This window comes from Streptomyces sp. WI03-4A (assembly GCF_033792105.1).
Lineage (GTDB): Bacteria > Actinomycetota > Actinomycetes > Streptomycetales > Streptomycetaceae > Streptomyces > Streptomyces collinus_A.
The window spans coordinates 1-55,874 of the sequence record NZ_JARAUO010000023.1 but is presented as its reverse complement, the minus strand read 5'-3'; the positions used below and the strand labels follow the sequence as shown (position 1 = coordinate 55,874).

At 72.3% G+C, this 55,874-nt stretch carries 56 protein-coding genes and 1 tRNA gene (1 of these 57 running past the window's edge); 26 read left to right on the top strand and 31 right to left on the bottom strand.

Annotated features, from left to right (window positions below; all coding sequences use genetic code 11):
- A protein-coding gene (locus PV343_RS22885) for a beta-glucosidase family protein (protein ID WP_415923507.1) crosses the window boundary here: on the top strand, window positions 1-568 show its 3' portion. The gene continues 1,928 nt to the left of window position 1, outside the view; only the last 568 of its 2,496 coding nucleotides appear in the window; its start codon lies beyond the left edge, outside the window; its stop codon occupies window positions 566-568.
- An 81-nt stretch (window positions 569-649) separates the two neighbouring features.
- On the opposite strand, the gene PV343_RS22880 is transcribed toward PV343_RS22885, so the two are convergent.
- Together PV343_RS22880 and PV343_RS22875 are read right to left on the bottom strand one after the other, a co-directional pair.
- Window positions 650-1,621 (bottom strand): aldose epimerase family protein, encoded by a 972-nt coding sequence (locus PV343_RS22880; RefSeq protein WP_319148818.1) that lies wholly within the window; start codon window positions 1,619-1,621, stop codon window positions 650-652.
- Window positions 1,622-1,636: 15 nt separating this feature from the next.
- On the bottom strand, window positions 1,637-2,539 hold the full coding sequence (locus tag PV343_RS22875; RefSeq protein ID WP_319148817.1) for an SGNH/GDSL hydrolase family protein: 903 nt from the start codon (window positions 2,537-2,539) through the stop codon (window positions 1,637-1,639).
- Between the two features lie 256 nt (window positions 2,540-2,795).
- Between PV343_RS22875 and PV343_RS22870 the strand changes: the two genes are divergently transcribed.
- Complete coding sequence (locus PV343_RS22870; RefSeq protein ID WP_317443127.1) at window positions 2,796-3,290, top strand: DUF3145 domain-containing protein; 495 nt, start codon at window positions 2,796-2,798, stop codon at window positions 3,288-3,290.
- A gap of 82 nt (window positions 3,291-3,372) precedes the next feature.
- Here PV343_RS22870 and fabF read toward each other — a convergent pair whose 3' ends face one another.
- The 5 genes from fabF to fasR form a co-directional block, all read right to left on the bottom strand.
- A complete protein-coding gene (gene fabF, locus PV343_RS22865; RefSeq protein WP_319148816.1) occupies window positions 3,373-4,635 on the bottom strand; it encodes a beta-ketoacyl-ACP synthase II in 1,263 nt (420 codons plus the stop codon).
- Window positions 4,636-4,720: 85 nt separating this feature from the next.
- Window positions 4,721-4,969, bottom strand: coding sequence for an acyl carrier protein (locus PV343_RS22860; protein WP_133921367.1), 249 nt, complete (start codon window positions 4,967-4,969; stop codon window positions 4,721-4,723).
- An 80-nt stretch (window positions 4,970-5,049) separates the two neighbouring features.
- On the bottom strand, window positions 5,050-6,105 hold the full coding sequence (locus PV343_RS22855) for a ketoacyl-ACP synthase III (protein WP_319148815.1): 1,056 nt from the start codon (window positions 6,103-6,105) through the stop codon (window positions 5,050-5,052).
- 15 nt (window positions 6,106-6,120) lie between these two features.
- Window positions 6,121-7,053: an ACP S-malonyltransferase gene (locus PV343_RS22850; RefSeq protein ID WP_319148814.1), complete on the bottom strand. Its 933-nt coding sequence runs from the start codon at window positions 7,051-7,053 to the stop codon at window positions 6,121-6,123.
- A gap of 89 nt (window positions 7,054-7,142) precedes the next feature.
- On the bottom strand, window positions 7,143-8,348 hold the full coding sequence (gene fasR, locus PV343_RS22845) for a fatty acid biosynthesis transcriptional regulator FasR (RefSeq protein WP_319148813.1): 1,206 nt from the start codon (window positions 8,346-8,348) through the stop codon (window positions 7,143-7,145).
- A 108-nt stretch (window positions 8,349-8,456) separates the two neighbouring features.
- On the opposite strand from fasR, the gene PV343_RS22840 reads away from it, so the two are divergent.
- Window positions 8,457-9,110 carry a pirin family protein gene (locus PV343_RS22840; RefSeq protein WP_319148872.1) on the top strand — a complete coding sequence of 218 codons (654 nt, stop codon included), beginning with the start codon at window positions 8,457-8,459 and terminating at the stop codon, window positions 9,108-9,110.
- A 27-nt stretch (window positions 9,111-9,137) separates the two neighbouring features.
- On the opposite strand, the gene PV343_RS22835 is transcribed toward PV343_RS22840, so the two are convergent.
- Complete coding sequence (locus PV343_RS22835; protein ID WP_319148812.1) at window positions 9,138-9,959, bottom strand: serine hydrolase domain-containing protein; 822 nt, start codon at window positions 9,957-9,959, stop codon at window positions 9,138-9,140.
- Between the two features lie 21 nt (window positions 9,960-9,980).
- Window positions 9,981-10,463, bottom strand: coding sequence for a GNAT family N-acetyltransferase (locus PV343_RS22830; protein ID WP_319148811.1), 483 nt, complete (start codon window positions 10,461-10,463; stop codon window positions 9,981-9,983).
- Between the two features lie 96 nt (window positions 10,464-10,559).
- On the opposite strand from PV343_RS22830, the gene PV343_RS22825 reads away from it, so the two are divergent.
- Window positions 10,560-11,015, top strand: coding sequence for a MerR family transcriptional regulator (locus tag PV343_RS22825; protein ID WP_133921373.1), 456 nt, complete (start codon window positions 10,560-10,562; stop codon window positions 11,013-11,015).
- Between the two features lie 51 nt (window positions 11,016-11,066).
- Here PV343_RS22825 and PV343_RS22820 read toward each other — a convergent pair whose 3' ends face one another.
- The 3 genes from PV343_RS22820 to PV343_RS22810 all read right to left on the bottom strand — a co-directional run bounded on the left by PV343_RS22820 (window position 11,067) and on the right by PV343_RS22810 (window position 13,930).
- Window positions 11,067-11,927: a DUF4429 domain-containing protein gene (locus PV343_RS22820; RefSeq protein WP_319148810.1), complete on the bottom strand. Its 861-nt coding sequence runs from the start codon at window positions 11,925-11,927 to the stop codon at window positions 11,067-11,069.
- 66 nt (window positions 11,928-11,993) lie between these two features.
- Window positions 11,994-13,211: an alpha/beta hydrolase gene (locus tag PV343_RS22815; protein ID WP_319148809.1), complete on the bottom strand. Its 1,218-nt coding sequence runs from the start codon at window positions 13,209-13,211 to the stop codon at window positions 11,994-11,996.
- A 92-nt stretch (window positions 13,212-13,303) separates the two neighbouring features.
- Window positions 13,304-13,930 (bottom strand): TetR family transcriptional regulator, encoded by a 627-nt coding sequence (locus PV343_RS22810; protein ID WP_319148808.1) that lies wholly within the window; start codon window positions 13,928-13,930, stop codon window positions 13,304-13,306.
- 65 nt (window positions 13,931-13,995) lie between these two features.
- On the opposite strand from PV343_RS22810, the gene PV343_RS22805 reads away from it, so the two are divergent.
- Together PV343_RS22805 and PV343_RS22800 are read left to right on the top strand one after the other, a co-directional pair.
- Entirely contained in the window at window positions 13,996-15,615 is a 1,620-nt protein-coding gene (locus PV343_RS22805; RefSeq protein WP_319148807.1) for an MFS transporter, read from the top strand.
- A 233-nt stretch (window positions 15,616-15,848) separates the two neighbouring features.
- A complete protein-coding gene (locus PV343_RS22800) occupies window positions 15,849-16,157 on the top strand; it encodes a small hydrophobic protein (RefSeq protein ID WP_319148806.1) in 309 nt (102 codons plus the stop codon).
- A gap of 93 nt (window positions 16,158-16,250) precedes the next feature.
- Here the strand turns inward: PV343_RS22800 and PV343_RS22795 are convergent, their stop codons facing one another.
- Window positions 16,251-16,994 carry a potassium channel family protein gene (locus tag PV343_RS22795; protein ID WP_319148805.1) on the bottom strand — a complete coding sequence of 248 codons (744 nt, stop codon included), beginning with the start codon at window positions 16,992-16,994 and terminating at the stop codon, window positions 16,251-16,253.
- Window positions 16,995-17,088: 94 nt separating this feature from the next.
- Window positions 17,089-19,836: a pyruvate dehydrogenase (acetyl-transferring), homodimeric type gene (gene aceE, locus PV343_RS22790; protein WP_319148804.1), complete on the bottom strand. Its 2,748-nt coding sequence runs from the start codon at window positions 19,834-19,836 to the stop codon at window positions 17,089-17,091.
- A 443-nt stretch (window positions 19,837-20,279) separates the two neighbouring features.
- Between aceE and PV343_RS22785 the strand changes: the two genes are divergently transcribed.
- The 6 genes from PV343_RS22785 to PV343_RS22760 all read left to right on the top strand — a co-directional run bounded on the left by PV343_RS22785 (window position 20,280) and on the right by PV343_RS22760 (window position 24,843).
- Entirely contained in the window at window positions 20,280-20,720 is a 441-nt protein-coding gene (locus PV343_RS22785; protein ID WP_020939775.1) for a DUF3052 domain-containing protein, read from the top strand.
- A gap of 149 nt (window positions 20,721-20,869) precedes the next feature.
- A complete protein-coding gene (locus tag PV343_RS22780) occupies window positions 20,870-21,328 on the top strand; it encodes a peroxiredoxin (protein WP_020939774.1) in 459 nt (152 codons plus the stop codon).
- A 150-nt stretch (window positions 21,329-21,478) separates the two neighbouring features.
- On the top strand, window positions 21,479-22,054 hold the full coding sequence (locus PV343_RS22775) for a calcium homeostasis/redox stress adaptation protein (RefSeq protein ID WP_020939773.1): 576 nt from the start codon (window positions 21,479-21,481) through the stop codon (window positions 22,052-22,054).
- Between the two features lie 100 nt (window positions 22,055-22,154).
- Complete coding sequence (locus PV343_RS22770; RefSeq protein ID WP_319148803.1) at window positions 22,155-22,733, top strand: TerD family protein; 579 nt, start codon at window positions 22,155-22,157, stop codon at window positions 22,731-22,733.
- A gap of 79 nt (window positions 22,734-22,812) precedes the next feature.
- Window positions 22,813-23,952, top strand: a complete 1,140-nt coding sequence (locus PV343_RS22765; RefSeq protein ID WP_020939771.1) for a DUF475 domain-containing protein — start codon at window positions 22,813-22,815, stop codon at window positions 23,950-23,952.
- A 153-nt stretch (window positions 23,953-24,105) separates the two neighbouring features.
- Complete coding sequence (locus PV343_RS22760) at window positions 24,106-24,843, top strand: TerD family protein (RefSeq protein ID WP_319148802.1); 738 nt, start codon at window positions 24,106-24,108, stop codon at window positions 24,841-24,843.
- A gap of 3 nt (window positions 24,844-24,846) precedes the next feature.
- On the opposite strand, the gene PV343_RS22755 is transcribed toward PV343_RS22760, so the two are convergent.
- Window positions 24,847-25,659, bottom strand: coding sequence for a TerD family protein (locus PV343_RS22755; RefSeq protein ID WP_319148801.1), 813 nt, complete (start codon window positions 25,657-25,659; stop codon window positions 24,847-24,849).
- 175 nt (window positions 25,660-25,834) lie between these two features.
- Between PV343_RS22755 and PV343_RS22750 the strand changes: the two genes are divergently transcribed.
- From PV343_RS22750 to PV343_RS22740, 3 genes are read left to right on the top strand one after another with little or no spacing between them, the layout of a single operon-like run.
- The gene (locus PV343_RS22750) at window positions 25,835-27,001 is read left to right on the top strand and encodes an HpcH/HpaI aldolase/citrate lyase family protein (RefSeq protein ID WP_319148800.1); all 1,167 of its coding nucleotides are present in this window, start codon (window positions 25,835-25,837) and stop codon (window positions 26,999-27,001) included.
- A 44-nt stretch (window positions 27,002-27,045) separates the two neighbouring features.
- Window positions 27,046-29,517, top strand: coding sequence for a phosphoribosyltransferase (locus PV343_RS22745; RefSeq protein ID WP_319148799.1), 2,472 nt, complete (start codon window positions 27,046-27,048; stop codon window positions 29,515-29,517).
- Complete coding sequence (locus PV343_RS22740) at window positions 29,517-30,329, top strand: HAD family hydrolase (RefSeq protein WP_319148798.1); 813 nt, start codon at window positions 29,517-29,519, stop codon at window positions 30,327-30,329. Before PV343_RS22745 ends, PV343_RS22740 begins: the two co-directional genes overlap by 1 nt.
- A 22-nt stretch (window positions 30,330-30,351) precedes the next feature.
- Here the strand turns inward: PV343_RS22740 and PV343_RS22735 are convergent, their stop codons facing one another.
- From PV343_RS22735 to PV343_RS22725, 3 genes are all read right to left on the bottom strand, one after another.
- Window positions 30,352-30,576, bottom strand: coding sequence for an FmdB family zinc ribbon protein (locus tag PV343_RS22735; protein WP_043475422.1), 225 nt, complete (start codon window positions 30,574-30,576; stop codon window positions 30,352-30,354).
- A gap of 61 nt (window positions 30,577-30,637) precedes the next feature.
- Complete coding sequence (locus PV343_RS22730; protein ID WP_319148797.1) at window positions 30,638-31,246, bottom strand: DUF4383 domain-containing protein; 609 nt, start codon at window positions 31,244-31,246, stop codon at window positions 30,638-30,640.
- 85 nt (window positions 31,247-31,331) lie between these two features.
- On the bottom strand, window positions 31,332-32,723 hold the full coding sequence (locus PV343_RS22725; RefSeq protein WP_387949496.1) for a hypothetical protein: 1,392 nt from the start codon (window positions 32,721-32,723) through the stop codon (window positions 31,332-31,334).
- 189 nt (window positions 32,724-32,912) lie between these two features.
- Between PV343_RS22725 and PV343_RS22720 the strand changes: the two genes are divergently transcribed.
- Window positions 32,913-32,984 (top strand) — tRNA-Val (locus PV343_RS22720).
- A 45-nt stretch (window positions 32,985-33,029) separates the two neighbouring features.
- On the opposite strand, the gene PV343_RS22715 is transcribed toward PV343_RS22720, so the two are convergent.
- Complete coding sequence (locus PV343_RS22715) at window positions 33,030-33,386, bottom strand: hypothetical protein (protein WP_319148795.1); 357 nt, start codon at window positions 33,384-33,386, stop codon at window positions 33,030-33,032.
- 151 nt (window positions 33,387-33,537) lie between these two features.
- Window positions 33,538-34,437: a 2-dehydropantoate 2-reductase gene (locus PV343_RS22710; RefSeq protein ID WP_319148794.1), complete on the bottom strand. Its 900-nt coding sequence runs from the start codon at window positions 34,435-34,437 to the stop codon at window positions 33,538-33,540.
- A gap of 93 nt (window positions 34,438-34,530) precedes the next feature.
- Here PV343_RS22710 and PV343_RS22705 point away from each other — a divergent pair, with 93 nt between their 5' ends.
- From PV343_RS22705 to PV343_RS22695, 3 genes are all read left to right on the top strand, one after another.
- Window positions 34,531-34,761 carry a DUF2277 domain-containing protein gene (locus PV343_RS22705; protein ID WP_043475415.1) on the top strand — a complete coding sequence of 77 codons (231 nt, stop codon included), beginning with the start codon at window positions 34,531-34,533 and terminating at the stop codon, window positions 34,759-34,761.
- A gap of 283 nt (window positions 34,762-35,044) precedes the next feature.
- Window positions 35,045-35,497 (top strand): DoxX family protein, encoded by a 453-nt coding sequence (locus PV343_RS22700; protein ID WP_319148793.1) that lies wholly within the window; start codon window positions 35,045-35,047, stop codon window positions 35,495-35,497.
- 193 nt (window positions 35,498-35,690) lie between these two features.
- Window positions 35,691-36,305: a DedA family protein gene (locus PV343_RS22695; protein WP_319148792.1), complete on the top strand. Its 615-nt coding sequence runs from the start codon at window positions 35,691-35,693 to the stop codon at window positions 36,303-36,305.
- A gap of 128 nt (window positions 36,306-36,433) precedes the next feature.
- Here PV343_RS22695 and PV343_RS22690 read toward each other — a convergent pair whose 3' ends face one another.
- Window positions 36,434-37,078: an HNH endonuclease family protein gene (locus PV343_RS22690; RefSeq protein ID WP_319148791.1), complete on the bottom strand. Its 645-nt coding sequence runs from the start codon at window positions 37,076-37,078 to the stop codon at window positions 36,434-36,436.
- 372 nt (window positions 37,079-37,450) lie between these two features.
- Here PV343_RS22690 and PV343_RS22685 point away from each other — a divergent pair, with 372 nt between their 5' ends.
- On the top strand, window positions 37,451-38,032 hold the full coding sequence (locus tag PV343_RS22685; protein ID WP_319148790.1) for a TMEM165/GDT1 family protein: 582 nt from the start codon (window positions 37,451-37,453) through the stop codon (window positions 38,030-38,032).
- A 145-nt stretch (window positions 38,033-38,177) separates the two neighbouring features.
- Complete coding sequence (locus PV343_RS22680; RefSeq protein ID WP_319148871.1) at window positions 38,178-38,846, top strand: HAD-IA family hydrolase; 669 nt, start codon at window positions 38,178-38,180, stop codon at window positions 38,844-38,846.
- Window positions 38,847-38,905: 59 nt separating this feature from the next.
- Here the strand turns inward: PV343_RS22680 and PV343_RS22675 are convergent, their stop codons facing one another.
- On the bottom strand, window positions 38,906-40,258 hold the full coding sequence (locus PV343_RS22675; RefSeq protein WP_319148789.1) for a peptidoglycan-binding domain-containing protein: 1,353 nt from the start codon (window positions 40,256-40,258) through the stop codon (window positions 38,906-38,908).
- A 161-nt stretch (window positions 40,259-40,419) separates the two neighbouring features.
- On the opposite strand from PV343_RS22675, the gene PV343_RS22670 reads away from it, so the two are divergent.
- A complete protein-coding gene (locus PV343_RS22670; RefSeq protein ID WP_319148788.1) occupies window positions 40,420-42,459 on the top strand; it encodes an MDR family MFS transporter in 2,040 nt (679 codons plus the stop codon).
- On the opposite strand, the gene PV343_RS22665 is transcribed toward PV343_RS22670, so the two are convergent.
- On the bottom strand, window positions 42,452-42,961 hold the full coding sequence (locus tag PV343_RS22665) for a GNAT family N-acetyltransferase (RefSeq protein WP_319148787.1): 510 nt from the start codon (window positions 42,959-42,961) through the stop codon (window positions 42,452-42,454). The genes PV343_RS22670 and PV343_RS22665 overlap by 8 nt on opposite strands.
- Before the next feature lie 175 nt (window positions 42,962-43,136).
- On the opposite strand from PV343_RS22665, the gene PV343_RS22660 reads away from it, so the two are divergent.
- Window positions 43,137-43,841 carry a hypothetical protein gene (locus tag PV343_RS22660; protein ID WP_319148786.1) on the top strand — a complete coding sequence of 235 codons (705 nt, stop codon included), beginning with the start codon at window positions 43,137-43,139 and terminating at the stop codon, window positions 43,839-43,841.
- A gap of 3 nt (window positions 43,842-43,844) precedes the next feature.
- Complete coding sequence (locus PV343_RS22655; RefSeq protein ID WP_319148785.1) at window positions 43,845-44,756, top strand: hypothetical protein; 912 nt, start codon at window positions 43,845-43,847, stop codon at window positions 44,754-44,756.
- Between the two features lie 172 nt (window positions 44,757-44,928).
- Here PV343_RS22655 and PV343_RS22650 read toward each other — a convergent pair whose 3' ends face one another.
- A complete protein-coding gene (locus PV343_RS22650; protein WP_319148784.1) occupies window positions 44,929-45,360 on the bottom strand; it encodes a DUF1992 domain-containing protein in 432 nt (143 codons plus the stop codon).
- Window positions 45,361-45,505: 145 nt separating this feature from the next.
- On the opposite strand from PV343_RS22650, the gene PV343_RS22645 reads away from it, so the two are divergent.
- Complete coding sequence (locus tag PV343_RS22645) at window positions 45,506-45,898, top strand: FHA domain-containing protein (RefSeq protein WP_020939748.1); 393 nt, start codon at window positions 45,506-45,508, stop codon at window positions 45,896-45,898.
- Between the two features lie 12 nt (window positions 45,899-45,910).
- Here the strand turns inward: PV343_RS22645 and PV343_RS22640 are convergent, their stop codons facing one another.
- The 3 genes from PV343_RS22640 to PV343_RS22630 all read right to left on the bottom strand — a co-directional run bounded on the left by PV343_RS22640 (window position 45,911) and on the right by PV343_RS22630 (window position 50,533).
- The gene (locus PV343_RS22640) at window positions 45,911-46,582 is read right to left on the bottom strand and encodes an O-methyltransferase (protein ID WP_319148783.1); all 672 of its coding nucleotides are present in this window, start codon (window positions 46,580-46,582) and stop codon (window positions 45,911-45,913) included.
- A gap of 1,106 nt (window positions 46,583-47,688) precedes the next feature.
- Complete coding sequence (proP, locus tag PV343_RS22635; RefSeq protein WP_319148782.1) at window positions 47,689-49,062, bottom strand: glycine betaine/L-proline transporter ProP; 1,374 nt, start codon at window positions 49,060-49,062, stop codon at window positions 47,689-47,691.
- A 301-nt stretch (window positions 49,063-49,363) separates the two neighbouring features.
- Window positions 49,364-50,533 carry a steroid 3-ketoacyl-CoA thiolase gene (locus PV343_RS22630; RefSeq protein ID WP_319148781.1) on the bottom strand — a complete coding sequence of 390 codons (1,170 nt, stop codon included), beginning with the start codon at window positions 50,531-50,533 and terminating at the stop codon, window positions 49,364-49,366.
- Window positions 50,534-50,803: 270 nt separating this feature from the next.
- Between PV343_RS22630 and PV343_RS22625 the strand changes: the two genes are divergently transcribed.
- Window positions 50,804-52,039 (top strand): cytochrome P450, encoded by a 1,236-nt coding sequence (locus tag PV343_RS22625; RefSeq protein ID WP_319148780.1) that lies wholly within the window; start codon window positions 50,804-50,806, stop codon window positions 52,037-52,039.
- Window positions 52,040-52,192: 153 nt separating this feature from the next.
- Here the strand turns inward: PV343_RS22625 and PV343_RS22620 are convergent, their stop codons facing one another.
- From PV343_RS22620 to PV343_RS22605, 4 genes are all read right to left on the bottom strand, one after another.
- Window positions 52,193-52,870, bottom strand: coding sequence for a YoaK family protein (locus tag PV343_RS22620; RefSeq protein WP_319148779.1), 678 nt, complete (start codon window positions 52,868-52,870; stop codon window positions 52,193-52,195).
- 401 nt (window positions 52,871-53,271) lie between these two features.
- Window positions 53,272-53,685 (bottom strand): transglycosylase SLT domain-containing protein, encoded by a 414-nt coding sequence (locus PV343_RS22615; protein WP_319148778.1) that lies wholly within the window; start codon window positions 53,683-53,685, stop codon window positions 53,272-53,274.
- Between the two features lie 333 nt (window positions 53,686-54,018).
- Entirely contained in the window at window positions 54,019-55,035 is a 1,017-nt protein-coding gene (locus PV343_RS22610) for an ECF transporter S component (RefSeq protein WP_319148777.1), read from the bottom strand.
- On the bottom strand, window positions 55,032-55,874 hold an 843-nt coding region (locus tag PV343_RS22605), incomplete at its 5' end, for an ATP-binding cassette domain-containing protein (RefSeq protein WP_319148776.1). The genes PV343_RS22610 and PV343_RS22605, both read right to left, overlap by 4 nt.

Below are 55,874 nucleotides of genomic sequence, written 5' to 3'. Positions count from 1 at the left end.
GACCTGGTTCCCCGGTCAGGAGGGCGGCGCCGCCCTCGCCGACGTCCTGACCGGCGCGCACGAGCCCGGCGGCCGGCTCCCCACCACCTGGGGATCCCTCGCCGACGCCCCCGTCACCCAGGTCGTCCCCGTGGACGGCGAGCTGCCCTACACCGAGGACCTGTTCATCGGCCACGCCGCCTGGGAGAAGGCCGGCCGCACCCCCGCCTACCCGTTCGGGCACGGCCTCTGCTACACCGACTGGGCCTACGAGTCCCTGGAGGTCGACGGCACCACCGCGCGCGTCCGCGTCCGCAACACCGGCACCCGGCCGGGCCGCGAGGTCGTGCAGCTCTACCTGGCCCCCGAGGAGCCCGGCGCCGGACGCCCGGCACGCCGCCTCGCGGGGTTCGCGGGCGCCGAGGCCGGACCCGGCGAGAGCGTCGAGGTGAGCGTCGAACTGCCCCGCCGCGCCTTCGAGAGCTGGGATGAGACGGCGAAGGACTGGGTAATTGTGAAGGGTTCGTACGAGATCGCCGCCGGCCGCTCGATCACGGACCGCAGGCTGACCGCGCCGATTAACGTCTGATCCGGGACAAGTCCCCCACGAGCAGCCCCGGTCCGGGACCTGACACCCGGACCGGGGCTCGGCCCCGGTCCGCGCCCGGCCCTAGCGCGCCGAGAAGCCGTACACCGTCTCGGACCGGAAGACCTCTCCCGGGCGCAGCTCGGTGGTCGGGAAGTCCGGGCGGTTGGGGGAGTCCGGGTAGTGCTGGGTCTCCAGGGCGATGCCGTCGTGCGGGGCGAACGGCTCGCCCAGGTGGTCGGCGGTGTAGAGCTGCAGGCCCGGCTCGGTGGTGGCCACCGTGAGCACCCGGCCTGACCTCGGGTCGTGCAGCTCGGCGACCTCCTCGGCCGCCCCCGTCACGCCCTTGTCCAGCACCATGTTGTGGTCGTAGCCGGAACCCACCTTGCGGGCCGTACGGAAGTCGAAGCGTGAGCCGGTCACGTCCTGCGAGACACCGGTCGGGATCAGGTCCGGCCCGACCGGGGTGTACCGGGAGGCGGCCAGCCGCAGCTCGTGACCGCCCGCGTCGCCGGAACCGGCCAGGTTCCAGTACGTGTGGTTGGTGAGGTTCACGACGGTCGGCGCGTCCGTGACGGCCTCGTAGGCGATCCGCAGCGCCCCCGACTCCTGCAGCGTGTACGTCGCCGCCACCTCCAGCCGGCCCGGGAACCCCTCCTCGCCGTCCGGGCTCACCCGGGTCAGCCGCACCCCGTGCTCGACCGGTTCGACGTCCCACACCCGCTTGTCGAAACCGCGCTCACCGCCGTGCAGCGAGTTGGGCCCGTCGTTCGCCGCCAGCGTGCAGTCGCGGCCCTCCAGGGTGAAGCGGGCGCCCCCGATGCGGTTGGCGTACCGGCCGACCAGCGCCCCGAGGAACGGCTCCGGGTGCTCCAGATAGCCGTCGAGCCCGGCGAACCCCAGCACTACGTCCGCCGTGCGCCCGTCCCGGTCCGGGACCTCGACCGACTGGACGATCCCGCCGTAGGACAGCACGCGCACCCGCACCCCGGACCGCTCCAGCGTCCAGCGGTGCACCGGGGTGCCGTCGGAAAATGTGCCGAAGAGTTCACTCATGTGGGAAACCCTAGGTCACGGTTTCACGGCGGTCACCGTGCGGTAGGCGATCTCGGCGAGTCGGGCCTGCCCGTCCCGGCTCGGGTGGAACCAGTCCCAGTGGCTGAGCTGTTCGGTGCCGAAGCGGTAGTCGAACACGGCGTTGCGGTCGAAGCGGCAGCGGCGGTCCTTGCCGCAGACGTCCTTCAGCACCTCGTTGTACTCCTCCACCCGCTGCTGCACCGTGTCCCGCCGCACCACGGCCGCCCGGGTGAGGTCGTCGGCGTCGCTCAGCATCGACGGGCAGATGCCCAGCTTCCACACCTGCTTGCCCAGCGGGTTCGTCCGCCCCTGGGACCACAGCCGCTTCAGGTTCGGCACGCTCGCCACGTACACCTGCGCCTTGGGCACCGTCGCCCGCAAGGTGGCCAGCGACTCCTCGAACCCCGCGCGAAAGTCGGCCACCGACGTCATGGCGGAGGCCGACGCACGGCACGCGTCGTTCGCCCCGACCATCACCGTCACCAGCTGCGGGCCCTTGGCCGCCGCCCGGGCCATCTGGCCCGGCAGGTCGGACATCCGGGCACCGGTCTCCGCGTAGTTCCAGCTGTGCCCGGCCGCGCCCGCCGCGCCCAGCAGCCGCACCGCCAGGCTGTCGACCCCGACGTCACTGCCCGTCGCCCACGACACCTCGGGGCAGTCGGAGAGCACCGCGCAGGCGTCGAAACCGCGGGTGATGGAGTCGCCGACCGCCGCGACCGAGTCCGGGCTGCGGTTCCACACCGGCGCGGGTCTCGACGCGGAGCGGGACGCGCCGGACCCGGGGTCCTCGGTGCCGTCCGCGCCACCCCCGCCGAACGCGTCACACCCGGCCGTCGCCAGCACGGCCGTCACCACGACGGCGAGTGCGGCCCGCGCACGGAGCCCACGCTTCCGCATGCCTGCTGATCCCCTCGGTCGACGGTGTACTGCTCACTCCCATAACAACGTGCGAGGGTTCCCGGCCGTGGACCTTGGAACGGCGCACCCCCGTACAAGCGTCCCCCTGGGTGAATGGCGGGAGTTTCCTGGCACCGGGACCGACGGTACGTCACACTCCTTGCGCCCCCGCAAGGTAGCCTCGCCATCAACGCGGCCGTCGTGCCACTGCCGCCCCGCCAGTCCGCAAGATGTCCCGCTCTGCCCGGAGGTTCCGGTGACGACACGTGGAGTTCTGTACGTGCACTCCGCGCCGCGCGCGCTGTGTCCGCACGTCGAGTGGGCCGTGGCCGGGGTGCTCGGCACACGCGTCAGCCTGGACTGGATCCGGCAGCCCGCGGCCCCCGGCACCTGGCGCTCGGAGTTCTCCTGGCAGGGCGAGGTCGGCACGGCCTCCAAACTCGCCTCCGCGCTGCGCGGCTGGCACCTGCTGCGCTTCGAGGTGACCGCCGAGCCCTGCGCCACCGCCGAGGGCGAGCGCTACAGCTGCACCCCCGACCTGGGCATCTTCCACGCCGTCACCGGCATCCACGGCGACATCCTCATCCCCGAGGACCGCCTGCGCGCGGCCCTGCAGCGCAGCCGGCGCGAGGAGACCGACCTGGAGGCCGAGCTGTCCAGACTCCTCGGCAAGCCCTGGGACGACGAGCTGGAGCCGTTCCGGTACGCGGGGGAGGGCGCCCCGGTGCGCTGGCTGCACCAGGTCGTCTGAGACGGCCGAGACGTCTGGGCCCGGGCCGGGACAGAGACGGGAAAGGGCCCCCACCGTTCGGTGGGGGCCCTTCCTCATGGGCTCAGATGGTGCGGAACGCCAGCACCACGTTGTGGCCGCCGAAGCCGAACGAGTCGTTCAGCGCGGCGATACGGCCCTCGGGCAGCGACCGGGGCTCGCCCACGACCACGTCGGCGTTGACCTCGGCGTCCAGCTCGCGCACGTTGATGGTCGGCGGAGCCGTGCGGTTGACCAGCGCCAGGATCGACGCGACGGTCTCGATGCCGCCGGCACCACCGAGCAGGTGACCGGTCATCGACTTGGTCGCCGAGATGGCCATGTGGTCGACGTCGTCGCCGAACACCTTGCGCAGCGCCTTGATCTCCGCGACGTCGCCCTGCGGCGTTGAGGTGGCGTGCGCGTTCACGTGCACGATCTCGGCCGGCTTCAGGTCGGTGTTGTCGAGCAGGTTCTGCAACGCGTGCGCGATGCCGTTGCCGGACGGCTCGGGCTGCGTGATGTGGTGGCTGTCGGCGGAGATGCCCTGGCCGACCGCCTCCGCGTAGACCCGGGCGCCGCGGGCCTTCGCGTGCTCCTCGGACTCCAGGACGATCACACCGGCGCCCTCGCCGAGCACGAAGCCGTCACGGCCCGAGTCGTAGGGGCGGGACGCGCCCTGCGGGTCGTCGTTGTTCTTGGACATCGCCATCATGTTGCCGAACGCGGCGATCGGCAGCGGGTGGATGGCGGCCTCGGTGCCACCGGCCACGACCACGTCCGCACGCCCGGTGCGGATCATCTCGATCGCGTACCCGATGGCCTCGGCGCCGGAGGCGCAGGCCGAGACGGGGGTGTGCACACCGGCGCGGGCACCCAGCTCGATACCGACGTTGGCCGCCGGGGAGTTGGGCATCAGCATCGGCACGGTGTGCGGGGAGACGCGGCGTACGCCCTTCTCCTTGAGGATGTCGTACTGGTCCAGGAGCGTCGTCACGCCGCCGATGCCGGAGGCGATGACCGCACCGAGACGGTCGGGGTTCACGGACGTGTCCTCACCGGCCTTGGCGGTGAAACCGGCGTCCTTCCAGGCCTCCTGAGCGGCGATCAGCGCGAACTGCGCGGACCGGTCCAGCTTGCGGGCCTGCGGGCGGGGGATGACCTCCCCCGGCTCGACGGCGATCTGCGCGGCGATGCGGACCGGCAGCTGTGCCGCCCACTCCTGCTCCAGGAGGCTGACGCCGGACCGGCCGGCGACGAGGGCCTCCCAGGTCGAAACTACGTCGCCACCCAGCGGTGTGGTTGCGCCGATACCGGTGACGACCACGGTGCGATTGGTCGGGCTCACGGGAATTCTTTCTCCAACGGATGCGGGATTCTACGGCGCCACCGCCGGGTGGCGGGGCCTAGCAGCCTGTGGCCTGAGGGGTGACTCAGGCCTGGTGCTTGAGGATGTAGTTGGTGGCGTCACCAACGGTCTTGAGGTTCTTGACGTCCTCGTCCGGGATCTTCACGTCGAAGCGCTCCTCGGCGGCGACGACGACCTCGACCATGGACAGCGAGTCGACGTCCAGGTCGTCGGTGAAGGACTTGTCCAGCTGGACGTCCTCGGTGGGGATCCCGGCGATCTCGTTCACGATCTCGGCGAGACCGGCGACGATCTCTTCCTGAGTGGCGGCCATGTCAGGCGCTCCTTCTTCGATGTTCCAGACGGTTTGTGGCAGTTGTCCCCTGCCGGACCGCATGATCCGGCACGGAGTGCCTAGGGGAGGGTAACGACCGTGGCGGCGTAGACGAGACCCGCCCCGAATCCGATGACGAGCGCGGTGTCGCCGCTCTTCGCCTCGCCGGTCGCCAGGAGCCGCTCCATCGCGAGCGGGATCGAGGCGGCCGACGTGTTGCCGGTGGTGCGGATGTCACGGGCGACCATGACGTGCTCCGGCAGTTTCAGCGTCTTCACCATCGAGTCGATGATCCGCACGTTGGCCTGGTGCGGGATGAAGACGTCCAGTTCGTCCGCGGTGATTCCGGCCGCGTCCAGCGCCTGCTGGGCGACCTTCGCCATCTCGAACACGGCCCAGCGGAACACCGCCTGGCCCTCCTGCGTGATCGCAGGGAACTTGATGTTGCCCTCGGTGTCGACGGGCAGGTCAGCGGGGGTGTCCGCGCCCGCGCTGAGCCGGGCGTTGGGGAAGAACCGGTCCCACGTGACGGTCTGCTTGATGGTCCCCGACTTGTCGCCCTCGGAGCCCCAGACGGTCGGGCCGATCGCGGGCTCCTTGGAGGGGCCGACCACGACCGCGCCGGCACCGTCGCCGAACAGGAAGGCCGTGGCCCGGTCCTCCAGGTCGGTCAGGTCGCTGAGCCGCTCCACGCCGATGACCAGCACGTACTCGGCGGAGCCCTCCACCACCATGCCCTTGGCGAGCGTGAGGCCGTAGCCGAAGCCCGCGCAGCCCGCCGAGATGTCGAAGGCGGCGGCCTTGTCGGTGCCCAGCTTGTCGGCGATCTCGGTGGCGACGGCCGGCGTCTGCGCGAAGTGCGAGACGGTGGAGACGACCACGGCGCCGATCCGCTCGGCGGTGATGCCCGCGTCGGCGATCGCCTTGCCCGCGGCCTCGAGGGACATCGCGGCGACCGTCTCCTCGGGGCCCGCCCAGTGCCGGGTCTCGATGCCGGAGCGCGAACGGATCCACTCGTCGGACGAGTCGATCTTCTCCAGGATCACCTCGTTGGGCACGACCCGGGTCGGGCGGTAGCCGCCGACGCCGAGGATGCGCGCGTACGGGGCGCCCTTGCTGGGCTTGATCTTCGCCATGGTCGGTACGGCTCCTTAGGCGTCGGCGTCGGCGTGCTCGGCGATGAGCGCACGGGCCGCGTCGAGATCGTCGGGGGTCTTCAGGGCGAGCGTCCTGACACCGGGCAGGGCCCGCTTGGCCAGGCCGGTCAGCGTGCCGCCCGGGCACACCTCGATGAGCGCCGTGACGCCCAGCGCCTTGAACGTCTCCATGCACAGGTCCCAGCGCACCGGGTTGGCGACCTGGCCGACCAGCCGCTCCAGCACCTCGGCGCCGGTCTCGACGGTCCGGCCGTCCTTGTTGGAGACGTAGGTGACCTTCGGGTCGGCGGGCGACAGCGCCGCGGCCGCCTCGGCCAGCGTCTCGACGGCGGGAGCCATGTGCCGGGTGTGGAAGGCGCCGGCGACCTTGAGCGCGACGACCTTGCGGACGCCCTCGGGCATGTCCTCGTTCAGCGCGGCGAGCTGCTCCAGCGTGCCGGCGGCGACGATCTGGCCCGCGCCGTTGATGTTCGCCGGGGTGAGGCCCAGCTTCTCCAGATGCGCGACGGAGACGTCGGGGTCGCCGCCGAGCAGCGCCGACATGCCGGTCTGGGTGATGGCGGCGGCGTCGGCCATGGCCAGACCCCGTGTGCGTACCAGACGCAGCGCGGCGGCGTCGTCGAGGACGCCCGCGAAGGCGGCGGCGGTGATCTCGCCGACGCTGTGACCGGCGACCGCGCCCGGGGCGAGCTCGGAGATGTCACCGAGTGCCGCGGCGGACAGGATGCCGGCGGCGACCAGCAGCGGCTGGGCCACCGAGGTGTCGCGGATGGCGTCCGCGTCGGCCTGGGTGCCGTAGTGGACCAGGTCCAGACCGATGGCGTCCGACCACGCGGCGACGCGGTCCGAGGCACCGGGGAGGTCGAGCCAGGGAGTCAGGAAGCCAGGCGTCTGGGCGCCCTGGCCGGGAGCGACGAGTACGAGCACTCTCACACTCTCTCTTGGGGACGGCCACGGCCGCCCGTGGGGACAGGGACGAAGAACACGGGGGGCTTTTGTGGGCCCCCGACAAAAGCCTAGGGTTGGGCGTCTCCATCAGCCAGACGCCCCAGGATCAGCGCGATCCGCAGTGTGAACGCGGATCGTACATCCGACGGCGACCAGCCGGTGACGTCTGTCACACGTCGGAGCCGGTAGCGCACGGTGTTCGGGTGAACGAAGAGCATCCTGGCCGCGCCCTCCAGGCTGCTCGCCTGCTCCAGGTAGACACTCAGGGTTTCCAGGAGCGCCGAGCCCGCCTCCTCCAGCGGTCTGTAGATCTCCTCCACCACCTGCTCGCGGGCGCTCGGATCGCCCGCGATGGCGCGCTCCGGCAGCAGATCGTCCGCCAGCACCGGGCGCGGGGCGTCCTGCCAGGCGGAGCACGCCTTCAGCCCGGCCGCCGCGGCCTGCGCGGAGCGGGTGGCGGCCAGCAGGTCGGGCACGACGGGCCCGGCGACCACCGGCCCGGCGGCGTACGGCCCGATCAGCGACCTGGCGACGGCGAGCGGGTTGGGGTTGCCACCCGCGATGACGACGAGCCGGTCCCCGAGCACTCCGGTGAGCACCTGGAGCTTGGCGTGGCGCGCGGCCCGCCGGATGGCCTCGACGGTCAGCTCGCTGTCCCCGTCGGGCGCGGTCCCGAGCACCACGCACACGTGCTCCGGGGAGTTCCAGCCGAGCGCGGCGGCCCGGCTCACGGCGCCCTCGTCGGCCTCCCCGCTGAGCACCGCGTTGACGACCAGCGACTCCAGGCGCGCGTCCCAGGCACCGCGTGCCTCGGCGGCCTGCGCGTACACCTGCGCGGTGGCGAAGGCGATCTCCCGCGCGTACACGAGCAGCGCCTCGCGCAGCACCCGCTCGTCGCCCGGGGCCGCGACCTCGTCGATGGCGGACTCCATCACCTCGATGGTGGTCCGCACCATCTCGACGGTCTGCCGCAGCGTGATGGCCCGGGTGAGCTCGCGGGGCGCCGTCCCGAAGACGTCTGTGGAGATCGCCTGGGGCGCGTCGGGGTGCCGGAACCACTCGGTGAAGGCCGCGATGCCCGCCTGGGCCACGAGCCCGATCCAGGAACGGTTCTCCGGGGGCATGGCCCGGTACCACGAGAGCGTCTCGTCCATGCGCGCGATGGCCTGCGCGGCGAGGCTCCCGGAGGACTTCTCCAGCCGCTTCAGGGTCGCCGAGTGCGGATGCGCGGGCCGTGCTGCGGGGTCGCTGTGACGGGTTACGGGTTCGGGCACGGGGACAAGACTGCCTTATCCGGACGGGAGCGTGCGCCGCCGGGGTCGCGAGCGGGATGCGCCGGGGGACCGGCGGCGGCCCCGGCGCCGTCTACGGTGGTGCCCGTGATGGACGTACGGCGCGCCGCGGAGCGCTATCGCGGAGGGGATCCGGAGGCCGGGATCGACACCCGCCACGCCTTCTCCTTCGGCCCGCACTACGACCCCGGCAACCTGCGCTTCGGGGCGGTGATCGCCTGCAACGAGGAGCGGCTGGCGCCCGGCGCCGGCTTCGACGAGCACCCGCACAGCCACACGGAGATCGTGACCTGGGTGGTCGAGGGCGAGCTGACCCACCGCGACTCCACCGGCCGCGCGAGCAGGGTCGGTCCCGGCGACGTCCAGCACCTCAGCGCCGCCGCGGGTGTCCGGCACGTGGAGCGCAACGACTCCGGCCGCCCCCTGACCTTCGTCCAGATGTGGCTCGCGCCGCTGGCTCCGGGCGGGGAGCCGTCGTACGACGTCGTCCGGGGCATCGCGGACTCCACCCCGTACGCCGTCCCGGCCGCCGGGGCGATGCTGCACGTGCGGCGGCTGGCCCCGGGCGAGCGGACCGCGGTGCCGGACGCGGCGCTGGTCTACGCGCACGTGGTGCGCGGCGAGATCGGCCTCGGCGAGGAGCGGCTCGGCCCCGGGGACTCGGCGCGGATCACCGGGGAGCGGGACCTGGCCGCGGTGGGCGTCACGGCGGCGGAACTGCTGCTGTGGGAGATGACGGCCTGACGGCCCCTGCCGGCGCCGCTGCCGGGGTCAGCCCCGCGCCGAGGCCAGCACGGCGTCGGTGAACGCCGGCCACGCCTCGGTCGCCCAGGGCCCGAACGCCCGGTCCGTCAGGGCGACCGCGGCCAGCCCCGCGTCCGGATCGATCCACAGGAACGTGCCGGACTGGCCGAAGTGCCCGAAGGTCCGGGGCGAGGACGAACCGCCCGTCCAGTGCGGCGACTTGGCGTCCCGGATCTCGAAGCCCAGCCCCCAGTCGTTCGGGTTCTGGTGCCCGTAGCCCGGCAGCACCCCCTTGGTCCCCGGGTACTGCGTGCTCATCGCCTCGGCCACGGTCCGCGGGTCCAGCAGCCGCGGCGCCTGCACCTCCGCCGCGAACCGCAGCAGATCCTCCACGGTCGAGACGCCGTCCTTCGCGGGGGAGCCCTCCAGCGAGGTCGCGGTCATCCCCAGCGGCGCCAGCACCGCCTGCCGCAGGTACTCGGCGAAGGGGATGTCCGTCGCCTTGGCGATGTGGTCCCCGAGCTGCTCGAACCCGGCGTTGGAGTACAGCCGGCGCTCCCCGGGCGGGGCCATCACCCGGTGCTCGTCGAAGGCCAGCCCGGAGGTGTGGGCGAGCAGGTGCCGGACGGTCGACCCGGGCGGCCCGGCCGGCTCGTCCAGCTCGACGGCACCCTCCTCGTACGCGACGAGCGCCGCGTACGCGGCGAGCGGCTTGGTCACCGAGGCCAGCGGGAAGCGGTGCCCGACGGGTCCGTGCGTCCCGAGCACGGTGCCGTCCGCCCGGACCACACCCGCGGCGGCGGTGGGGACGGGCCAGTTCTCGATCAGCGCCAGACTCTGCAACGACATGCCGGCGAGCCTAGTGCCGGCTCACAGCGGCAGCCGCATCGAGGGGTCGGGGTCACGGGCGAAACCGAGGGAGGAGTACAGCGGCTCCGCCTCGGGGGAGGCGTTCAGCAGCACGTGCCCGGCCCCGCGCGCCCGGAACCAGTCCAGCAGGCCCTCCATGCACGCCCGCGCGTAGCCGCGGCGCCGCGCGTCGGGGTCGGTCGCCACACTGAAGACGTGCCCCACCCGTCCGTGCGGATTGCCGGCCTTGCCGATGCGGTACTCCACCGTCCCCGCCACGAGCGCGGCCAGCGCCCCGGGCCGCTCCGGATGCTCCACCACGAACGCCGCGAAGTCACCGTCCCGTTCACCCAGTCTGGCGCGCAGCGTCGGCAGGGACTCGGCCTGCCAGTCGGTCGGGCCACCCCCGCCCCCGTCCCCGCCGAACACGGAGTCGATCATGACCTGGCGCAGCCGCAGCACTTCCGCGGCGTCCTCGGGCGCGGCCCGGCGTACGAGAGTCATGACCGCACGCTAACCAACGCGCCCGGGCCGCGTCCCGGGGATTTCTTACCGGCATCCGCTTGCTTGGAGTGCACTCGAAGGCCATAGCGTGGGGGCATGACGGTGATGCAGACCCCGCCCGTGGACACCGCTCGTACCAGCCCCGCCGACATCTGCTCCGCCCCGCCCCGGCGCCACCCGCGCGCCGACGGCCAGGACCGCTACACGATCAGCGAGGTCGTCGCCTTCACCGGCCTGACCGCCCACACGCTCCGCTGGTACGAGCGGATCGGCCTGATGCCGCACGTCGACCGCTCGCACACCGGCCAGCGCCGCTACAGCAACCGCGACCTGGACTGGCTGGACTTCGTGACCAAGCTGCGCCTGACCGGCATGCCGGTGGCGGACATGGTCCGGTACGCGGAGCTGGTGCGCGAGGGCGACGGCACCTACCCGGAACGGCAGGACCTGCTGGAGTCCACCCGCCGGGACGTGCTGACGCGGATCGCGGAGCTGCACGACACGCTCGCGGTACTGGACCGCAAGATCAGCTTCTACGCCCGGGAGCGGTGACCGGGAGCCGGCGGGCTCGTCCGCTCACGCTCGGGACTGTGCGGACACGGGCTAGAGCTCGGCCAGCAGTTCCGCCTTCTTGGCGGAGAACTCCTCGTCCGTGAGCAGTCCCGCCCCGTGCAGCTCCCCGAGGTGCCGGATGCGCTCGGCGATGTCCGCGGGGTCCCGCCGCGCCGGGGCGGGCACCGCCGCCGGTGCCGGCCCCCGGTTCCGGACCGCGGCCAGCACGGCCGCCGCGAACGGCAGCGACTCGTGCACCGGCCCGTAGCCGAGGCCGAAGACCACGGCGGCCGGGTCCTGGTCGGGCTGCACGGGACCGGCCGGCCCGGTGGCCTCGCGCGGCAGCAGCCGCAGATGCCCCTCGAAGACCTCCGGCGACCGCCACTCCACCCCGCTGAGGCCGGTGACCGGGTAACTCTGGTCCCCGGCCTTCCACTTCGCCGAGGACGCCCCGGTCCAGGACCACCGGAACCGCACGGTCGTCCCGTCGAAGGACGCCTTGCCGTCGTACGCCTTGAACTGCATCGGCCCCTCGGGCGCGGCCACCAGATAGCGGTCGGCCGGCCCGGACGCGGTCTCGGTCAGCAGTGCCTTCAACTCGTCGGCGTAGTACTCGGCGAGGGTCTCCCGCTCCGCCGGCAGCACCAGCCGGTACGGGTCGGAGCCCTCGGGCAGCTGGCCGGCGGCCGCCTCCATCAGCGGATCGGCACCGGGGCGCGGCCGCAGCCGCAGCGCGACCGTGCCGCGCCGGCCCGGGGTGAGCGTCACCTCTTCGAGCGCGGACAGCGGGACCCGCCGCTCGCCGAGCGCCTGGAACAGCTTCGGTGCCCGAATCCCCCGTTCGTAGCGGATGAGCACGGAGTCGGACTCGAACTCCCAGACGGCATGAAAACCCGCCAGTACGTCACCCATGCGGCTCATCGTATGCGGCACGTGCTCCTCCGTCGCCACCCGCGCAGACCGCACTTCCTGCTGTTTCTACGCGCGTCCGGCCGTGGTCGTGCCGGGCAGACCGGCCCGGCAGGCGTCGTTCTCACGGGCGCACGTCACCTCGTCGAAGGCGCCCACCCCCACGTAGGCGAGGTTGCGCAGGCTGTCCGTGCCCGGCTGGAAATAGCCGGCGTGGCCCTGTGCCTCCCGGGCCGACAGCACCCGCGCCCCGAACGCCGAGGACACCGGGTCGGCACCGTGCCCGAGACCGCCGAGCTCCAGGTACGGCACGTCCTGCACCCAGTCGGTGGCGTCCCGCATCGACCACACGCGGGCCGAGGTGCCCAGGTGGGAGGCCCGGGTGACCCGCATGCCGGGGCTCGCGGCCACCGCCAGGTCGGTCACCCGGCGGGGCATGCCGTGCGCGGCGACCCCGCAGACCACCGAGCCGTAGCTGTGGCAGAACATCGACACCGGGGCCCGGCCGGGCAGCGCGCGCAGCAGCGCGTTCAGGCGTACGGCGCCCTCCTCGGCGCGCAGCCCGGTCGCCGCGTCCACGCCGAGGCCGTCCGGCGCGGTGTAGTCGGCCCAGGCGATCACGGCCGTGCGCGTCGAGGGGCCCTGCGCCCGCTCGGCCGTGTACAGCGCCTTGGACATGCCGACGGCGGCGGTGTAGGGGCGGTTCGTCTTCTGGAAGGTGAGCAGGTCGGTGTCGACACCGGGGACGACGACCGAGATGCGGTCGGCCCGGTCGAGGCTGCCGAACACCTCGGCGACCCGGCCCGAGCCGGCGGGGTCGAAGGCGAGGATGTGGCGGCCGCGGCTCATCAGCGCCTCGTAGCGGTGCATGCGCTGGCCCGCCTCCTGCTGGCCGGCCGTGCTGAGCCGGCTGTCGTGCATGCGTTTCTTCTCGACCTTGCGGGCCTGTCCCAGCGCGATGTGGTTGGCGCGGTAGCGCAGCGGGACCGGCGCGCCGTTCATGTTGCCGACCGCCAGGGGGTAGCGGTGGGCGAGACGGTCGCGTTCGTGCGGGGTCAGCGAGGCGAAGAAGCGGGTGAGCAGCGCCGGGCCGGAGGCGGGGTCCGGCAGGTGGAGGCCGTGGACGTGGCCGTGCCGCCACTTGTCGAGCGAGGCCTGCAGCGCGCTCGCCTCACGGTGGCTGTGCAGCGCGGTCCAGCCGGTCGTGGCGAGCATCACGAACACCACGCCCAGCGCGAGCAGTGCGCGCCAGACGTTGAGTTGCGGAGAGGTGTCGAAGGAAGTCACTGGGAGGACACACTAGGAGAACGAGAGGGTCTCGCGGGAACCGAGTGACGGGTATCACGTTTCGGCAAGCGTCGAACGATCTCGGAACGTCCTCATGTGGTGCGCCAGTTCCCGATGAGTGCCGATCCCACCTGATCCAGGTAGCTCGCGGTGAGTTGACGCATTGCCAGCAGACTGAAGTCCTCGCCCGTGCTCCACTGCCGCTCGGTGACCCGTATCACCCCGCCGAAGACGGCCACCGCGAGCCGTGGCCGCGGGTCGGCGTCGACGTCGACACCCTCGCGCTCGGCCAGCAGCCGGGCGATGGTCTCCTCGGTGGCGGCCGAGCGCCGCAGATGGGCGGCGAGCAGCGCGGGCGTCGACTCGATCGTCCGGTACATGCGCAGGTACAGCTCGACCGGCACCGCCGACTCGACGGTCTCCCGGATGGCGTCCCAGCCGTCGAGCACCGCCTGCCGCAGCGCCTCCATCGGCGCCTCGTGCGCGGGCCGCGCCCGCACCGCCGCCACGAAGTGCGCCTCGGTCATCTCCTGCACGGCGAAGGCCACCTCCTCCTTCCCGGCGAAGTAACGGAAGAAGGTGCGCTGCGAGACCTCGACGGCCCCGGCGATCTCGTCGACGGTCGTGCGCTCGTAGCCCTGGGTCGTGAACAGTTCGAGCGCGGAGCGCACCAGCGCGTCACGGGTGCGCTGTTTCTTGCGCTCACGCAGAGTTTCCATAGGTGTCAGTTACCGACTTGTGAATCGGTTTGTCAATTGTCAGTGGCTGTCACTAGCCTTCTTACATGACTAGTCAGACCACCGTCGACACCACGGGGCCGGGGGACAAGGCGGCCGCCGCCCCGTCGGAGCCGACCCCGGCCACCGGGCTGCGCGGCCATCCGTGGCTCACCCTCATCACCGTCGCCGTCGGGGTCATGATGGTGGCCCTCGACGGCACCATCGTGGCGATCGCCAACCCGGCCATCGCGAAGGACCTGCACGCGAGCTTCTCGGACGTGCAGTGGATCACCAACGCCTACTTCCTCGCCCTCGCGGTCTCCCTGATCACCGCGGGCAAGCTCGGTGACCGCTTCGGCCATCGGCAGACCTTCCTCATCGGCGTCACCGGCTTCGCCGCCGCCTCAGGTGCCATCGGCCTGTCGCACAGCATCGCCGCGGTCGTCACCTTCCGCGTCTTCCAGGGCCTCTTCGGCGCGCTGCTGATGCCGGCCGCGCTCGGCCTGCTGCGGGCGACCTTCCCGGCCGAGAAGCTCAACATGGCGATCGGCATCTGGGGCATGGTGATCGGCGCCTCCACCGCGGGCGGCCCGATCCTCGGCGGTGTCCTGGTCGAGCACGTCAACTGGCAGTCGGTGTTCTTCATCAACGTGCCGGTGGGCCTCGTCGCCCTCGTCCTCGGCCTGCTGATCCTGCTGGACCACCGCGCGCAGAACGCGCCACGCTCCTTCGACCTGCCCGGCATCGCCCTGCTCTCCGGCGCGATGTTCTGCCTGGTGTGGGCGCTCATCAAGGCGCCGTCCTGGGGCTGGGGCGACGGCGAGACCTGGCTGTTCATCGGTGCCTCGGCGCTGCTGTTCGTGCTCTTCGCCGTCTGGGAGACGAAGGTCGCCGAACCCCTGATCCCGCTCGGCATGTTCCGCTCGGTCCCGCTGTCCGCGGGTGTCGTCCTCATGGTCCTCATGGCGATCGCCTTCATGGGCGGCCTGTTCTTCGTGACGTTCTACCTCCAGAACGTGCACGGCATGAGCCCGATCGACGCCGGTCTGCACCTGCTGCCCCTCACCGGCATGATGATCGTCGGATCGCCGCTCGCCGGCGCCGCGATCACCAAGCTCGGCCCGCGCATCCCGCTGGCCGGCGGCATGGCCGCGACCGCGATCGCCATGTACGGCATGTCGACACTCAAGGCCGACACCGGCAGCGGCGCGATGTCCGTCTGGTTCGCCCTCCTCGGCCTCGGCCTCGCGCCGGTCATGGTCGGCGCCACCGAGGTCATCGTCGGCAACGCGCCGATGGAGCTGTCCGGGGTGGCGGGCGGCCTCCAGCAGGCGGCGATGCAGATCGGCGGCAGCCTCGGCACCGCGGTGCTGGGTGCCGTGATGGCCTCCAAGGTCGACAGCGACCTCCAGGCCAACTGGACCGGCGCCGGACTGCCGAAGCTCACCCCGCAGCAGCTGGACCAGGCCTCCGAGGCCGTCCAGGTCGGCGTGGCCCCGGTCGCCAAGGGCACCCCGGAGCCGTTCGTCGCGAAGATCACCGCTGTCGCCCACGACACCTTCATCTCCGGCATGAGCCTCGCCTCCCTGGTCGCGGCGGGCGTGGCGGCGGTGGCCGTCCTCGTCGCGCTGCTCACCAAGCGCGGCGAGAACGCGGAGGCGGGCGCGGGCGTCGGTCACATCTGATCCCGGACCGCCCGGTCCCGGTCGGCGGATTCGCCTATCCGGGTGACGGCACCGAAGATCCCTCGCTCCCGGCGCGCGCCGCAGGTCACAGTGGGTCAAGTCCTCCGCAGGGCATGGGAGGGCGTCGGCCGCGGCGCGCGCTGCTGGAGGGGGGCAGCGCGCGCAGGTCTGCCCGCGCATATCCGGGGTACCCGCCCTGTGAAGCCGAACTGTCCACGACGACCAGGGAGTTGATGATGGCAGGCTTCGGGCACGGAACGCGCGGGTACCCCCGGTCACGTGGCCGGACATGGCAACGGACCGGGCCGGACCGTGCGACGCTCGGCGTCATCGGCACGATCTGCGCCGTGGCCGGCTTCTTCGCACTGGGCATCGTCCTGGGCCCGGTCGCGATGTTCTGCGGCTGGCAGTCGATGGGCCGCACATGGTCCTCCGACCACAGCATCCCGGCCGTGGTGGCCCTGGTGCTGGGCGCCATCGACACCCTTCTGGCCATCATCGCCCTGGCGGGCGCGGCCACTTGGGGACACGGACTGCTCTGACCGGACCGAACGGACCCGACCGAACGGACCGACCGGCCCGCGGGACATGCGGAGGCACGGCCGCCGCACCGCGGGCCGCCGCATGTCCGCACTTCAGCGCGGCTGTTCCTGCCGCTCCGTCGCCAGCCGGGCGACCTCGGCCCGCAGCAGGCGGACCTCCTCGGCCAGCGCGGCGATCGCCTCGGTCTGCCGCCGCTCCTCCACGTCGTCCTTCTCGAACCGGGAGATGAACCAGGCGGCGATGTTCGCGGTGACGACACCGAGCAGCGCGATCCCCGAGAGCATCAGCCCGACCGCGATCATCCGCCCGAGCCCGGTCGTCGGGGCGTGGTCCCCGTACCCCACGGTCGTCATGGTCGTGAACGACCACCACACCGCGTCACCCAGCGTCCGGATGTTCCCGTTCGGCGAGTCCCGCTCCACCGAGAGCACGGCCAGCGAGCCGAACATCAGCAGCCCGATCACCGAGCCCACCACATAGGTGGTGAGCCGGATCTGCGGAGCCATCCGGGCCCGCCGCCCCACCAGCAGCAGCGTGGACACCAGCCGCAGCAGCCTGAGCGGCTGCAGCACGGGCAGCACCACCGCGCACAGGTCGGGCCAGTGCGTCCGCACGAAGTCCCCGCGCCGCGGGGTGAGCGCCAGCCGCATCAGGTAGTCGACGGCGAAGGCGCCCCACACCGTCCACTCCACCACCGTGCACAGGGACGTCACGGTGTGGCCCGCCGAACCGTCCACGATGGGTACGGCGTACGCGAGAGCGAAGGCCACGGCCAGCGCCAGCAAGGGCCGTTGGGTGTGCCGTTCCCACCGCAGCTGCGCCGCTCGTCGCTCCATGCCCGCATCGTAGGCAAGCCACGAGGGCGGCGGAGCTCCGAGCTCCGCCGCCCTCGCCCGTTCGCGCGGACGTTCCCGGCCGCCGGGCCCCGCGCTACGCGTCGCCGCCCGCGGCCCCCGGGTCCGCCGCCGAGACGTCCAGCAGCCGGTAGCGGTCGATCGCCTGCTTCAGCGCCGACCGGTCCACCTTGCCCTCCCGGGCCAGTTCGGTCAGCACCGCCACCACGATCGACGGGGCGTCGATGTGGAAGAAGCGGCGGGCCGCGCCCCGGGTGTCGGCGAAGCCGAAGCCGTCCGCGCCCAGCGACTGGTACGTCCCGGGCACCCACCGGGCGATCTGGTCCGGAACCGACCGCATCCAGTCGGACACGGCCACGAACGGACCCTCGGCCCCGCTCAGCTTCTGCGTCACCCACGGCACCCGCTGCTCCTCCTCCGGATGCAGCAGGTTGTGCTCCTCCACGGCCACGGCCTCGCGGCGCAGCTCGTTCCAGGAGGTCGCCGACCAGACGTCGGCCCGGACGTTCCAGTCCTCGGCGAGGATGCGCTGTGCCTCCAGGGCCCACGGCACCGCGACACCGGATGCCATGATCTGCGCCGGGACGGCACCGGCCGTGCCCGCGGAGATCCGGTGGACGCCCTTGAGGATGCCCTCGACGTCCACGTCGGCCGGCTCGGCCGGGTGCTGGATGGGCTCGTTGTAGACGGTGAGGTAGTAGAAGACGTCCTCGCCGTGCGGGTGCTCGCTGTCGCCGCCGTACATCCGGCGCAGGCCGTCCTGGACGATGTGGGCGATCTCGTAGGCGTAGGCCGGGTCGTACGCGACGCACGCCGGGTTGGTGGAGGCCAGCAGCTGCGAGTGGCCGTCGGCGTGCTGCAGCCCCTCACCGGTCAGGGTCGTACGGCCCGCGGTCGCGCCCAGGACGAAACCGCGCGAGAGCTGGTCGGCCATCTGCCAGAACTGGTCACCGGTGCGCTGGAAGCCGAACATCGAATAGAAGACGTACACCGGGATCAACGGCTCGCCGTGTGTGGCGTAGGCGGAGCCGGCCGCGATCAGCGAGGCCGTGCAGCCCGCCTCCGAGATGCCGTCGTGCAGCATCTGGCCGGTCGGCGACTCCTTGTAGGCGAGCAGCAGCTCCCGGTCCACCGACTCGTACTGCTGACCGAGCGGGTTGTAGATCTTCGCGCTCGGGAAGAACGAGTCCATGCCGAACGTGCGGTACTCGTCCGGCGCGATCAGCACGAACCGCCTGCCGATCTCCTTGTCCCGCATGAGGTCCTTGAGCAGCCGGACGAACGCCATCGTGGTGGCGATGGACTGCTGACCGGTGCCCTTCTTCACGGTGGCGTACGTCTTGTCGTCCGGCAGCGCGAGCGGCTTGGAGCGCACGACACGCGTCGGGACGTACCCGCCGCACGCCTTGCGCATGTCGTGCATGTACTGGATCTCCTCCGTCTCCCGGCCCGGGTGGTAGTACGGCGGGGCGCCGGACTCCAGCTCCTTGTCGGAGATCGGCAGGTGCAGCCGGTCGCGGAACCGCTTGAGGTCGTCGACCGTCAGCTTCTTCATCTGGTGCGTGGCGTTGCGGCCCTCGAAGTTCGGGCCCAGCGTCCAGCCCTTGACCGTCTTGGCCAGGATGACCGTGGGCTGGCCCTTGTGCTCCTTGGCCGCCTTGAACGCCGCGTAGATCTTGCGGTGGTCGTGACCGCCGCGGCCCAGGTGCAGGATCTGGTCGTCGGTCATGTTCTCGACCATCGCGCGCAGCCGCAGGTCGTCGCCGAAGAAGTGCTCACGGATGTAGGAGCCGGACTCGGTGGCGTACGTCTGGAACTGCCCGTCCGGGGTCGTGTTCATCCGGTTCACCAGGACGCCGTCGCGGTCCTGGGCGAGCAGCGGGTCCCAGGTGCGGTCCCAGATCAGCTTGATCACGTTCCAGCCGGCGCCCCGGAAGACCGACTCCAGCTCCTGGATGATCTTGCCGTTGCCGCGCACCGGACCGTCCAGGCGCTGGAGGTTGCAGTTGACGACGAAGGTCAGGTTGTCCAGGCCCTCGCGCGCGGCGATGCTGAGCTGGCCGAGCGACTCCGGCTCGTCCATCTCGCCGTCCCCGAGGAACGCCCACACGTGCGAGTCGGAGGTGTCGGCGATGCCGCGCGCCTCCATGTAGCGGTTCATCCGCGCCTGGAAGATCGCGCCGAGCGGGCCGAGGCCCATCGAGACCGTCGGGAACTCCCAGAAGTCCGGCATGGAGCGCGGGTGCGGGTAGCTGGAGAGCCCGTTCGGGTACTTCGACTTCTCCTGGCGGAAGCCGTCGAGCTGGTCCGCGCTGAGCCGGTCGAGCAGATAGGCGCGCGCGTAGATGCCGGGGGAGGCGTGGCCCTGGAAGAAGACCTGGTCGCCGCCCTTGCCGTCGTCCTTGCCGCGGAAGAAGTGGTTGAAGCCGACGTCGTACAGCGAGGCGGAGGAGGCGAACGTGGCGATGTGGCCGCCCACCCCGATGCCGGGGCGCTGCGCGCGCGAGACCATCACGGCCGCGTTCCAGCGCGTGGCGTTCAGGATCTTGCGCTCGATCTCCTCGTTGCCCGGGAAGAACGGCTCGCTCTTGGTGGGGATCGTGTTGACGTAGTCCGTGCTGCGCATCTCGGGCACGGCCACGCGCTTCTCACGGGCCCGCTCGATCAGGCGCAGCATGAGATAGCGGGCCCGCTCCCGGCCGCGCTCGTCCACGGCGGCGTCGAGCGAGTCGAGCCACTCCTGGGTCTCCTCGGGATCGAAGTCAGGAACCTGACTCGGAAGGCCGCCAATGATGATCGGATTGCGATCGGATCCGGAAGGCACGCTGTTCCTTACCTGTCAGAGGGCCGCTTTGTTCGGTTTTTCCGGTTCTGCCTCGATAATTCTCGGCATTTCCCGCTCCTGCACCGGTCCCCATCGTGTACCTCGGGGAGGCGTACGTCATCTCCACCCCGGGGGACCCGGGTGCCGGGCCGGTCAAAACGCAACGATACGCCCGGGGTGTGACGCACTTGGCATAGTTGTTCGAGGCTCGGAGCGCCGGATGATTCCGAACCGTGCAAAGCGGGCACATCGGTGTGATGTGGCCGTCGACGAATCGGGGTACGGTGCCAGGAGTTGCGGCGACACGGCCAGGATCGTCACCGTTTCGGCGGTCTGAACGGCCGGGTACTTGCGCGATCCGTCCCGCCCGTGTGGACTACGGCCAATGCTTCGCGCACGCGCGTGGCTGAGATATTCATCAAGACATGATCAGGAGGCAACCCGTGAGCGCGACCGCGGACCACGCGGAGGAGCGGACGAACCCTGCCGCCAGGCTGGGGTTCCAGCCCGGGCAGGTGGTCCAGGAGATCGGCTACGACGACGACGTCGATCAGGAGCTCCGCGAGGCCATTGAGGAAGTCATCGAGGCCGACCTCATGGACGAGGACTACGACGACGTGGCCGATGCCGTCGTGCTGTGGTTCCGTGATGACGACGGAGACCTCACGGATGCGCTGGTGGACGCCACCACGTACATCGAAGAGGGCGGCGCCATCCTGCTCCTCACGCCGAAGACCGGCCGTTCGGGGTACGTGGAGCCGAGCGACATCTCGGAAGCCGCGACGACCGCCGGACTGACCGCGTCCAAGAGCGTCAGCGTCGGCAAGGACTGGAGCGGCTCGCGCCTGGCGACGCCGAAGGCCGCCAAGTCCGGCAAGAGGTAGGACCGCCTCGCCCTTGGGCGCCTCGGACGGGCCGGCACCGGCCGGCCCGTCCGTGAGCCCCTTCCTGCCCCGTGGTGATCGCTGCGTAGGGTGGTGCCGAGCGTCTGCCGCGCTCTCACCCGCTCAGCCCACCGAAGGGAAGCACGACGATGGCGATCCAGGTCGGCGACAAGGCGCCCGATTTCGAGCTCAAGGACAACCACGGCCGCCCGGTGCGGCTCGCCGACTACCGCGGCGAGAAGAACGTGGTCCTGCTCTTCTACCCCTTCGCCTTCACCGGCGTGTGCACCGGCGAGCTGTGCGAGCTGCGCGACAACCTGCCGCAGTTCGCGGACCGCGACACGCAGCTCCTCGCCGTCTCCAACGACTCCATCCACACCCTGCGCGTCTTCGCCGAGCAGGAGGGCCTGGAGTACCCGCTGCTCTCCGACTTCTGGCCGCACGGCAACGTCTCGCGCGCCTACGGCGTCTTCGACGAGGACAAGGGCTGCGCCGTCCGGGGCACCTTCGTCATCGACAAGGAGGGTGTCGTGCGGTGGACCGTGGTCAACGGCCTGCCGGACGCGCGCGACCTGAACGAGTACGTGAAGGCGCTCGACGCCCTGTGAGCCGACGGGTGACCGACCGGTGATCCGACACCTGTGGTTCTTCGGGTCCAGGGTCTGCGGGGGGCGGGAACCCGTCACTAGGATCGGCACGTTGATCCCATATCCGTAGCACGACGGGGCTCTCGCCCCTGGACACCACATGGAGGACCCGTGGGAGTCAGCCTCAGCAAGGGCGGCAACGTATCGCTGACGAAGGAGGCCCCGGGCCTCACCGCCGTGATCGTAGGTCTCGGGTGGGACGTGCGCACCACGACCGGCACCGACTTCGACCTCGACGCCAGCGCGCTGCTGCTGAACAGCTCCGGCAAGGTCGCCAGCGACCAGCACTTCGTCTTCTTCAACAACCTCAAGAGCCCCGACGGCTCGGTGGAGCACACCGGTGACAACATCACCGGTGAGGGCGAGGGCGACGACGAGCAGATCAAGATCAACCTGGCCGGCGTCCCGGCCGACGTCGAGAAGATCGTCTTCCCGGTGTCGATCTACGACGCCGAGAACCGCCAGCAGTCCTTCGGCCAGGTCCGCAACGCGTTCATCCGCGTGGTGAACCAGGCGGGCGAGCAGGAGATCGCCCGCTACGACCTGAGCGAGGACGCCTCCACCGAGACCGCGATGGTCTTCGGCGAGCTGTACCGGCACGGCGCGGAGTGGAAGTTCCGTGCCATCGGCCAGGGCTATGCCTCGGGCCTGCGCGGCATCGCCCAGGACTTCGGCGTCAACGTCTGACGCACGAAGCCCCCGCATCCGTCCGGCGTCGCACCGTTTACGGTCGGCGCCGGACGTGCAGGACAACCAGGGAAAGCACCATCAGGGGAGGACCAGCATCATGGGCGTCACGCTCGCCAAGGGAGGCAACGTCTCCCTCTCCAAAGCCGCACCGAACCTCACCAACGTCCTGATCGGGCTCGGCTGGGACGCGCGCTCCACCACCGGCGCCCCCTTCGACCTCGACGCCAGCGCCCTGCTGTGCGGCGGGAGCAACCGGGTGCTGGGGGACGAGTGGTTCGTGTTCTACAACCAGCTCACCAGCCCCGACGGCTCGGTGGAGCACACCGGTGACAACCTCACCGGTGAGGGCGAGGGCGACGACGAATCGATTCTGATCGACCTGACCAAGGTCTCGCCCCAGTGTGAGAAGGTCATCTTCCCCGTCTCGATCCACCTGGCGGACGAGCGCGGCCAGACCTTCGGACAGGTGTCCAACGCGTTCATCCGCGTGGTCAACCAGGCCGACGGGCAGGAACTGGCCCGCTACGACCTCAGCGAGGACGCCAGCACCGAGACCGCGATGATCTTCGGCGAGCTCTATCGCTACCAGGGCGAATGGAAGTTCAGGGCCGTGGGGCAGGGGTACGCCTCGGGGCTGCGCGGCATCGCTCTAGACTTCGGAGTCAACGTTTCGTAAAAGCTGAGTACAGCGCGGGGGAAACCCTCCCCCAGACTTCGTCTGGGAGGTGCCCCCACAACACGATGGGGTAGCCACTGTGCTTCTGAAAACCTTCGGCTGGTCGTTCGCGATTACCGCGCTCGGTCTGGTCGCGGCGGCGTTCTACGGGGGGTGGACCGCCTTCGGGATCGTGGCGATCCTCGCCGTCCTCGAGATCTCGCTGTCGTTCGACAACGCGGTGGTCAACGCCGGGATCCTGAAGAAGATGAACGCCTTCTGGCAGAAGATCTTCCTCACGGTCGGCGTGCTCATCGCCGTCTTCGGCATGCGGCTGGTCTTCCCCGTCGTCATCGTCGCCATCAGCGCCAAGATGGGCCCGGTCGAAGCCGTCGACCTGGCCCTGAACAACAAGGACCGCTACCAGCAGCTCGTCACCGACGCCCACCCGTCGATCGCCGCGTTCGGCGGGATGTTCCTGCTGATGATCTTCCTCGACTTCATCTTCGAGGACCGGGACATCCAGTGGCTGCGCTGGATCGAGCGGCCCCTGGCCAAGCTCGGCAAGGTCGACATGCTGTCGGTCTGCATCGCCCTGGTCGTCCTGCTGATCACCTCCTTCACCTTCGCCACCCACGCCCACCAGCACGGCGGCGCGCACGCCGACAAGGCACAGACCGTCCTGATCGCCGGCATCGCCGGCCTGATCACCTACATGGTCGTCGGCGGCCTCTCCGGCTACTTCGAGGACAAGCTGGAGGAAGAGGAGGAGCGCGAGCACGAGGAGGAGGAAGAGGCCGCCCGCACGGGCAAGAAGAAGCCCGCCGTCGTGCTGGCCGGCCAGGCCGCCTTCTTCATGTTCCTCTACCTGGAGGTCCTGGACGCGTCGTTCTCCTTCGACGGCGTGATCGGCGCCTTCGCCATCACCAACGACATCGTCCTGATGGCGCTCGGCCTCGGCATCGGCGCGATGTACGTCCGCTCGCTCACCGTGTACCTGGTCCGCCAGGGCACCCTGGACGACTACGTCTACCTGGAGCACGGCGCCCACTACGCGATCGGCGCCCTGGCCGTGATCCTCATGGTCACCATCCAGTACGAGATCAACGAGGTCATCACCGGCCTCGTCGGCGTCGTCCTGATCGCCTGGTCCTTCTGGTCCTCCGTCCGCCGCAACCGCGCCCTCGCGGAGTCCGGCGACGGCGCGGGCGAGAAGGCCGAGGTCTCCTCCGGCGTCTGACCGGACGGACCACGACCCCTGGACGCCCCCTACGGGCATGATCAGGGACGTGACGGGGTGTGGCGCCCCGTCCGGTGAGGAACGCTCTGTTCGGGGCGGCCGACACGGTCGGCCGCCCCGACGGCGTTCACAGACCACCATCCGGGGGCGGGAATGGGATTCTTCGACGGGCTGCGGGGCGGACGAGCCGCCGACTTCGACTCGGGCAGCGCGGCGACCAACGCGATCGAGCTGACCAGGCGGCACCAGCAGGTGTCCCTCACCAAACAGGACGCGGCCACCGGCCATCTGCGCATCAACCTGGCCTGGCGGATGCGGACCTCCGACTTCGACCAGAACCAGCGCTCCAGCCTCTTCCGGCACCCCTTCAAGGCCCTGCGGCCCCCCGAGGTGCTCGGACACGGCCAGAGCATGGTCAACGTCGACCTCGACCTCGGCTGCCTGTACGAGCTGACGGACGGCACCAAGGGGGTCGTCCAGCCCCTCGGCGGCTACCTCGGCGACGTCAACGCACCGCCGTACATCAAGCTCAGCGGCGACGACCGGTTCGGCTCGGCGTCCGGCGAGACCATGTACGTCAACCTGGACCACCGCGAGGCGATCAAGCGGCTGCTGGTCTTCGTGTACATCTACGACCAGACCCCCGCCTTCGACCGCACCCACGCGATCGTGACGCTCTATCCCAGCAACGGCCCCCGCATCGAGATAGGCCTCGACGAGCGGCACCCCCAGGCCCGCTCGTGCGCCGTCGTGATGATCGAGAACGTCAAGGACGAACTGCTCGTCCGCCGCGAGGTCAAGTTCGTCTACGGCTTCCAGGGCGAGCTCGACCGGCTCTACGGCTGGGGCCTGACCTGGGGCCGCGGCTACAAGACCAAGGTGGAGCGGTGACCCCTACCGGCCGATGAACTGCGGCCCCTGCGGCGGCAGCCGGAAGTTCGGGTCCAGCGGAGCCGTCAGGGCCGGCTGCGGCGCCTGCGGATAGCCGTAGGCGGGCCGGCTCTCCGGCTGCGGATAGCCGTACGACGGCTGCTGGACCGGCCGCGCCGACGTCGGCTGCGGATAGCCGTACGCCGGCTGCGGCGGCACCGACGTCGGCTGCTCCGGCGGCAGCGGCTGCGAGGTGGTCTCCGGCGGGGCCTGTCCCCGCTCCTCCTCCGCCTCCGACTCGTCCACCGAGATGCCGAAGTCCGTCGCCAGGCCCTTCAGGCCGTTCGAATAGCCCTCACCCAGCGCACGGAACTTCCAGCCCTCCCCGCGCCGGTACAGCTCACCGCAGATCAGCGCGGTCTCCGCGCCGGTCTCCGGCTTGATCTCGAAGTGCGCCAGCGGTTCGCCGTCGGCCACGGAGGCGTCGTAGAGCACGATGCACAGGGCCGGCACCCGGTCGAAGGTCATCCCGTCCGCCGACGCGACCAGCAGGATGCGGCCGACCTCCGGCTCCACCCCGGTCAGTTCTGACTGGATCGTGTCGGTGAGCCCCTCGGTGACCCGCTTCTTGCCCAGCCGCCACACCGTGCCGGACGGATGCCGGGGCTGGTTGTAGAAGACGAAGTCCTCGTCGGAGCGCACACGGCCGTCGGGACCCAGCAGCAGCGCCGAGGCGTCCACGTCCGGAACCCCCTGCCCGGGCGTCCAGCGCAGCACGGCGCGCACCGTGGTGGCCTTCAGTGGGACGTTGGACCCCTTCAGCATCGCGTGCGTCATGCGGTCATCCTGCCCTCTCGGTCCTGGCCACGACAATGCGGGGGGTGGTGACGCCGACACGGGCGAGTTACCGGAAATTCATGCCCGAAGGGAACTCCCGACATCCATCCCTACGTACTATTACCGGCCACCCTTTACCGAATCCACAGGCTCGGCTCGCGCCCTGAGGAGTCCTATGCGTCATTTCGGGCACATCGCCCCCGCGGAGCGACAGCGCCTCTTCCACCAGGAACCCTGCGCGTTCACCGCCGACTCCCCGGCCAGACTGCTCTCCGCCGCCCTGGGCGCCACGCTGTACAGCCCGGCGACCCGGCCCAGGCTCGCCGACGACATCACCAAACAGGCCGCCCAGGGCGTCGTCTCGATGGTGCTGTGCCTGGAGGACTCCATCGACGACGCCGACGTCGTCGCCGGCGAGGAGAACCTCGTCCGCCAGTTCGCCGACCTCGACGCCCGCCCGGGCACCGAGCCGCCCCTGCTGTTCATCCGGGTCCGCACCCCCGAACAGATACCCGACCTCGTCCAGCGCCTCGGCGCCTCCGTACGGCTGCTCTCCGGGTTCGTCCTGCCCAAGTTCACCGAGGAACGCGGCCTGCCCTTCCTGGACGCCCTCGGCCACGCCGAGGCCCACAGCGGCCGCCGCCTGTTCGCCATGCCCGTGCTGGAGTCCCCCGAACTCCTCTACCGCGAGTCCCGCGTCGACACCCTGGAGGGCATCGCCCGCGCCGTCGACAAGTTCCGCGACCGGGTACTTGCCCTGCGCCTCGGCGTCACCGACTTCTGCTCCTCCTACGGCCTGCGCCGGGCCCCCGACATGACCGCCTACGACGTCCAGGTCGTCGCCTCCGTGATCGCCGACGTCGTCAACATGCTCGGCCGGGCCGACGGCACCGGATTCACCGTGACCGGACCGGTCTGGGAGTACTTCCGCGTTCCCGAGCGCATGTTCAAGCCACAGTTGCGGCAGAGCCCCTTCCTCGAGGTGCAGGCCGTCGAACTGCGCGAGAAGCTCATCGAACACGCCATGGACGGACTGCTGCGGGAGATCTCCCTCGACCAGGCCAACGGCCTGCTCGGCAAGACCTGCATCCACCCCTCCCACGTCCTGCCCGTGCACGCGCTGTCCGTGGTCAGCCACGAGGAGTTCAGCGACGCCCAGGACATCCTCCGGCCGGAACGCGGCGGCGGGGGTGTACTCCGGTCGGCCTACACGAACAAGATGAACGAAGTGAAACCGCACCGCGCCTGGGCCGAGCGGACCCTGCTGCGCGCCGAGGTCTTCGGCGTGGCCAACGAGGACATCGGCTTCGTCGAACTGCTCACCGCCGGAATACCCGCCTGACACCGCCGGACGCACCGGCCGACCCTCCGCAACCCAAGGAACGCATGAACAACGCAGTGAACGACGGAGTCTGGTCCGGCACCTGGGTCGCCGAGCGACTCGGCGTCGGACTGGAGGGCGACGACGGCCTGCGGGCCCTGCTGGGGCTCGCGCTGCGCCGCAACCCCAAGCGGGCCCACCTGCTCGTCTCCCACGTGCTCGGCAAGCACGTACCCCAGTCGCCCTCCGTGGTCTACGACCACGGATACCGCCTCGGCCGGCGCGTGCGCGCACTCCTCGGCGACACCCAGGCCGCCTCCGCCGTCGTCCTCGGCTACGCCGAGACCGCCACCGGCCTCGGCCACTGCGTCGCCGACGGCCTCGGCCTCGCCCCCTACCTGCACTCCACCCGCCGCCCCGTACCCGGCCTCACCCCCGCCGGCGGCTTCGAGGAGTCCCACTCCCACGCCACCTCCCACCTGCTGCTCCCCGAGGACACCGCCCTGCTCGCCGGCGACGGCCCGCTGGTCCTCGTCGACGACGAGTTCTCCACCGGCAACACCGTCCTCAACACCATCCGCGACCTGCACGCACGCCACCCGCGCCGCCACTACGTGGTCGTCGCCCTCGTCGACATGCGCTCCGCCGAGGACAGCGCCCGCCTCAGCCGCTTCGCCGACGACATAGGCGCCCGCGTCGACCTGGTCGCCGCCGCCTCCGGCACCGTACGACTGCCGCAGGACGTCCTCCGCAGGGGACAGGAACTCGTCGCCCACCACACCCCCGCCGACACCACCGGCACCACCCCCACGGCCGCGCACCGGCCCCCGCACGACGACCGCACCACCCGGATCGACCTGCACTGGCCCCCCGCCCTGCCCGACGGCGGCCGGCACGGCTTCACCCCCGCCCACCGCGCCCGCCTGGAGACCGCGCTGCCCGCCATGGCCGCCCGCGTCGCCGAGGCCCTGCCCGCCACCGCCCGCCGCGTCCTCGTGCTCGGCTTCGAGGAGCTGATGTACGCCCCGCTGCGCATCGCCCGCGAACTCGAACGCACCCACCCCGCCGAGATCCGCTACTCCACCACCACCCGCTCACCCGTCCTCGCCGTAGACGACCCCGGCTACGCCATCCGCACCCGCCTGGTCTTCCCCGCCCACGACGACCCCGCCGACGGCCCCGGCGAGCGCTACGCCTACAACGTCGCCGGCGCCGGCTTCGACGCCGTCGTCGCCCTCGTGGACTCCGCCGCCGACACCCCCGCCCTGCACGCCCCCGACGGCCTGCTGGCCCGCCTCGCCGCCCACACCCCGCACGTCCTGCTCGCCGTCGTACCCGCCTACGCCCCCGAGCCCCTCACCCTCCCCGAAAGCGCGCCCATGCTGCCCGAGCCCCTCCGCGGCCCCGCCTTCTCCTCCTACCCGCCCGAGGACGTCGGCTGGCTGCTGCAGGACCTCTCGGACGTCACCCTGGAAGCGCCGACCGAGGAACGCGAGGAGGCCATCCAGAGCGGCGGCGCCCACTACGCCGAGTCACTGCCCGTCGAGTACCAGCCCAGCGACCAGTACCAGCAGCTCTTCCACACCGCCCTCGACACCTCCGCCGCCCGCCTCGCCCAGGCCGTCGGCGTCGTCACCGAGACCGTCCTCGCCGAGCGCTCCCCCCGCCCCGTCCTCGTCTCCCTGGCCCGCGCCGGCACCCCCGTCGGCGTCCTCATGCGCCGCTGGGCCCAGCACCGGCACGGCCTCGACCTGCCCCACTACGCCGTCTCCATCGTCCGCGGCCGCGGCATCGACGCCAACGCACTGCGCTGGCTCGCCGCCCACCACGACCCCCGGGACGTCGTCTTCATCGACGGCTGGACCGGCAAGGGCGCCATCACCCGCGAACTCGCCCAGGCCATCGAGGACTTCGAGCGCAAGGAAGGCATCACCGGTTTCGACCCGGAGATCGCCGTCCTCGCCGACCCCGGCTCCTGCGTCCGCACCTACGGCACCCGCGAGGACTTCCTCATCCCCTCCGCCTGCCTCAACTCCACCGTCTCCGGCCTCATATCCCGCACCGTCCTGCGCGCCGACCTCGTCGGCCCCGACGACTTCCACGGCGCCAAGTACTACCGCGAACTCACCGGCGCCGACGTCTCCGTGCCCTTCCTCGACGCCGTGTGCGCCCACTTCCCCGACGTCACCGACACCGTCGACGACGCCGTGAAGGACCTCATGGCCACCGACCGCACCCCCACCTGGGCCGGCTGGCAGGCCGTCGCACGCATCAGCGAGGAGTACGGCATCCACGACGTCAACCTCGTCAAGCCCGGCGTCGGCGAGACCACCCGCGTCCTGCTGCGCCGCGTCCCCTGGAAGATCCTCGCCAAGGCCGGCGCCGGACCCGACCTCGACCATGTACGCCTGCTCGCCGCACAGCGCGGCGTACCCGTCGAGGAGGTCGGCGACCTGCCCTACACCTGCGTCGGACTCATCCACCCGCGCTACACCCGCGGCGCCACCGGCGCCGACGGCAAGGCGGTGAACCTCTGATGCCGGTACTCGTCGCCAGCGACCTCGACCGCACCCTGATCTACTCCTCGGCGGCCCTCGCCCTGACCATGCCCGACGCCCGGGCACCCCGGCTGCTCTGCGTCGAGGTCCACGAGAGCAAGCCCCTGTCGTACCTGACCGAGACCGCGGCCCAGCTCCTCACCGACCTCGGCGACACCGCCGTCTTCGTCCCCACCACCACCCGCACCCGCAAGCAGTACCAGCGCATCAACCTGCCCGGCCCCCAGCCCGCCTACGCCATCTGCGCCAACGGCGGCCACCTGCTCGTCGACGGCGACACCGACCACGACTGGCACACCGCCGTACAGGCCCGCCTCGCCGACGAGTGCGCACCCCTGGACGAGATCCGCGACCACCTCATGCGCACCGCCGACCCCGTCTGGGTCCGCAAGCACCGCGTCGCCGAGGACCTCTTCGCCTACCTCGTCGTCGAACGCGAGCTGCTGCCCGAGGACTGGGTCAAGGAACTGGCCGTCTGGGCCGAACCCCGCGGCTGGACCGTCTCACTCCAGGGCCGCAAGATCTACGCCGTACCCAGACCGCTCACCAAGAGCGCCGCCGTCCGCGAGGTCGCCCGCCGCACCGGCGCCGAACTCACCCTCGCGGCCGGCGACTCCCTGCTCGACGCCGACCTCCTGCTCGCCGCCGACCGCGGCTGGCGCCCCGGACACGGCGAACTGGCCGACAGCGACTGGCACGCCCCGCACATCAGCGCGCTCCCCGAGCGCGGAGTGCTCGCCGGGGAGCGCATCGTCCGGGAGTTCCTGCGGGCCGCCCGGCACCAGACCTGACCTGACCCGCACCGGGCCGCAGTCAGCCGCAGCAGCCACCACCGCAGCAGCCCCCGCCGCCCCCGCCCGCCCGGGGCGCCGGGGCCGGCGCGGCCGACGAGCCACCGCCCACGGCCACCGTCGACAGCAGCTTCACCGTGTCGTCGTGGCCCGCGGGGCAGGCGGCGGGAGCGGAGGACTCCGCCATGGGACGGCTGAGTTCGAACGTGTCGCCGCAGGTCCGGCAGCGGTACTCGTAGCGAGGCATGCGCACAGGTTAACCGGCCTCACGCCCACACCCCAGGGCACGAGGCCGGTCACCCGGTCACTCACTCCGGCCGGTCGATCCCGTCCCGTCCGCTCCTGCCCAGCTTGCCGGGCATCGGCGCCGTCACCGGCGGCACACCCGTCTCGTGCTCGTTCCCCGGCGGCTCGGTGCCCGGCTCGGGGTGCCGGGCCCGCCAGTACGGGTTGTCGTACGGCAGCACCGACCCGACCCGGCCGTACATGCCGAACGTCATCAGCAACAGCCCCACCACGAAGCTGAACAGCACGTTCTGGATCCGGAACGCCAGGAAGTTGTTGGGGGTGTCCAGCAGACCCAGGAACAGGAAGCCGTTCAGCAGGAACAGCACACCCAGGACCATGTTCAGCGTCGACGCGAAGTTGCCGCCGATCACCATGCCGACCAGCAGCAACGCACCGATGCAGATCGACAGCACACTCAGCGTGCCGTTGCTGTTCAGGCCGGCGACCGAGTTCCCGCCGGTGTCGAAGAAGCCGATGTGGTCGATCAGGCCCAGGATGCCGAAGGCGACCAGGAAACCACCGATCAGACCGGCACCGATCCGGTACACCAGGTTCAGCCGGTGGTCGACGGGCAGATGCTCGTCGAACCGGATCCGCCGGCGCGGGCGTGCGTGTACGTGTGTGGCCATATCCGCCTCCCTCGGGCGATTAGCGGAGGCCATCCGTCCTCTTTCAATATCCGCCCGCCCCGCCCCACCCGGCAACACACGCGGCTCAGCGCCCGCCCCCGCGCTCCTCCCGGATCTGCCCCACCACCCGGGCCACCGCCTGCCGCACGCCCTCCGTCTCGGTCAGGAAGTGCCAGTAGTCCGGATGGCGGCCCTCCAGCCCCCCGACCGCCCGCTCCAGCCGCGCCACCGCGTCGTCCAGCGGCCGGGCGTGCCGCGGATCCGGCGTCGACCGCCCCGTCATCGCCAGCCGCTGCGCGTCCCGGATCGCGAACCGTGTCCGCTCGATCTCCTGCTGCGGATCCTTCTGCACCGCGTTCAGCCGGGCCAGCCGGTCACCCGCGGCCGACACCGCCTCGTCCGTCGCGTTCAGCAGCGCCCGCACCGTCGACAGCAGCGACGTGGCGTCCGGCCACCGCTGCGCGTCCCGGGCCGCCTGCGCCTCGCGCAGCTTCAGCTCCGCCTGCCGCACGTTCTCCGCGGCCTGCGCCGGCACCTGCTGCAGATCCTGCCAGCACGCGGCCGCGAACCTGCGCCGCAGCTCGCTCAGCACCGGATCGACCTGCCCCGCCCGGGTCGTCAGCGCCTGCGCCCGCGTCCGCAGACTCACCAGCCGGTGATCCACCTCGGCCGCCTTCTCCGGCAGCCGCTCCGCCTCCGCCAGGATCGCCGCGGCCTCCCGCTGCACCCGCTCGGCCCGCTCCAGCGTCTGCGGCACCCCGTGCTGACCGGCACCCTGGTTCAGCCGGGTCAGCTCCGGCGACAGCGCCGCCAGCCGCGCCGCCAGGTCATCGGCCCCCAGCCCGCGCTGCCGTACCGCGTCCAGCGCGTTGCTCGCGCCCAGCAGCGCCTGCCGCGCCCGCTCCACGGCCGGGGCGAGCCGGGCGAGCTGGGTCTCGGCCTTGCCCAGCAGCGGCCCCAGCGAACTGCCGAACCGGTCCAGCTCCTGCTTGACCCGCACCAGTTCGTCCTTGGCCGCGGTCAGCTCCGTACGCGCCCGGGCCGCCACGGCGGCCTCCAGGTCGTCCCGGTCCAGGTCATGGGCGTCCACGGCCTGGATGTACCGCTGACTGACCTCGTCGATCCGCGCGCCCAGCGCGTCGAAGTCGGCCACCGCGCGCCGCGCGTCGGGGGAGTCGTCGACGGCCGTGATCGTCTCCACCGAGATCCGCAGATCCCGCTGGGCGGTGTCCAGCTCGTAGAACGCGGCGGCCGCGGCGTCCTTCGCCGCCTGCGCCTCGGCCCGCTGACCCTCCGCCCGCCCGCCGAACCAGCGCCGCGTACCACCCCCGGCGAACGCACCCGGCAGCGCGAGCACGGCCAGCGCCGGCAGCGCCATCAGCGTCAGGGTGTCCCGCAGAGCCGAGGACCCGCCCCGGGCCTTTGAGGTCGACGGCGGGTACGACCGCGTCGATGGCGTGCCCGGTGTCCCCGTCACATCCCTCTCCCGTGCTGTGATCCGCCGTGCGTGGAGCCATTCTCCCACCCGGGATGGACGAACACACGGGGCGGTCGGTTCGGTGGGGGACGGCGAACTCCGCGGCCCACGGGCTTTTCGGGTTTGCCGTGCACCGCCGTCGGCCATGTAGGCTGTCGACTCATCCTGGGCGTTGTCCTGGGGAGAAACGGGTGCGTAGCTCAGGGGTAGAGCGCCTGCCTTACAAGCAGGATGTCGGCGGTTCGAAACCGTCCGCGCCCACGTTCAGGGAGCCCCCGGCCGGGTCGGTCGGGGGCTTTCCTCGTTTCAGGTCGCGGGGGCGGGGGGCTCCGGGGGTGTTTCCTCGTGGGCGTGCTTCAGCCTCGTGCGGGCCTCGACCCGGTCCGCCGGGGCGACCTCGGCCCAGAAGCGGTGGCCGCTGACGAACACCGCCAGTTCGTGCTCCCGTCGGCGCAGCTTCTCCACCTCGGCCTGCTCGTCCGCCGTCCAGCCCGGGGACGCGGGCCGTTCCACCTTGCGCCAGCCGTTGTCGTCGCTGAAGCCGTCCGCCGGCTCGACCGACCAGGGCAGCCGCTTGAGCAGCGCCGACAGCTCGGCCCGGACCTGATGCAGCTCCTCCTGGCCGGCGCGGAGGTCACTGGGGAAGTCATAGGTCTTAGCCACGCGGCAATGGTACGCCTGTTCGATTTTGCGTGGCGAGTTCGGATGTGAGGTTCACGCGAACGAGTGTTCAGGGCCTGAGGGCTGACGCGGGGCGCACCCGCGCACCCGGTGCCGGCCCGGTGGTCGTTGGGCCGCCGGGCCGGCGGGGTGCTCAGTGGCCGGCCGCGCGCAGTTCCCGCACCAGGCGGGACGTCACCGGTACCGGAACGCCGTGACGGTCCGCAGCGCGCAGCAACGCGCCCCCGATGGCGTCGAGTTCGAGCGGGCGTCCGGCCTCGGCGTCACGTTGCATCGAGGACTTCGTCGACGAAGGGAAGGCGTCGAAGCGTGCCAGGGACTGGGCCGGGTCGGTGGGGGCGCCGCAGGCGCGGCTCACCGCGGCGGTCTCGGCGACCAGGGACTCCAGTTCCTCGCGGTGCAGCGTGCGGGCCTCGCCGACGGGGACGCCGTAACGGGTGGTGAGCAGGGCGAAGGGGGCGAGGAAGGCCAGCTTCGCCCACAGGGCGGCCGTCTCGTCCGCCAGCACGCGGGTGGTCACCCCCGCGTCGGTGAGCACCTCGGCCAGGGAGTCCAGCCGGGGGCGGGGTACACCGTCGCCGGCCAGGTCGATCTCCGCGAAGGGGCTGCCGTGTTCGATCACGCCGGGTGCCGTGCGGGTCGACTCCACACGGATGACGCCGGGGGCGACGCGGTCGGGGCGGTAGCGGGCGCGCAGGGTCGCGGGGTGTTCGACGCCGTTGAGGAGGGGGACGACGAGGGCGTCCCCGAGGCGGTCGGGTGCCAGGCGGGCGAGGGCGGTGTCCAGGCCCGTGTGCTTGACGGCGATCAGGCAGGCGTCCACCGGTTCGCGCAGTCGGGTGTCGGCCTCCACGGGGGCGGTGAAGTCGCCGAACAGGCGGCTGCGGACCCGGATTCCGTCGGTGCGCAGGGTGTCGGTCGTGGCTTCCCGGGCCAGGCAGACCACGCGGTGCCCGGAGCGGGACAGGAGGGCGGCGAGGAGGCCGCCGATGCCGCCGGGGCCGAGGACGGCCACGGTGCGCTGTGTCGTCACGAGGGTGTTCCTCTCGTCGGTCGGCCCCGGGGTTCGGTGGCCGCCTTCGGCGTGATCCTTCCAGGGCGGAGCGATCCGCGTGAGACTGGGGGCATGTGCCGGAGTATCAAGACGTTGCGCCCGCCCGTACTGCCCGAAGAGGCCACCGAGGACGAGATCCGCGCCGCCGCGCTGCAGTACGTGCGGAAGGTCTCGGGTTTCCGTGCCCCCGCCGCCCACAACCGCGAGGTCTTCGACCGGGCCGTGGAGGCCGTGGCGCAGGCCACGGCGGACCTGTTGGGGGGCCTGGAGGTGCGCGGGCGGTCCGTGCGGGAGGCGGGGTAGGCCCCGCTCGGGGTGTCCGGTGGGGGGGCGTGGGGCGGCTGCGGGGTGTCCGTCCAGACGCGGAACCGGTCAGGTTTTCGGGCGCCGGTGCGCCGGCGCGGGGTGCCCCACGTGCGGCTGGGGCCGGCGCGGTGCCGCGAGCGTAGGCGGAACCATGGCCAAATGTTGAACTTGCAAGCATCGATTAGGTACCCCTAACCTGGGTCCTCCATTCGGTACCGCCGCCCCCACGACCGGCCCGTCCCCGGCCGGCCCGACCGCACCGAAGAGGAGACCCCTCGTCATGTCCGCACGCCTCAATTCCGCTCAGCCCTACGTCCTCGGGCTCTTCCGCGTCGTCCTCGGCCTGCTCTTCGCGGTGCACGGTGCCGCCTCGCTCTTCGGCGTCCTCGGCGGCGCCATGGGCAGTGGCGGGACGATCCCGTCCGGCACCTGGCCCGGCTGGTACGCGGCCGTGATCCAGCTCGTCGCCGGCGGCCTCGTCCTGCTCGGCCTCGGTACCCGCGGTGCCGCGCTGATCGCCTCGGGCTCGATGGCGTACGCCTACTTCGACGTGCACCAGCGCGTCGCGCTGTGGCCCATCCAGAACGGCGGCGAGATGTCGGTGCTGTTCTGCTGGGCGTTCCTGCTGCTCGTCTTCACCGGCTCGGGCGCCTTCGGCCTCGACCGGCTGCTGACCCGGCGCACGGCGGCGACACGCCGGCCGGCCGCCGAGCAGACCCCGATAGCGGCCTGACCGGCCCCGCGCCACGGCGCCCCTCTCCGCACGGCGGGGAGGGGCGCCGTCACCGTTGAAGAGGCCGGTGATGGCCGGCGCGGCCCGACGGTGAAAACCCCGTTTTCGGTCGCATGTGCCCCCCTGGGCCCCTCTGTCACACCCGCGGCGTACGCTGTATGGCTGTCGTCGGGGGAGCTACGGGGGAGTCGGAGTGCTGGAGAGCCTGGGGTCACTGGCCGCCGGCCCATGGATCTACGCCATGGTGGGCCTGTCGGTGCTCCTCGACGTGTTCGTGCCGGTGCTGCCGAGCGGAGTGCTCGTCATCACGGCGGCCACGGCGGCCGCCGCCGGGTCCAGCGCGGCGGGTCACGTCCCGCACGACGTGCCGGACATCCTCGCCCTGACCCTCTCCGCCGCGACCGCCTCGGTCCTGGGCGATCTGGTCGCCTACCGGCTGGCCTGGCGGGGCGGTGAGCGCCTGGACCGCGCGATAGCCCGGTCCCGTCGGCTGACCGCCGCGCAGGAACGCCTGGGTGAGGCCCTGGCCCGGGGCGGCGGCGCCCTCGTGGTGCTGGCCCGCTTCGCCCCCGCCGGCCGTTCGGTGGTCTCCTTCTGCGCGGGCGCCGCGCACCGCCGCGCCCGTGACTTCTTGCCCTGGTCCGCGCTGGCCGGCCTGTCGTGGGCCGGCTACAGCGTCGCGCTCGGCTACTTCGGCGGCCGCTGGCTGGGTGCCACCTGGCTGGCCGCCGGGGTGTCGGTGGTGGCGCTGTTCGGGGCGGGGGCCGCGGCCGGGTTCCTGGTGCGGCGCAGGCCCGCGCAGCCGTAGCCCGCGACCTGCGTAGCCGTACCCCGCGACCTGGCCGTACTCCCGTGACGGCGCCGCCCTCCGCGACCGGGCGTGCGCGGCGGTCGGGAGGGCGGTCGGCTGGGCGGCGACGTCCGGCGGTGCCGGGGTCAGCAGCTCGCCAGGTAGTTCGTCAGCGCGGTCTTCTCCGCGGAGTCGACCGAGAGGTCGTAGTAGTACTTCACCTGCACCCAGGCGCGGACGTAGGTGCAGCGGTAGGCGGTGCGCGACGGCATCCAGGTGGCGGGGTCCTGGTCGCCCTTGGCCTGGTTCACGTTGTCCGTGACGGCGAGGAGCTGGGGCCGGGTGACGTCGTTGGCGAAGCCCTGCCGCTGGGCGGTGGTCCACTTGCTCGCGCCGGAGTCCCAGGCCTCGGCGAGCGGGACGAGGTGGTCGATGTCCACGTCGGAGGCGGCGGTCCAGGTGGCGCCGTCGTACGGCGAGTACCAGCTGCCGCTGGTGGCGGTGCAGGCGGAGTCGGTGACGACGTTCGTGCCGTCGCGCTTGAGGATCCACTCGCGGGTGTTGCAGGTGCCGGAGATGGTGATCCAGGTCGGGAAGAGGCTGCGGCTGTAGCCGGTGCGGTTCTCGGTGGCCACGGTCAGCTGGGAGAGGTAGCTGCGGGCGGTGGCGGCGCTCACCGGGGTGGGGAGGGCGGCGGAGGCGCTCGGGGAGTTGAACAGGGCGACGGAGGCTATCAGGCCCGTGAGGGCCGAGAGTATGCTCAGCCGTCGACGCGCGTAGAACCTGGACATGCGAACTCCCTTGCGGGGTGGGGGTTTTGGGCGCGAGCGAGGGAATGCTCGCGGTGCCGTGTTGCCGGGGGGTGAGCGCTCGGTGTGAATCTAGTGACGTGTGCATGACACGACAAGGTTCACTGCGGAACTTTCACGTCCCGTACCATGGGGAGCGCAGAAGGGGAGTAGCTCTTCGCCGGACCGTCGACATACTGCTCAGCCAGCCTGAGCCGGCGCCCGGAGGCGGATCCCGTACGGGCCGCCAGCGAGACCTTCGGCAAGCAGTGCACGCGCGTGCCCCTCGGCACGGGCGCAGTGTGCTGCCATGCCGAGGTGTCGCGTGTGACGTTCAACGCTCTCGGTGGGGCAGCCCCGACCGATTGAGGAATCTTGATCAGCATTACCGTGACGGCGCTCGTCTTCGGCGTCATCTTCCTCGCCGAACTGCCGGACAAGACCGCGCTCGCCGGTCTCGTCCTGGGCACCCGTTACCGGGCCTCCTACGTCTTCGCGGGCGTCGCCGCCGCCTTCCTGCTGCATGTCGTGCTCGCCGTCGCGGCCGGCAGCGTGCTCACCCTGCTGCCCCAGCAGATCGTGCACGCCCTCACGGGAGTCCTCTTCCTCGCCGGCGCGGCCGTGCTGCTGCTGAAGAAGGGGGAGGAAGAGGAGGAGATCCGTAGGCCCGCCGACCAGTCCTTCTGGAAGGTGGCCGGCACCGGCTTCATGCTCATCCTGGTCGCCGAGTTCGGTGACCTGACCCAGATCATGACGGCCAACCTCGCGGCCCGCTACGACGATCCGATCTCCGTCGGCCTGGGTGCGGTCCTCGGTCTGTGGGCGGTGGCCGGACTCGGCATCGTCGGTGGAAAGGCCCTGATGAAGCGGGTTCCGCTGCGGCTGATCACGCAGATCGCGGCGCTGCTGATGCTGGCGCTCGGTGTCTGGAGCCTGTACGAGGCGGTCGCCGGCTGAGCGAACGGCGGGTGAACGCCCGCCCGGGGTGGTGGCGCGATCCCGCCCCTATTTTGTACCGTAGAGAAACAAAGTGGCCCCCGCCCGTTTTCCCTGACCGGCGGGCGGGGCCGCCTTGTCCCGTTCTTCCTCCCTGGAGCTGCCGATGCCGGCCACCGTCCTCACCGCCCGCGCCTTCCTGCTCGACATGGACGGCACCCTCGTCAACTCGGACGCCGTGGTCGAACGCATCTGGCGGCGCTGGGCCGAGCGGCACGGCCTGGACGGCGACGAGGTGATGAAGGTCGTGCACGGCCGGCAGGGCCACGCGTCGATGGCGGTGCTGCTGCCCGACCGGCCGACGCGGCAGAACCTCGCCGACAACGCCCGCATGCTCGCGGAGGAGACCGCCGACCTGGACGGCGTGATCGAGGTGCCCGGCGCGGCCGCGTTCCTCGCCTCCCTGCGCGGGCTGCCGCACGCCCTGGTGACCTCCGCCGACGTCGCTCTGTCCACCGCCCGGATGGCCGCCGCCGGCCTGCCGCTGCCCGAGGTCCGCGTCACGGCGGAGTCGGTCGGCGCGAGCAAGCCGGATCCGGAGGGCTTCCTCAAGGGCGCGGCCGAACTCGGTATCGCCCCCGCCGACTGCGTGGTCTTCGAGGACTCAGGAGCGGGTGTCGCGGCGGGGAAGGCCGCTGGGATGCGCGTCGTGGGCGTCGGCCCGCGGGCCGGTGTCCACGGCCCCGACGTGGTCGTCCCCGACCTCACCCACGTGCGGGTCGAGGCCGCCGTGGACGGGGAGATACGGCTGCACGTGGGCGCCCACGCGGCCTGAGCTGCCCTGTCGCGCCTGCCCCGGGCCGGCGCCGGCCGGCGGCGCGTCGGCTCACGGACTCACGGCTGGGACGTCTCCGCCTCCAGGCTCGCCCTGGTGGCCGGGCCGTAGACGCCGAGGTCGTCGGAGACGATGCCGCGGGCCCACTGGTAGTTGCGCACGGCGTCCTGCACGGGGCGGGTGAAGACGCCGGTCACCTGGTCGCCGTACAGGTTGAGCTGCTTCAGGCGGAGTTGGAGTTCGGTGACCTCGGGGCCCTCGTCGCCCAGGCGCAGCACCGGGGGCCGGCTGGTCGGCGCGGCTTTCGGACTGCCGGTCGACGGGCTCGGCGAAGCCGGGTGGGACGCGCCTTCGGTGACCGTGGGCGACGGGGACGGCGAGGTGAGGGTGGGCGACGGCGTCGGCTCGGCCGACGGGGTCGTGCGCGCCGGGGCCGTGTGACGCGGAGCGGGCGACGCGGGCCCCGGCGAGGTGGCCGTGGCCGTCACCTCGGGCACGCTCTGCCGCACCTCCTGGGCCACCCGGTTCCGCGACGGCGCGTGGTAGGAGAGCAGCCCGCTCGCGACCCCGGCCGCCGCCACGACCACGACCCCGGCGGCGGCCGCCAGGACAATCCGCCGCGAACGACGCCTCGCCTCTCCGGCGAGAGCTCCACCGCTCCTCGCGCCTGCCCCGGCCGACGGCTCCGGCCCCGGCAGCAGGGGCTCGACGCCACCCGGCCCTCCGGGGCCACCAGTCAGCCCGTCGGGGCCACCAGCAGGGCTCGGCGGCGGCTCGGCGATCACCGGCGGTCGCACCCGATCCCCGATGGGGGGTACCGGACGCGTCGGGTCATCGGCGGCCGGCAGAGGAGGGGTCCGCTGCCCGGAGACCGGCGTCCCCCGCGTCTCGCTCCGCGCCCGAGCCGTCGCCTCCTCGGTCGCCGGCAGCGGCCGCGTTCGTTCCTCGGCGCCCGGTACAACACGCGCCGGGTTCTCGGCGTCTGCCGCGCTACGCGGCGCGTCCTGGGCGTCCGCCGCCCTTCGCGCCGGGTTCTCGGCGTCTGCCGCGCTACGCGCCGCGTCCTGGGCGTCCGCCGCCCTTCGCGCCGCGCTCTCGGCGTCCGCCGCCGTGCGCGCCGCGCTCTCGGCGTCCGCAGCCCCGGGCGCCGCACCCCAGGCGCCCGCAGCTCCGCGTCCTGCCTCCTCCACGCCCCGTCCGCCCCCGGGAACCTCGTCGTCCTCCACGGCTCCCGGGACCTCGACGTACGGCCGGATGCGCAGGGGGTCGAAGTCCTCCGCTGCTGCTGCCTCGGCCGTGCGGGTGGCGCGCAGGGCGTCCGCGGCGCGGCGGGTGCAGTCGCAGGACGGGGTGTTGTCCGGTCCCCTCGGCGCTCCGCACTCGGGGCAGGTGAGGCCCGTCGGTTCCGTCACGCGTCGTCCCTCCCCTCGGGAAGTCCCGAGTTTATGCAGACGTCCTCCACATCCGCCCCGGCGGAACACGCGGCAAACCAGCCATACAGGGAACTCAACAGGCCATGTACGGCCATACCGCCCACGATGGGAGGTGTGCACCCGAGCCCCGGGAGGTCTTCATGGCCCTGGACACGCACGGAACGGCCAAGGACGCGCGGGCCGACGAGCACGTCGCCGGCAATGTGCTCGTCTCGATCGGCGCCCTGCTGCTCGGGTTGCTGCTCGCCGCGCTCGACCAGACCATCGTGTCGACCGCGCTGCCCACCATCGTCAGCGACCTGGGCGGCCTCGAGCACCTGTCCTGGGTGGTGACCGCCTATCTGCTCGCCTCCACGGCCGCGACCCCGCTGTGGGGCAAGCTCGGCGACCAGTACGGGCGCAAGAGGCTGTTCCAGACCGCGATCGTCATCTTCCTGATCGGGTCCGCGCTGTGCGGCATGGCGCAGGACATGCCGCAGCTGATCGGCTTCCGGGCGCTGCAGGGCCTGGGCGGCGGCGGGCTGATGGTGCTGTCGATGGCGATCGTCGGCGACGTCGTGCCGCCCCGTGAACGGGGGCGCTACCAGGGGCTGTTCGGCGCCGTGTTCGGCGCGACCAGCGTGCTCGGGCCGCTGCTGGGCGGCCTGTTCACCGAACACCTCAGCTGGCGCTGGGTGTTCTACATCAACGTGCCGGTCGGGATCGTCGCGCTCGCCGTGATCGCCACCACCCTGCGCATCCCGCGCAAGAGCGCCCGCCACGTCATCGACTACCTCGGCACCTTCCTGATCGCCGCCGTCGCCACCTGCCTGGTGCTGGTCGCCTCGCTCGGCGGCACGACCTGGCGCTGGGGCTCGCCGCAGATCATCGGGCTCATCGTGCTGGGTGTCGTCCTCGCCGTCGCCTTCGTCGGGGTGGAGAGCCGGGCCGCCGAACCCGTCCTGCCGCTCAAGCTGTTCCGCATCCGCACCTTCACCCTGTCCGCCGTCATCAGCTTCATCGTCGGCTTCGCCATGTTCGGCGCGATGACGTACCTGCCGACCTTCCTCCAGGTGGTCCACGGCGTCTCGCCGACCGTGTCCGGGATCTACATGCTGCCGATGGTGTTCGGCCTGCTGCTGTCCTCCACCGTCTCCGGGCAGATCGTCAGCCGCACCGGCCGCTGGAAGGTCTTCCCGATCGCGGGCACCGCCGTCACCGCGATCGGCCTGCTCCTGCTGCACCGGCTCGACGAGCACAGCTCGACCGCCCAGATGAGCGTCTACTTCTTCGTCTTCGGCCTGGGCCTCGGCCTGGTCATGCAGGTGCTCGTGCTGATCGTGCAGAACGCGGTGTCGTACGAGGATCTCGGCGTCGCCACCTCGGGCGCGACCTTCTTCCGTTCCATCGGCGCGTCCTTCGGCGTCGCCATCTTCGGCACCGTCTTCGCGAGCCGCCTCGCCGACAAGCTCGCCGACGCCTTCCGCGGGGTGCGGCTGCCGCCAGGCGTCTCGGCCGACGCGCTCAAGGCCGACCCGCGCGGCATCGCCGCCCTGCCCGCCTCGCTGCGCACTCCGGCCCTGCACGCCTTCGCGTCCGCTATCACCGACGTGTTCCTCTACGCCGCCCCGGTCGCTCTCCTCGGCTTCGTCCTGGCCTGGTTCCTGAAGGAGGACCGGCTGCGCGGCTCGGTCACCGCGCCGGACCTCTCCGAGACCATCCCGCCCAACCCGGTCGAACGCTCCTCGAACGACGAGATGTGCCGCGCGCTGTCGGTGCTGGGCACCCGCGACGGCCGCCGGGAGATCTACCGGAAGATCACCGAGCGGGTCGGGAGCGACCTGCTGCCCGCCGCCGGCTGGATGCTGCTGCGCATCCGCAAATACGGCTCGGTGGAACCTGGGATGCTCGCCGAGCGCACCGACGTCCCCCTGGAGGTCGTCCTCGCCGCGGAACGCCAGTTGGAGGAGCGGCGCCTGGTCGCCCGCCAGGGCCTGGACCTGACACTCACCGAGTCCGGCGGCCAGGTCGCCGAACGGCTCGCCCGGGCACGCGAGGAGTCCCTGGCCGAGCTGCTCGGCGACTGGTGGCAGCCGGGCCGTTCCACCGACCTGGCGCAGCTGGTGCGGGACCTCTCGGGCGAGCTGTGCGGCTCGGAGCGCGAGCGGCCGCACACCGTCACGGCGCGGGACGTCAGGTGACGGCCTCGCGGTCCCGCAGCTCCTTGCGGAACCAGTGCTCGGCATACGGGTCGTCGTTGTGCGGCCCGGTCTCCGTGTAGCCGAGCCGGGCGTACAGGGCGCGGGCCTCCACCAGGTCGGCGCGGGTGTCGAGGATCATCCGCCGCGCCCCCAGGGCGCGGGCCGCGTCCTCGGCGTCGGCCACCAGGAGCGCGGCCCCGCCCCGGCCGCGCATCCCCTCGGACACGAACACCCGGGTGAGTTCGGCGGTCTCCGCGTCGAGCAGCCGGACGCCCGCCGATCCGGCCGGCTCGCCGTCGTACCGGGCGATCAGCAACGCGCCCTTCGGCGGGGCGAGTTCGGCGCCGGTCGTGGCGGCGATCGCGCGCTCCAGCTCGGCCGGGCCGGTGCGGTGCCCTTCGTGCAGCAGGTACCAGCGGTCGCTGACCTCCGTGTAGTACGCCCGCCACAGCGCGAGGGCGGCCGGCGAGTCGTACGGCTCCGGGGCGACGGTCCATGTCATGCCGGCCATTCTCGGCCGCCGACGCGCACCCCCCGCAACCGGAAATAGGGCTCGGTGACCGCGGGGCCGTCGACCGTCGCGCCGTCCGGTGGACCGGCGGCCGTTTGCGGGGGGTGTTCCGGGTCACACGAAGGGAGAACCGGCCAGCGGGGCCGGTCCGATCCGGAAGGCAACCATGTCCACAGGCATGATCATCGCTGTCATCGTGATCGTGGCGGTCGTGGTCCTCGTCGCCGCCCTTCTGACTCTGCGCGCCCGCGGCCGGCACGGCGGGCCGGACCTCAAGAGGCGCTTCGGGCCCGAGTACGAGCGTACGGTCGCCCGGCACGACGGGGACACCCAAGCCGCCGAACGTGAGCTGGCGGAGCGCGTCGAACGCCACGGCGGGCTGCGGGAACGCCCGTTGGAGCCCGCAGAACGGGAACGGTACGCGGACCGCTGGACGGCCGTGCAGGAGCGGTTCGTGGACGCGCCGCGGGAGGCGGTGGCCGAGGCCGACCGGCTGCTCGCGGAGGTCGCCGGCGTCCGCGGCTACCCGGACGGCGGACGCTACGAGGAGCAGCTCGCCGCGCTGTCCGTGCACCACGCCGACCACGTCGACGGCTACCGCCGGGTGCACCGCGTCGCCCGGGACGGGGCGGCCACCGGGGCGGACGGCTCCGGTACCGGGACCGAGGAGCTGCGGACGGCACTGGTGGACGCCCGCGCCCTCTTCGACGACCTGATCGACACCGGCGGGACGACCGACCGGCACCGTACCCACGCCCACGCGGGCGCCGCTTCCGGCGACGGCCACGGTGACGGCCGCCGGTCCGGCGGCACCGACGGGACCCGCCCCCACGCGTGGTCCTTCAGCAAGAGCCACCCGAAGGAGAGCTGAGCCATGGCCCAGGACAGGGAGACCGGGCCGGGCCGCGAGCGGTACCCGGCCGGGGAGGACGTCTCCGGTACGACACGGCGGCCGGACGACGAGCGGCGACCCGGTGAGCGGCTCCCGGGCGAGCCGGTGACGCCCGAGCGGCTGTCGCCGGAACCGGTCGCGGACGAGCGGTACGGCGGCCACGACGAGTACGACCGGCAGGACGTCTACGACCGGAGCGCCCGCGATGCCCGTGCGGGTACGACGGCGGGCGAGCGGGAAGGCCGGGCGGGCACGACGCCGGACGACCGCTACGACGGGTGGTCGTCCGCCGCCGACGACGTGACCGGCGCGGCCGGGTCCCCCACCGAGGCCCGGGACGCGCGAGGCGAGACGCGGACGGGGGCGCCGGGCGACGGCAACCAGGGCACCACCGGAGGTACCCCCGGCGCCCTCGGACGCACCCCCGGCGCCACCGGAACAGGCCGGGAGGACATCGCCTCGGGCGGCTCGATGCCCGACGACGGACTCGGCGCGCCCTCGCCCGGTGGGCTGAGCGGACGTGAGGCGACGACGACGAACGGCCGGGGCACGGACTCCTGGCCGGCCGCGCCCGCCGGGGCCCGGGGCGGTGCCGAGGAGGCCGGCGGGAGCACCCCGCTGATGCCGCACGAGGAGACGGAGCACTGGGAGTCGGAGCTGCGCCGTACGGCCGCGGGGTTCGTGGACGAGCCCAGGGCCGCGGTGGAGGAGGCCGACCGGGAGCTGGAGGAGATCGCCGCGCGCTTCAGCGAGGCGGTGACGCGCCGCCGCCGCACCCTGCGCATGTCCTGGCAGGACGAGGAGGGCGGGCGGGCCCGCGAGGCCGACACCGAGCAGCTCAGGCTGGCCCTGCGGGACTACCGGGAGCTGGCCGGACGCCTGCTGCATCTGTGAACGCCGGGCTGACGCACACCTGAACACATCTGAACGCCTGGGCCCGCCGCCGCGGCGGGCCCTGCGCGTGCGTCCTGGGCCGTGTCCGGCCCAGGGCCTGTTGCGAAAGTGGTCCTCTGCCGTGCGACGCCCGGCCGCCCTTCGGGCGACGAGGCCACTTTCGCAACAGGCCCTAGGCGTCCGTGACCCGCGCGTCCTTCGCCGCCGCCCGCAGTCTGCGCCACTCCTGGACGACCTCGTCGACGTCGTACGGCTTCTTGCCCAGCGGCGGGCCGGGCGGCGGCTTGAACATCATGTCGCGGATCTTCACGTTGACCTCGGTGATGATCTGCCGGACGGCCCGCTCCGAGGGGGCCGCGTAGGCCGCCGCGAGGGCGTCCTCGGCCTCCTTGCGCAGGGCCAGCGCGGGCGGCAGCACCGCGAGGCCCTCGCGGGCCATCTTCCGCTTGATCCACCACAGTTCGTCGTACGTGGAGTCGAGATCCGCGGGCAGCGGCTCGCCCACCCCCGGCAGCCGCTCGAACTCGCCCCGGCCCTGCGCGTCGCGGATCTGCTTGTCGACCCACGACTCGAACGGGACACCGGGTGGCTTTCGCTCGGTCATGAACCCATTGTGCCGGACGCGGCCCGGCCGGGCGTTTTATCATGCGGCGGCGGAGCCGCGGACCGGCCACCGCACGATGCCGGCGACGGCGGCGTCGCGACAGGGACGTCTGGTGGCGTCGCAGCTTCTTCAGGGGGAATCGCACGTGCTCGAACTGACCATGGCCACCGTCTCCGGGGCCGACGCGGGTGCCACGGCCGGCATGACGATGGCCGACGCGCCCAGCGAGCCGGGCGCCGTGCTGCGGGTGGGCCGGGACGCGGCCGTGTGCCGGCTCGTCACCCCCGAGGACTGGCTGTTCGTCTCCCGGGTGCACCTGGAGTTCCAGTGCGGCCCGGACGGTGTCTGGCAGTTGTCCTGGCTGCGCGGCTCGCAGGCCGAGCCGTCCGCCGAAGTCCGGCTCATCGTCGGGGAGTACGCGCAGACCGTGGCCTACGGCGGGGCGGTGCAGCTGCCGCGCGGCGGCTCCGGCGAGGTCGTCGTGCAGGACCGCACCGGACCGCGCAGCGTCAACGTGGGCTTCTACCACGAGGCGTGAGCCCGGGCGGCCTCAGCCCAGCACCCGGGCCAGCGCGAAGCCGTCGTACCCCTTGCTGCCCACCGTCTGCACCGCGGTGCCGGTGAGCCGGGGGTGCGAGGCGATCAGGTCGATGGCGGCGCGGGTGCCGACGATGTCGGGGGCCGAGCTGTCGGCGTCGGTGACCCCGCCGCCGCGCACCACGTTGTCCAGCACGATGAGGCTGCCCGCGCGGGAGAGCCGCAGCGCCCACTCCACGTAGTGCCGGTTGTTCACCTTGTCGGCGTCGATGAAGACCAGGTCGAAGGGGGCCGGGTTCTCGTCGGCGAGCTTGGGCAGCGACTCCAGCGCCGGTCCGACCCGCACCTCCACGATCCGCTCCAGGCCCGCACGGGCGATGTTGCGGGTCGCCACGTCCGCGTGCTTGGCGTTGTACTCCAGGGAGATCAGCCGGCCGTCGGCGGGCAGGGCGCGGCCCAGCCAGATCGTGCTGTAGCCGCCGAGGGTGCCGATCTCCAGGATGTTCCGCGCGCCCTGGATCTGCGCGAGCAGTTGCAGGAACTTGCCCTGGGGCGCGGTGACGGCGATGTGCGGCAGCCCTGCGGCCTCGCTGTCGCGCAGGGCCGCTTGCAGCGCCTCGTCGTCCGGTGCCAGATGGCTGCTGAAGTAGAAGTCGACGTCGTCCCAGAGCTGCGAACCGCTCATGCGCCTGCTGCCTTTCCCGAGTGTCCGTCCGTCCACATGAATGGTCTCAGCAGAGCGGCGCGGACGGGGTGACCGGCGGAGGGGCGGCACGGTCGGCGGGGGCGGCAGCGGCCGCAGGGAGCGTCGTACGAGGGCCGGCGCGGTGGCGGGATCGACGGTCGTGACCGCCGTGGGCGGGCCGTCGCCGGCTGTCGGCGAGCGGCCGGCGGCCGGGCGCGGCGGTCGGCTCGACGCCATCCGCGCATCCGCGCGCGCAGCGGGGAAAGCCCCGAACGAGCCCGCTCGGGCGCGGAGCCCCAGGGGTCCCCCCTGAATCGCGGGCTCGGTGCCGTCCGACGGGCGGCGGAGAACCGGCTGAGGCGGGGCGCGGCGCTCGGCGCCACCGGGCCAGCCCGCTCGGGCGCGGAGTCCCAGGGTGCGGGAATCCGCGCGACCCCCCGAATCGCGGGCTCGGTGCCGTCCGACGGGCGGCGGAGAACCGGCTGAGGCGGGGCGCGGCGCTCGGCGCCACCGGGCCAAGCCCGCTCGGGCGCGGAGTCCCAGGGTGCGGGAATCCGCACGGCCCCTCGAATCGCGGGCTCGGTGCCGTCCGACGGGCGGCGGAGAACCGGCTGAGGCGGGGCGCGGCGCTCGGCGCCGCCGGGCCAAGCCCGCTCGGGCGCGGAGTCCCAGGGTGCGGGAATCCGCGCGGCCCCTCGATTCGCGGGCTCGGTGCCGTCCGACGGGCGGCGGAGAACCGGCTGAGGCAGGGCGCGGCGCTCGGCGTCACCCTGCCGGGGTGTCGCGGGCGGCGCGGGGCGGTTCGTGGTCGTCGGGCGCCGCCCACGCGCGCCGGGCCGGGGGACCGCCGGGTGAGCGCGGCCGGGCGCGGTCCCCGGAAGCGCGGGAAACCACGTGGCTCCTGGGGTACGGGACCGCGCGGCGTCCCCTCGGGCCGCGGCCCGACGGGCGCCGGGAGAGCGCCGAGCGAGCCCGGCGGGGCGAGGTCCCTGGGGCGCCCAGACGGTCACTGGGGCGCGAAGCACCACGTGGCCCCGGGGTGCGGGACATCGCGCGGCCCGGGGTGCGGACACCGCGCGGCCCCCGGACCGCGGCTCCCGCAGGGCTCAGCGGCCTTCGACGGACGGTGCCGAACCCGGCAGCGGCCGGCCGGCGGACTCGGTCATCCGCCAGACCGCGAAGCCGCCCACGACCGCGGCGGCCATCATGTAGTACGCGGGCATCATCATGTTGCCGGTCGCGCCGATCAGCGCGGTGACCACCAGCGGGGTGGTGCCGCCGAACAGGGACACCGACACGTTGAAGCCGATCGACAGGGAGCCGTAGCGGACCCGGGTCGGGAAGAGCGCGGGCAGTGCGGCGGGCATGGCGGCGGTGAAGCAGACCAGCAGCAGACCCAGGGCGCCCATACCGAGACCCACGGCCAGCAGGCTGCCCTGGCGGATCAGCAGCAGGGCCGGGACGGACAGCAGCAGGAAGCCCGCACAGCCCACGGCGATGACGGGGCGGCGGCCGACCCGGTCGGTCAGAGCGCCGGCGAACGGCTGGACGATCATCATCAGGGCCATCACGGCGAGCACGACCAGCAGCCCGTGGGTCTCGTCGTACTTCAGCTCACTGGTGAGGTAGCTGGGCATGTACGACAGCAGCATGTAGTCGGTGACGTTGAAGACCAGCACCAGGCCCATGCACAGCAGCAGCGCCTTCCACTGGCCCGCGACCATCTCGCGCAGCGGCACCTTCGGCCGGGCGGCCTCCGCCTTCTCGACCTCGGCGGCGAAGGCCGGGGTCTCCTCCAGGCGCATCCGCAGGTAGAGGCCGATGATGCCCATCGGGCCCGCGATCAGGAACGGGATCCGCCAGCCCCAGGAGAGCAGGTCGTGCGTCGACAGCAGGGCGGTCATCAGGGTGACCAGGCCCGCGCCGCCGATGTACCCGGCCAGCGTGCCGAACTCCAGCCAGCTCCCGAAGAAGCCGCGCTTGCGGTCCGGTGCGTACTCGGCGATGAACGTCGAGGCGCCCGCGTACTCGCCGCCGGTGGAGAAGCCCTGCACCAGGCGGGCGGCCAGCAGGAGCAGCGGCGCTCCGACACCGATCGTCGCGTACGACGGGATCAGGCCGATCGCGAAGGTGCCGGCCGCCATCATGATCATGGTGACGGCGAGGACCTTCTGGCGTCCCACGCGGTCGCCCAGCGGGCCGAAGACCATGCCGCCGAGCGGGCGGACCAGGAAGGCCGCGGCGAAGGCGCCGAAGGTGGAGAGCAACTGCGCGGTCGGGTTGCCCGAGGGGAAGAAGACCTTGCCCAAGGTGACCGCGATGTAGCTGTAGACACCGAAGTCGAACCACTCCATCGCGTTGCCGAGCGCGGCCGCCTTCACGGCGCGCTTGACGAGGGCGGGGTCGGTGACGGTGACGTCGGACGCCTTGCGGGCCCTGGGGATCTTCAGGGAGGGGGTGACGGCTGTGACGGTCGCCAAAACGGGGCTCGCCTACCTTTCGACGGGGACAGGGCGCGACCCGGACGGCGGCGGTGGCGTGCGACGGGCCGAAAAACGACGATAGGGGGCGTTGAGGCCCTTACGTCCCGTACGCGAGTAGATGCATAACGCAGCTAAAGGGTGCGTACGCAGGTGCGTCTGCCCCCTTTCGGCCAGCAACAACGGCCCTCCGCTGTGATCCTTGTCGCGTCACCGAGCGGACATTTCGGACGTCCGGAGGAGCGTGCGGCCCCCGGCGGAGCGCCGGAGGCCGGGGTCGAGGCCGGGTTCCGGACGGTTCCTACAGCCGCTGGATGATCGTCCCGGTCGCGAGCCCGCCGCCCGCGCACATCGTGATCAGCGCGAACTCCTTGTCGGCGCGTTCCAGCTCGTGCAGAGCGGTGATGATGAGACGGGCGCCGGTCGCGCCTACAGGGTGGCCGAGCGCGATCGCGCCGCCGTTGACGTTCACCTTCTCCAGGTCCTGCTCGAAGACCTGGGCCCAGCTCAGCACGACGGAGGCGAACGCCTCGTTGATCTCGACCAGGTCGATGTCCCGCAGGGTCATGCCCGCCTTGCCCAGCACGGCGTGGGTGGCGTCGATGGGGCCGTCGAGGTGGAAGTGCGGATCCGCGCCGACCAGCGCCTGGGCGACGATCCGGGCGCGCGGCCTGAGCTTCAGGGCGCGCGCCATGCGCTTGGACGCCCACATGACGGCCGCGGCGCCGTCGGAGATCTGCGAGGAGTTCCCGGCGGTGTGGACGGCGGTCGGCATCACCGGCTTCAGGCCCGCCAGCGCCTCCGGCGAGGTGTCGCGCAGTCCCTCGTCCCGGTCCACCAGCCGCCACATGCCCTGCCCGGCGTGCTGCTCCTCCTCGGTGGTGGGCACCTGCACGGCGAAGGTCTCCCGCTTGAAGCGCTCCTCCGCCCAGGCGTGCGCCGCCCGCTCCTGCGAGAGCAGGCCGAGCGCGTCCACGTCCGCACGGGTCAGGCCGCGGTGCCGGGCGATCCGCTCGGCCGCCTCGAACTGGTTGGGCAGGTCGACGTTCCACTCGTCCGGGAACGGTTTGCCGGGCCCGTGCTTGGAGCCGGAGCCCAGCGGCACCCGGGACATCGCCTCGACCCCGCAGCTGATGCCGACGTCGATCACGCCGGCCGCCACCATGTTGGCCACCATGTGCGAGGCCTGCTGCGACGAGCCGCACTGGCAGTCGACGGTCGTCGCCGCCGTCTCGTACGGCAGCCCCATGGTCAGCCAGGCCGTGCGCGCGGGGTTCATGGACTGCTCGCCGGCGTGGGTCACCGTGCCGCCGACGATCTGCTCGACCGCGTCGGCGGGGATGCCGGTGCGGCCGAGCAGTTCACGGTAGGTCTCGCCCAGCAGGTAGGCGGGGTGCAGATGGGCGAGCGCGCCGCCGCGCTTGCCGATCGGGGTGCGTACGGCTTCGACGATCACGGGTTCCGCGGCCATGGGGGTGCGTCCTCTCCTCGGTCGCCCGCGCGGCGCGGGAGCGTCCCGGCCCGCCCGCCACGCAGAACTAGAACGCGTACTAGTTCTGGTCGAAGTCTGCTGACATGGTGTCCGTCGCCGCAAGGGTCGTGCAGCCTCCGAAGTCGTGATCTGCACGAATTACCCACGCAATTGAGGCCGACGCATGTCTTGCCACTTGTAGAACCCGTTACTACCTTCACGGCAGCCGTATACCTGATGGACCGTCAGAACGGACGACGGGAGCCGCCGATGCACTGCCCCGCGCTGCCCGACGGGTTCGACTTCACCGACCCCGACCTGCTGCACCACCGCGTGCCCCTCCCGGAGTTCGCCGAGCTGCGCCGCACCGAACCGGTCCGCTGGATCCCCCAGCCCCAGGGCTTGGCGGGCTTCGCCGACGAGGGCTACTGGGCCGTGACCCGGCACGCGGACGTCAAGTACGTCTCCACCCACCCGGAGATCTTCTCCTCCACCCTCAACACCGCGATCATCCGCTTCAACGAGCACATCGAACGCGACGCGATCGACGCCCAGCGGCTGATCCTGCTGAACATGGACCCGCCCGAACACACCCGGGTCCGCCAGATCGTGCAGCGCGGCTTCACGCCACGTTCCATCCGGGCTCTTGAGGACCGGCTGCGCGCCCGCGCCGAGGGCATCGTCACCGCCGCCCGCGCCCGCTCGGGCCCCTTCGACTTCGTCACGGAGGTCGCCTGCGAACTGCCCCTCCAGGCCATCGCCGAACTGATCGGCGTTCCCCAGGAGGACCGGTCGAAGATCTTCGACTGGTCCAACCGGATGATCGCCTACGACGACCCCGAGTACGCGATCACCGCGGAGGTCGGCGCGCAGTCGGCCGCCGAGATCATCGCCTACGCCATGAACATGGCCGCCGAACGCAAGCAGTGCCCCGCCCACGACATCGTCACGACCCTCGTGGCCGCCGAGGACGAAGGCAACCTCAACTCCGACGAGTTCGGCTTCTTCGTGCTCATGCTGGCGGTGGCGGGCAACGAGACCACCCGCAACGCCATCACCCACGGCATGCACGCCTTCCTCACCCACCCCGCACAGTGGGACCTCTTCACACGCGAGCGCCCGGCGACCACCGCCGAGGAGATAGTCCGCTGGGCGACCCCGGTCAACGCCTTCCAGCGCACCGCCACCCAGGACACCGAACTCGGCGGGGCCCGGATCGCGAAGGGCGACCGGGTGGGCCTGTTCTACGCCTCCGCCAACCACGACCCCGAGGTCTTCGCCTCGCCCGACGCCTTCGACGTCACCCGCGACCCCAACCCGCACCTCGGCTTCGGCGGCGGCGGACCCCACTACTGCCTCGGCAAGTCCCTGGCGGTCCTGGAGATCGACCTGATCTTCAACGCCCTGGCGGACGCCATGCCGACCCTGCGCCTGGCAGGCGAACCGCGCCGGCTGCGCTCGGCCTGGATCAACGGGGTCAAGGAACTCCGGGTCACCACGGGCTGAGCCCCCGAACGGGGCCGACGGCTCCCGGCGCCGCCGGCCCACCCCGAGGGAGGCAGGAACAACCCGTCCCTATGCCCTGTTCCTGCCTCCCCCGAGCTTCCGCGCCCCGAATCCCCGCACCCTCGAATCCCGCGTCCCCGAACCCGTCGCCGCTCACTCGCGGCCCGACGCCACCACGGCCAGCACCCCCGCGGCCGCCGCCGCGACCAGCAGCGGGACGCCGAGACCGAGGTGGAGGACCAGCCAGGCGCCGAGCGCGGCGCCCACGACCATCGCGACCACCGACGCCGTACGGCGCGGGGAACGCCGGCCACTGCCGTCGCCGAGGCGGGAGTCGGCGGCCAGGCCCGTCAGGGTCATCGTCAGCACCGTGGTCGTCAGGTCCGGCACGCCCAGCCTGCGCACGGTGGCGTTGCGCAGGCCCATCGCGAAGGCGGTGAGCGCGATCAGGGCGTAGCGGGTGCCGGTCGTGCCCGGCCAGCCGAAGCCCACCGCCGCCGCCGGTCCGACCAGCAGCGCCTCCGCCGCCAGGATCGACCGCGCCCATCTGCGGCGCGAGCCCCGCCCGTACCGCGCCGCCGCCCGGCCGCCCACCACCGCACCCAGCAGGAAGCAGACCAGCGAGGTGGCGGTACCCGGGACCGAGAAGCCGGGCGCCCCGGCGGCGGCGAACCCGAGGACCACCACGTTGCCGGTCATGTTGGCGGTGAAGACCCGGCCGAGGCCCAGATAGCTCACCGCGTCGATCAGGCCGCTGCCCACCGTCAGCACCAGCAGCACGGCCACCAGCCGTACCCCGCGCCCCTCCGGGCCGGCCGTCGGTGTCGTCATCGTTCCTCCTCGGACGCCCCGGCGAAGCCTGCGTCCGCGGCCATCCGGGCATGACGAATCCGGTCATGGCAGAGGACACGCCCGCGACGGGGGAAAAGCAGCCCGGTCGGCGGATGCGGGGAGTCGGCGCGGGGCGGGCGCGGCCGCGCCGGGGGGCACGGGCGCCGACTCCGCCGTGGCTCCGGCCGCCGTGCCGCTCGCCCGCGTCCGGACATGCGCGCGCACCCTCGCCGGGTGCGGGGCGAGGGTGCGGGTGCGTAAGGGGGGCCCGTCGACCGTGCGGGTCGTACCGGGCGGCCCTGGCCGGCGTCGCGCGCTGGTTCACAGCGGGGCGGCCGAGGGCGGGGTCATGCGAAGGGGGGTGGGCCGTACGCGGCCCGGGGGTGCTGCTGCCGGCCGGCTCAGTACCAGCCGTTGGCCTGCCAGAAGGACCAGGCCTTGGCCGGGCTGCCGTAGCGGGAGTTCATGTAGTCCAGGCCCCACTTGATCTGGGTGGCCGGGTTGGTCTTCCAGTCGGAACCGGCCGAGGCCATCTTCGAGCCCGGCAGCGCCTGGACCAGGCCGAAGGCGCCGGAGGAGCTGTTGGTGGCGGCGGGGTTCCAGCCGCTCTCGTGCTCCACGATCTTGCTGAACGCGTTGTACTGCGCGGCGTCCGGGATCATCTTGTGCGCGATCGCCTGGGCGGAGGAGGCCGTGGAGGGCGCGGCCTGGGCGGGCGCCGCGGTCAGCGCCATGCCGGCGGTGGCGGCGGCCAGGGCGGCGGCGGTGAGGGCCTTCTTCGGGGAAGCGATGCGGCGGACGAAGGAGACGGACACGGAGAACCTCTTGCGTCGGGGACGGGGGATCGCCCGCATCCGGACCACCTGACGCGGTGGCCGCATACGTCGGCGCCCGGACCCGTTCGGGCTCGTGGCGCCTGGCGACGTCGTCCAGACAAACAGGCCCGAGGCGCGTCCGCAATGACCCCTTTTACTAGTTGTGGCCGGATCTGCGGCTCGGACCACCCGTGTGGCGTGGCTCTCAAAGCGCAGGTCGGAAGGGGTGCGCGAGAGGGCGTATCGGACATTTGCCGCTACGGCCCCGGATCGTAGGTGACCTGCGTCATGTGGGGTGCTTCACCGGCCGCCTCACGCTCCGCAGCCGGACGCTCACGGGGCGGGTGCGTCGAATGTGACCGCGGTCTCGAAGGCGGCCCGCCGGGTGGCCCGGCGCAGCGCGCGCAGCAGCGCCGGCCCGACGAACAGGGTCAGCAGGACCGTGCAGACCGCCCGGCCCAGGTCCCAGCCCATGGAGGTGGCCAGGCAGTACGCGGCGAACCGGGCCAGGTTGGCCGGGACCGTCGCGTGCGGGTCGAAGGCGATGTTCGAGGTGAGGGCGCCCATGAACGGCCAGCCGGCCAGGTTCATGACCGTGCCGTAGGCGAAGGCGGCGGCGAAGCCGTAGCCCGCGAGCAGCAGCAGTTCCCCTCGGCCGCGCAGCCGGGACCGGCCGGGCAGCAGCCCGGCGCCCATGGTGAACCAGCCCATGGCCAGCATCTGGAACGGCATCCACGGCCCGACCCCGCCGGTGAGCAGCGCGGACGCGAACATCGTGACCGAGCCGAGCACGAACCCGAAGCCGGGACCCAGCACCCGGCCGCTGAGCACCATGAGGAAGAACATGGGCTCGATCCCGGCGGTGCCCGCGCCGACCGGGCGCAGCGCCGCCCCGGTCGCGGCCAGCACACCCAGCATCGCCACGGCCTTCGGGCCGAGACCGGACTCGGAGATCGTCGCCGCCACGACGGCGACCAGCAGCACCAGGAGACCGGCGAACAGCCAGGGCGCGTCCTCGGCGTGCGCGCTGAGCCGCGAGCTGGGCGGAGCGAGGAAGGGCCAGCAGAAGGCCACCACACCCACCGCGCTGACCAGCCCGAGCGCGGCCAGGGAGCGGGGGCCGAGAGGTACGGCGCGCACGGCGCGTGCGGGACGGCTGGGACGGGTGGTGCGCGTGGGGCCGGTTGGACGGGCGGCGTCGACGGGACCCGGGGAGCCGGCGGAGCCGGGGGAGCGGTCGTGGCCCGTGCGGTCCGTGCCGGTGCCGTGCGTCCTTTCGGTGTCGCGGGCGCTGGGGGCCTCGCCGCCTTCGCCGGTGCGGTCCGGGCGTGGGGTGTGCGCGGTCGTCATGCCAGGGCCTTCCGTACCTCGGCCACCGTCAGCCAGCGCTGCGGGGCCAGGATCTTGGTGACCTGCGGGGCGAAGGACGGCGAGGAGACCACGATCTCCGCAGTCGGGCCGTCCGCGATCACCTCGCCGTCGGCGAGCAGCACCACCCGGTGCGCGATCTCGGCCGCCAGCTCCACGTCGTGGGTGGCCAGCACGATGGCGTGCCCCTCGGTGGCCAGCCCGCGCAACACCGCGACCAGGCGGGCCTTGGCCGCGTAGTCCAGACCGCGCGTCGGCTCGTCGAGCAGCAGCAGAGGCGGCCGGGCGGCCAGGACCACCGCCAGCGCGAGCGCCAGGCGCTGCCCCTCCGACAGGTCACGCGGATGGGTGTCGTCGGTGATGTCCGGCAGCAGCCCGGACACCAGCGCCCGGCAGGTGCCGGGCTCGGCACCCGCGTCCCGGTCGGCGGCCGCGCACTCCGCGGCCACCGTGTCCGCGTACAGCAGGTCGCGCGGCTCCTGCGGCACCAGACCGACCCGGCGCACCAGCTCGGGCGGTGCGGTGCGGTGCGGTACGGCGCCGCCGACGTGGACCGTGCCCGCGCTCGGCTCGACCAGCCCGACCAGCGAGCCGAGCAGCGTGGACTTCCCGGCGCCGTTGCGGCCCATCAGGGCGATCGTCTCGCCGGGCGCCACGGTCAGGTCGACCTCCCGCAGGGCGGTGATCCGGCTCCGCCGCACCGACAGCGAGCGGACCTCGGCGACCCGCGAGGAGGCGGCGGGACCCGCGACGGGCCGCCGGAACAGCCGGCGGCGGGGCGCCGGCACGGACGCGCGGGGCCCGGCGGGCGCGGCGGCGGC

Coding starts and splice junctions, on each gene's coding strand:
- PV343_RS22880 (WP_319148818.1), bottom strand. CDS start 1,621: ATGAGTGAACTCTTCGGCACATTTTCCGACGGCACCCCGGTGCACCGC.
- PV343_RS22875 (WP_319148817.1), bottom strand. CDS start 2,539: ATGCGGAAGCGTGGGCTCCGTGCGCGGGCCGCACTCGCCGTCGTGGTG.
- PV343_RS22860 (WP_133921367.1), bottom strand. CDS start 4,969: ATGGCCGCCACTCAGGAAGAGATCGTCGCCGGTCTCGCCGAGATCGTG.
- PV343_RS22855 (WP_319148815.1), bottom strand. CDS start 6,105: ATGGCGAAGATCAAGCCCAGCAAGGGCGCCCCGTACGCGCGCATCCTC.
- PV343_RS22840 (WP_319148872.1), top strand. CDS start 8,457: ATGGACGTACGGCGCGCCGCGGAGCGCTATCGCGGAGGGGATCCGGAG.
- PV343_RS22835 (WP_319148812.1), bottom strand. CDS start 9,959: ATGTCGTTGCAGAGTCTGGCGCTGATCGAGAACTGGCCCGTCCCCACC.
- PV343_RS22830 (WP_319148811.1), bottom strand. CDS start 10,463: ATGACTCTCGTACGCCGGGCCGCGCCCGAGGACGCCGCGGAAGTGCTG.
- PV343_RS22825 (WP_133921373.1), top strand. CDS start 10,560: ATGACGGTGATGCAGACCCCGCCCGTGGACACCGCTCGTACCAGCCCC.
- PV343_RS22820 (WP_319148810.1), bottom strand. CDS start 11,927: ATGGGTGACGTACTGGCGGGTTTTCATGCCGTCTGGGAGTTCGAGTCC.
- PV343_RS22810 (WP_319148808.1), bottom strand. CDS start 13,930: ATGGAAACTCTGCGTGAGCGCAAGAAACAGCGCACCCGTGACGCGCTG.
- PV343_RS22805 (WP_319148807.1), top strand. CDS start 13,996: ATGACTAGTCAGACCACCGTCGACACCACGGGGCCGGGGGACAAGGCG.
- PV343_RS22800 (WP_319148806.1), top strand. CDS start 15,849: ATGATGGCAGGCTTCGGGCACGGAACGCGCGGGTACCCCCGGTCACGT.
- PV343_RS22795 (WP_319148805.1), bottom strand. CDS start 16,994: ATGGAGCGACGAGCGGCGCAGCTGCGGTGGGAACGGCACACCCAACGG.
- PV343_RS22780 (WP_020939774.1), top strand. CDS start 20,870: ATGGCGATCCAGGTCGGCGACAAGGCGCCCGATTTCGAGCTCAAGGAC.
- PV343_RS22770 (WP_319148803.1), top strand. CDS start 22,155: ATGGGCGTCACGCTCGCCAAGGGAGGCAACGTCTCCCTCTCCAAAGCC.
- PV343_RS22760 (WP_319148802.1), top strand. CDS start 24,106: ATGGGATTCTTCGACGGGCTGCGGGGCGGACGAGCCGCCGACTTCGAC.
- PV343_RS22755 (WP_319148801.1), bottom strand. CDS start 25,659: ATGACGCACGCGATGCTGAAGGGGTCCAACGTCCCACTGAAGGCCACC.
- PV343_RS22750 (WP_319148800.1), top strand. CDS start 25,835: ATGCGTCATTTCGGGCACATCGCCCCCGCGGAGCGACAGCGCCTCTTC.
- PV343_RS22745 (WP_319148799.1), top strand. CDS start 27,046: ATGAACAACGCAGTGAACGACGGAGTCTGGTCCGGCACCTGGGTCGCC.
- PV343_RS22740 (WP_319148798.1), top strand. CDS start 29,517: ATGCCGGTACTCGTCGCCAGCGACCTCGACCGCACCCTGATCTACTCC.
- PV343_RS22735 (WP_043475422.1), bottom strand. CDS start 30,576: ATGCCTCGCTACGAGTACCGCTGCCGGACCTGCGGCGACACGTTCGAA.
- PV343_RS22730 (WP_319148797.1), bottom strand. CDS start 31,246: ATGGCCACACACGTACACGCACGCCCGCGCCGGCGGATCCGGTTCGAC.
- PV343_RS22705 (WP_043475415.1), top strand. CDS start 34,531: ATGTGCCGGAGTATCAAGACGTTGCGCCCGCCCGTACTGCCCGAAGAG.
- PV343_RS22700 (WP_319148793.1), top strand. CDS start 35,045: ATGTCCGCACGCCTCAATTCCGCTCAGCCCTACGTCCTCGGGCTCTTC.
- PV343_RS22690 (WP_319148791.1), bottom strand. CDS start 37,078: ATGTCCAGGTTCTACGCGCGTCGACGGCTGAGCATACTCTCGGCCCTC.
- PV343_RS22680 (WP_319148871.1), top strand. CDS start 38,178: ATGCCGGCCACCGTCCTCACCGCCCGCGCCTTCCTGCTCGACATGGAC.
- PV343_RS22670 (WP_319148788.1), top strand. CDS start 40,420: ATGGCCCTGGACACGCACGGAACGGCCAAGGACGCGCGGGCCGACGAG.
- PV343_RS22665 (WP_319148787.1), bottom strand. CDS start 42,961: ATGACATGGACCGTCGCCCCGGAGCCGTACGACTCGCCGGCCGCCCTC.
- PV343_RS22660 (WP_319148786.1), top strand. CDS start 43,137: ATGTCCACAGGCATGATCATCGCTGTCATCGTGATCGTGGCGGTCGTG.
- PV343_RS22655 (WP_319148785.1), top strand. CDS start 43,845: ATGGCCCAGGACAGGGAGACCGGGCCGGGCCGCGAGCGGTACCCGGCC.
- PV343_RS22650 (WP_319148784.1), bottom strand. CDS start 45,360: ATGACCGAGCGAAAGCCACCCGGTGTCCCGTTCGAGTCGTGGGTCGAC.
- PV343_RS22640 (WP_319148783.1), bottom strand. CDS start 46,582: ATGAGCGGTTCGCAGCTCTGGGACGACGTCGACTTCTACTTCAGCAGC.
- PV343_RS22630 (WP_319148781.1), bottom strand. CDS start 50,533: ATGGCCGCGGAACCCGTGATCGTCGAAGCCGTACGCACCCCGATCGGC.
- PV343_RS22625 (WP_319148780.1), top strand. CDS start 50,804: ATGCACTGCCCCGCGCTGCCCGACGGGTTCGACTTCACCGACCCCGAC.
- PV343_RS22620 (WP_319148779.1), bottom strand. CDS start 52,870: ATGACGACACCGACGGCCGGCCCGGAGGGGCGCGGGGTACGGCTGGTG.
- PV343_RS22610 (WP_319148777.1), bottom strand. CDS start 55,035: ATGACGACCGCGCACACCCCACGCCCGGACCGCACCGGCGAAGGCGGC.